41 protein-coding genes, 1 tRNA gene, 2 rRNA genes, 3 pseudogenes and 1 riboswitch (1 of these 48 cut by a window edge) are annotated in these 57,671 nt (G+C 69.0%); of the genes and pseudogenes, 23 read left to right on the forward strand and 24 right to left on the reverse strand.

Annotation, left to right across the window (positions count from 1 at the left end; translation table 11 throughout):
• Positions 1–94: 94 nt before the first annotated feature.
• Positions 95–865, reverse strand: a complete 771-nt coding sequence (locus IM697_RS02425; RefSeq protein ID WP_194044237.1) for an SDR family NAD(P)-dependent oxidoreductase — start codon at positions 863–865, stop codon at positions 95–97.
• 138 nt (positions 866–1,003) lie between these two features.
• On the opposite strand from IM697_RS02425, the gene IM697_RS02430 reads away from it, so the two are divergent.
• The 3 genes from IM697_RS02430 to IM697_RS02440 all read left to right on the forward strand — a co-directional run bounded on the left by IM697_RS02430 (position 1,004) and on the right by IM697_RS02440 (position 3,312).
• The gene (locus IM697_RS02430; protein WP_228044468.1) at positions 1,004–1,657 is read left to right on the forward strand and encodes a TetR/AcrR family transcriptional regulator; all 654 of its coding nucleotides are present in this window, start codon (positions 1,004–1,006) and stop codon (positions 1,655–1,657) included.
• A 964-nt stretch (positions 1,658–2,621) separates the two neighbouring features.
• On the forward strand, positions 2,622–3,083 hold the full coding sequence (locus IM697_RS02435; protein ID WP_194044239.1) for a hypothetical protein: 462 nt from the start codon (positions 2,622–2,624) through the stop codon (positions 3,081–3,083).
• A 7-nt stretch (positions 3,084–3,090) separates the two neighbouring features.
• The gene (locus IM697_RS02440; RefSeq protein ID WP_194044240.1) at positions 3,091–3,312 is read left to right on the forward strand and encodes a hypothetical protein; all 222 of its coding nucleotides are present in this window, start codon (positions 3,091–3,093) and stop codon (positions 3,310–3,312) included.
• Positions 3,313–3,323: 11 nt separating this feature from the next.
• Here the strand turns inward: IM697_RS02440 and IM697_RS02445 are convergent, their stop codons facing one another.
• Together IM697_RS02445 and IM697_RS44445 are read right to left on the reverse strand one after the other, a co-directional pair.
• Positions 3,324–4,079 carry a class I SAM-dependent methyltransferase gene (locus tag IM697_RS02445; protein WP_194049551.1) on the reverse strand — a complete coding sequence of 252 codons (756 nt, stop codon included), beginning with the start codon at positions 4,077–4,079 and terminating at the stop codon, positions 3,324–3,326.
• A gap of 358 nt (positions 4,080–4,437) precedes the next feature.
• Positions 4,438–4,590, reverse strand: a pseudogene (locus tag IM697_RS44445) (site-specific integrase); the annotation flags it as partial.
• Between IM697_RS44445 and IM697_RS02450 the strand changes: the two are divergent.
• Both IM697_RS02450 and IM697_RS02455 read left to right on the forward strand, forming a co-directional pair.
• Entirely contained in the window at positions 4,544–5,080 is a 537-nt protein-coding gene (locus IM697_RS02450; RefSeq protein WP_194044241.1) for an aldo-keto reductase family protein, read from the forward strand. The pseudogene IM697_RS44445 and the gene IM697_RS02450 sit on opposite strands and share 47 nt — an antisense overlap.
• Positions 5,081–5,158: 78 nt before the next feature.
• Positions 5,159–5,327: pseudogene (locus IM697_RS02455) on the forward strand (winged helix-turn-helix transcriptional regulator); the annotation flags it as partial.
• On the opposite strand, the pseudogene IM697_RS02460 reads toward IM697_RS02455, so the two are convergent.
• The 4 genes and pseudogenes from IM697_RS02460 to IM697_RS02475 form a co-directional block, all read right to left on the reverse strand.
• A pseudogene (locus tag IM697_RS02460) lies at positions 5,320–5,666 on the reverse strand (CoA transferase subunit A); the annotation flags it as partial. The pseudogenes IM697_RS02455 and IM697_RS02460 sit on opposite strands and share 8 nt — an antisense overlap.
• 74 nt (positions 5,667–5,740) lie before the next feature.
• The gene (locus IM697_RS02465) at positions 5,741–6,685 is read right to left on the reverse strand and encodes a fumarylacetoacetate hydrolase family protein (RefSeq protein ID WP_194044242.1); all 945 of its coding nucleotides are present in this window, start codon (positions 6,683–6,685) and stop codon (positions 5,741–5,743) included.
• Positions 6,682–8,283 carry an MFS transporter gene (locus tag IM697_RS02470; protein ID WP_194044243.1) on the reverse strand — a complete coding sequence of 534 codons (1,602 nt, stop codon included), beginning with the start codon at positions 8,281–8,283 and terminating at the stop codon, positions 6,682–6,684. The genes IM697_RS02465 and IM697_RS02470 overlap by 4 nt, the downstream gene beginning before the upstream one ends.
• Before the next feature lie 126 nt (positions 8,284–8,409).
• Positions 8,410–9,348, reverse strand: coding sequence for an MBL fold metallo-hydrolase (locus tag IM697_RS02475; protein WP_194044245.1), 939 nt, complete (start codon positions 9,346–9,348; stop codon positions 8,410–8,412).
• Between the two features lie 141 nt (positions 9,349–9,489).
• On the opposite strand from IM697_RS02475, the gene IM697_RS02480 reads away from it, so the two are divergent.
• Positions 9,490–10,137, forward strand: a complete 648-nt coding sequence (locus IM697_RS02480) for a TetR/AcrR family transcriptional regulator (RefSeq protein ID WP_194044253.1) — start codon at positions 9,490–9,492, stop codon at positions 10,135–10,137.
• 352 nt (positions 10,138–10,489) lie between these two features.
• Here IM697_RS02480 and IM697_RS02485 read toward each other — a convergent pair whose 3' ends face one another.
• From IM697_RS02485 to IM697_RS02515, 7 genes are all read right to left on the reverse strand, one after another.
• Positions 10,490–10,879 carry a hypothetical protein gene (locus IM697_RS02485; protein ID WP_194044255.1) on the reverse strand — a complete coding sequence of 130 codons (390 nt, stop codon included), beginning with the start codon at positions 10,877–10,879 and terminating at the stop codon, positions 10,490–10,492.
• 239 nt (positions 10,880–11,118) lie between these two features.
• Positions 11,119–11,820, reverse strand: coding sequence for an HAD family hydrolase (locus IM697_RS02490; RefSeq protein WP_228044876.1), 702 nt, complete (start codon positions 11,818–11,820; stop codon positions 11,119–11,121).
• A 4-nt stretch (positions 11,821–11,824) separates the two neighbouring features.
• The gene (locus IM697_RS02495; RefSeq protein WP_194044260.1) at positions 11,825–13,009 is read right to left on the reverse strand and encodes a GNAT family N-acetyltransferase; all 1,185 of its coding nucleotides are present in this window, start codon (positions 13,007–13,009) and stop codon (positions 11,825–11,827) included.
• Between the two features lie 35 nt (positions 13,010–13,044).
• Positions 13,045–14,274 carry an MFS transporter gene (locus IM697_RS02500; protein ID WP_194044262.1) on the reverse strand — a complete coding sequence of 410 codons (1,230 nt, stop codon included), beginning with the start codon at positions 14,272–14,274 and terminating at the stop codon, positions 13,045–13,047.
• A gap of 2 nt (positions 14,275–14,276) precedes the next feature.
• Positions 14,277–15,371, reverse strand: coding sequence for a GNAT family N-acetyltransferase (locus IM697_RS02505; RefSeq protein ID WP_194044264.1), 1,095 nt, complete (start codon positions 15,369–15,371; stop codon positions 14,277–14,279).
• Positions 15,350–16,168, reverse strand: a complete 819-nt coding sequence (locus tag IM697_RS02510; RefSeq protein WP_194044266.1) for a phosphotransferase family protein — start codon at positions 16,166–16,168, stop codon at positions 15,350–15,352. The genes IM697_RS02505 and IM697_RS02510 overlap by 22 nt, the downstream gene beginning before the upstream one ends.
• A gap of 98 nt (positions 16,169–16,266) precedes the next feature.
• Positions 16,267–17,463, reverse strand: a complete 1,197-nt coding sequence (locus IM697_RS02515) for a radical SAM protein (RefSeq protein ID WP_194044268.1) — start codon at positions 17,461–17,463, stop codon at positions 16,267–16,269.
• 708 nt (positions 17,464–18,171) lie between these two features.
• Here IM697_RS02515 and IM697_RS02520 point away from each other — a divergent pair.
• A complete protein-coding gene (locus IM697_RS02520; RefSeq protein ID WP_194044270.1) occupies positions 18,172–21,450 on the forward strand; it encodes a S8 family serine peptidase in 3,279 nt (1,092 codons plus the stop codon).
• 81 nt (positions 21,451–21,531) lie between these two features.
• Here the strand turns inward: IM697_RS02520 and IM697_RS02525 are convergent, their stop codons facing one another.
• Complete coding sequence (locus tag IM697_RS02525) at positions 21,532–22,173, reverse strand: GTP cyclohydrolase II (RefSeq protein WP_194044272.1); 642 nt, start codon at positions 22,171–22,173, stop codon at positions 21,532–21,534.
• A gap of 108 nt (positions 22,174–22,281) precedes the next feature.
• Positions 22,282–22,797: a MarR family winged helix-turn-helix transcriptional regulator gene (locus IM697_RS02530; protein ID WP_194044274.1), complete on the reverse strand. Its 516-nt coding sequence runs from the start codon at positions 22,795–22,797 to the stop codon at positions 22,282–22,284.
• Positions 22,798–22,880: 83 nt separating this feature from the next.
• Here IM697_RS02530 and IM697_RS02535 point away from each other — a divergent pair, with 83 nt between their 5' ends.
• The 5 genes from IM697_RS02535 (at position 22,881) to IM697_RS02555 (ending at position 28,082) form a co-directional block, all read left to right on the forward strand.
• The gene (locus IM697_RS02535) at positions 22,881–24,014 is read left to right on the forward strand and encodes a dihydrofolate reductase family protein (RefSeq protein ID WP_194049552.1); all 1,134 of its coding nucleotides are present in this window, start codon (positions 22,881–22,883) and stop codon (positions 24,012–24,014) included.
• Positions 24,015–24,313: 299 nt separating this feature from the next.
• Positions 24,314–24,387, forward strand: a tRNA-Met gene (locus tag IM697_RS02540).
• A 112-nt stretch (positions 24,388–24,499) separates the two neighbouring features.
• The gene (locus IM697_RS02545) at positions 24,500–25,585 is read left to right on the forward strand and encodes a PP2C family protein-serine/threonine phosphatase (RefSeq protein ID WP_228044469.1); all 1,086 of its coding nucleotides are present in this window, start codon (positions 24,500–24,502) and stop codon (positions 25,583–25,585) included.
• A 233-nt stretch (positions 25,586–25,818) separates the two neighbouring features.
• Positions 25,819–25,976: riboswitch (cyclic di-AMP (ydaO/yuaA leader) on the forward strand.
• Between the two features lie 11 nt (positions 25,977–25,987).
• The gene (locus IM697_RS02550; protein ID WP_194044276.1) at positions 25,988–27,013 is read left to right on the forward strand and encodes a M23 family metallopeptidase; all 1,026 of its coding nucleotides are present in this window, start codon (positions 25,988–25,990) and stop codon (positions 27,011–27,013) included.
• Between the two features lie 124 nt (positions 27,014–27,137).
• Positions 27,138–28,082 carry an aldo/keto reductase gene (locus IM697_RS02555; RefSeq protein ID WP_194044278.1) on the forward strand — a complete coding sequence of 315 codons (945 nt, stop codon included), beginning with the start codon at positions 27,138–27,140 and terminating at the stop codon, positions 28,080–28,082.
• Positions 28,083–28,130: 48 nt separating this feature from the next.
• On the opposite strand, the gene IM697_RS02560 is transcribed toward IM697_RS02555, so the two are convergent.
• From IM697_RS02560 to IM697_RS02575, 4 genes are all read right to left on the reverse strand, one after another.
• Positions 28,131–29,465, reverse strand: coding sequence for a PrsW family intramembrane metalloprotease (locus tag IM697_RS02560; protein ID WP_194044280.1), 1,335 nt, complete (start codon positions 29,463–29,465; stop codon positions 28,131–28,133).
• Between the two features lie 197 nt (positions 29,466–29,662).
• The gene (trmB, locus tag IM697_RS02565; protein ID WP_194044281.1) at positions 29,663–30,517 is read right to left on the reverse strand and encodes a tRNA (guanosine(46)-N7)-methyltransferase TrmB; all 855 of its coding nucleotides are present in this window, start codon (positions 30,515–30,517) and stop codon (positions 29,663–29,665) included.
• A gap of 551 nt (positions 30,518–31,068) precedes the next feature.
• Positions 31,069–32,277, reverse strand: coding sequence for an L-2-hydroxyglutarate oxidase (lhgO, locus tag IM697_RS02570; RefSeq protein ID WP_228044470.1), 1,209 nt, complete (start codon positions 32,275–32,277; stop codon positions 31,069–31,071).
• 139 nt (positions 32,278–32,416) lie between these two features.
• Entirely contained in the window at positions 32,417–33,841 is a 1,425-nt protein-coding gene (locus IM697_RS02575) for an NsdA family TPR-like regulatory protein (RefSeq protein WP_194044283.1), read from the reverse strand.
• A 782-nt stretch (positions 33,842–34,623) separates the two neighbouring features.
• On the opposite strand from IM697_RS02575, the gene IM697_RS02580 reads away from it, so the two are divergent.
• The 5 genes from IM697_RS02580 to IM697_RS02600 all read left to right on the forward strand — a co-directional run bounded on the left by IM697_RS02580 (position 34,624) and on the right by IM697_RS02600 (position 40,238).
• The gene (locus IM697_RS02580) at positions 34,624–36,711 is read left to right on the forward strand and encodes an asparagine synthase-related protein (protein WP_194044284.1); all 2,088 of its coding nucleotides are present in this window, start codon (positions 34,624–34,626) and stop codon (positions 36,709–36,711) included.
• A gap of 456 nt (positions 36,712–37,167) precedes the next feature.
• The gene (locus tag IM697_RS02585) at positions 37,168–37,479 is read left to right on the forward strand and encodes a hypothetical protein (protein WP_194044285.1); all 312 of its coding nucleotides are present in this window, start codon (positions 37,168–37,170) and stop codon (positions 37,477–37,479) included.
• Positions 37,480–37,540: 61 nt separating this feature from the next.
• A complete protein-coding gene (locus IM697_RS02590; protein WP_194044294.1) occupies positions 37,541–38,290 on the forward strand; it encodes an ATP-binding cassette domain-containing protein in 750 nt (249 codons plus the stop codon).
• Complete coding sequence (locus IM697_RS02595; protein WP_194044296.1) at positions 38,287–39,606, forward strand: hypothetical protein; 1,320 nt, start codon at positions 38,287–38,289, stop codon at positions 39,604–39,606. The genes IM697_RS02590 and IM697_RS02595 overlap by 4 nt, the downstream gene beginning before the upstream one ends.
• Positions 39,603–40,238 carry a hypothetical protein gene (locus tag IM697_RS02600; RefSeq protein ID WP_194044298.1) on the forward strand — a complete coding sequence of 212 codons (636 nt, stop codon included), beginning with the start codon at positions 39,603–39,605 and terminating at the stop codon, positions 40,236–40,238. Before IM697_RS02595 ends, IM697_RS02600 begins: the two co-directional genes overlap by 4 nt.
• Here the strand turns inward: IM697_RS02600 and IM697_RS02605 are convergent.
• Positions 40,183–40,587: a hypothetical protein gene (locus tag IM697_RS02605; RefSeq protein ID WP_194050164.1), complete on the reverse strand. Its 405-nt coding sequence runs from the start codon at positions 40,585–40,587 to the stop codon at positions 40,183–40,185. The genes IM697_RS02600 and IM697_RS02605 overlap by 56 nt on opposite strands.
• A 392-nt stretch (positions 40,588–40,979) precedes the next feature.
• Between IM697_RS02605 and IM697_RS02610 the strand changes: the two genes are divergently transcribed.
• Complete coding sequence (locus tag IM697_RS02610; protein WP_194044300.1) at positions 40,980–44,333, forward strand: AfsR/SARP family transcriptional regulator; 3,354 nt, start codon at positions 40,980–40,982, stop codon at positions 44,331–44,333.
• Positions 44,334–44,339: 6 nt separating this feature from the next.
• Here IM697_RS02610 and IM697_RS02615 read toward each other — a convergent pair whose 3' ends face one another.
• Positions 44,340–46,280, reverse strand: a complete 1,941-nt coding sequence (locus tag IM697_RS02615; protein ID WP_194044302.1) for a sigma-70 family RNA polymerase sigma factor — start codon at positions 46,278–46,280, stop codon at positions 44,340–44,342.
• Between the two features lie 293 nt (positions 46,281–46,573).
• Positions 46,574–47,356, reverse strand: coding sequence for a TetR/AcrR family transcriptional regulator (locus tag IM697_RS02620; RefSeq protein ID WP_194044304.1), 783 nt, complete (start codon positions 47,354–47,356; stop codon positions 46,574–46,576).
• Between the two features lie 385 nt (positions 47,357–47,741).
• Between IM697_RS02620 and IM697_RS02625 the strand changes: the two genes are divergently transcribed.
• Complete coding sequence (locus tag IM697_RS02625; protein ID WP_194049554.1) at positions 47,742–49,121, forward strand: NAD(P)/FAD-dependent oxidoreductase; 1,380 nt, start codon at positions 47,742–47,744, stop codon at positions 49,119–49,121.
• Between the two features lie 196 nt (positions 49,122–49,317).
• The gene (locus IM697_RS02630; RefSeq protein ID WP_194044306.1) at positions 49,318–50,970 is read left to right on the forward strand and encodes an ATP-binding SpoIIE family protein phosphatase; all 1,653 of its coding nucleotides are present in this window, start codon (positions 49,318–49,320) and stop codon (positions 50,968–50,970) included.
• Between the two features lie 7 nt (positions 50,971–50,977).
• Here the strand turns inward: IM697_RS02630 and IM697_RS02635 are convergent, their stop codons facing one another.
• Positions 50,978–52,252: an MFS transporter gene (locus IM697_RS02635; RefSeq protein WP_194049555.1), complete on the reverse strand. Its 1,275-nt coding sequence runs from the start codon at positions 52,250–52,252 to the stop codon at positions 50,978–50,980.
• Between the two features lie 132 nt (positions 52,253–52,384).
• Between IM697_RS02635 and IM697_RS02640 the strand changes: the two genes are divergently transcribed.
• From IM697_RS02640 to IM697_RS02650, 3 genes are all read left to right on the forward strand, one after another.
• Positions 52,385–52,933, forward strand: a complete 549-nt coding sequence (locus tag IM697_RS02640) for a MarR family winged helix-turn-helix transcriptional regulator (RefSeq protein WP_194044308.1) — start codon at positions 52,385–52,387, stop codon at positions 52,931–52,933.
• A gap of 552 nt (positions 52,934–53,485) precedes the next feature.
• A 16S ribosomal RNA gene (locus IM697_RS02645) occupies positions 53,486–55,012 on the forward strand.
• 278 nt (positions 55,013–55,290) lie between these two features.
• A 23S ribosomal RNA gene (locus IM697_RS02650) occupies positions 55,291–57,671 on the forward strand (it continues 739 nt past the right edge of the window).
• The 16S and 23S rRNA genes sit together here, the layout of an rRNA operon.

Consider the following 57,671-nt stretch of genomic DNA (forward strand, 5'->3'; position numbering starts at 1 on the left):
ACTGTTCGGGCCGAACCGCACCAGTGCGGCGACGGAGGCGTCGCGTTCAATGCGCCGGACCGGAAGCGGTGGTTCGGACGTTGCGTAGGGCACCTCAGTCGCGGATGGTCATGCCGCCGTCGATCGACCAGGCTTGCCCGTTGACCCAGGTCGCGTCGTCGGACAGCAGGAAGGTGGCGGCGGCGGCCGGGTCGGCGGGCAGGCCCAGGCGCGGACTGCGGACCATCCCGAGGACCATGGCCTTGAGCTCCTCGCCGGCCTGCTGCTGCGCGGTTTCGGTCATGGTCACGCCGGGGGCGACGGTGTTGCAGCGAATGCCCTGCTTGCCCCAGGCGGAGGCGATGTGCCGGGTCAGCGCGTTGATGGCGGCCTTGGACGCGCCGTAGGCGGGTCGCTCGGGCTCGCCTATCCAGGCCGAACCCGATGAGGTGTTGACGATGGCGCCGCCGCCCTGAGCCAGCAGGTGAGGGATGGCCGCGCGGCAGGTGAGGGCGTAGCCGAACAGGTTCACCTCGAAGGTGCGGCGCCATACGGCCAGGTCCATGTCGAGCAGGTTCGTGTCGCGGCCCAGGTTCTGGGGGGAGAGGTCGGCGCCGACGTTGAACAGCCCGTCGATCCCGCCCAGTTCAGTGACGGCCGTGTGGATGAGCGCCTGGATCGAGCTCTCGTCGGCGAGGTCGAACTCGACGGCGAGCGCGGTGCCGCCGGTTTCGTTGAGGCGCTTGGCCGTGGTCTGTGCGGCATCAAGGTTCCGGTCGCCGATGACGACTGAGGCGCCTTCCTTCGTGAGCCGCTCGGCCGTGGACGCGCCGATCCCGGCGGCACCCCCGGCGATGACGATCCTCTTGCCCTGCAGTCCTCGCATGTCCCTCTTCCTCTCTGGCGGTGACGGTGGCAGGACCAACTATAGGCAGCGCTCTGTCGGTTTTCCAACATCATGTTGGAAAACCGTCAGGATGTTGTCTATGTTGGTGTGAGGGAAGGTAGGCTGAGGAGCATGGCCATGATCAAGAGCAGCGGCGCAGTGCCGGGCGATCGACGTGTGCGACGCACCCGGGCAGCTCTGCAGAGCGCCGTGATCGATCTCGTCGAGGAGCGGGACGTTTCCCAGATCAGCGTCGCCGACGTCGTCGACCGGGCCGACGTGAACCGCTCGACGTTCTACGCCCACTACCAGGACGTGAACGAACTGGTCGAGGACGCCTGCACTTCGATGATCGACGACATGATCGGGTTCGTCGTTGCCCTCGACCCCGCCCGGGCGAACCCGTCGGGTCCCCCGGAGGATCCGGTGGACCCGGATCCCGTACTGACGGCCTTCTTCGAGCATCTCGCCGAGCACGCGGGCCTGTACCGCGGCCTGCTGGGGCCGACGGGAAGCGCCCGCGTCATCGAGCACGTACGTCTGCGCACCACGGCGGCCGCGCACTCCTCCGCATACCTCGGCGCCACGGCCGACACCCCGCCGCCGGACACGGCCGATCCCTCCGACCTCCCCCACGACGTCCCTGCGGCGTTCGCGGCCGGTGCGCTCCTGGGGGTGGCCAGCGACTGGCTGCAGCGCGGATGCCCGCGAACACCACTTGAGATGACCGTCCTGACCAAGCCTCTCCTGCTCGCCCTGTCAGCCGCCGCCATCACGCCGCCCGCGCCGTAGCGCCTGGTCCGTCGTGCCCTCAGGGGCCCGGACTTCGACACCTACAAGCCGCTGGCCGAACCGTCGCCCGCCACGGTCAGACCTGAGATCACGAGGTGGCCATGCCGCCGGGGGCTCTCAACCGCGGTCGGCGGCACCGGGGCGCTCCCGAGGCATCAGCACCCGCGCCCTGCCAGCAGCGGCCACAGCCAAACCCGCAGCAACGCCCAAGTGCCACAACGGCATCCGCCCGTCGTCAGCGGTGCCCGCATCTGCGTTCGCCAGCGCCACCACCGTGAAGAGATACCCCAGGGAGACAGCCGCAGCCGCAGAAGCGACATAGATCGTCCGTAACGCGAGCGACCTCTGTACCGTCCCCCCGGGACAGCCCCAAGCCGAGGGTGAGCAAGGTCAGTTCGGAGATCAGCAGCATCTCCACCGGGGAGGCGGAACGGTTGGCGTCTCCTCCCTCGTCGAAGTGCACGGCCATGGGATCCGGCGGATTCGGCCACGACACGATGAACACCACAGCCACCACGAGTTCGCCATCGTCGCTGGCTTGGTGGCGTGGGATGGCCCAGTACACCGGCTCGGGCGCATCGGGCTGGATGGGGGGCGGGTACAGGGGCGCTTCCGAAGGCTGGCTTGAGGAACCGTTCGTTGGCCGTTGAGACGACTGCAGATCCTTGGGAAACTGCTGGTCACCCGACGTGTTATGCGTGAGCGGACGGCGAAGCAGCAGCCATCACTGGTCAGACCACGCGTCGGTCACTACTTGCCCTGACCAGGTGGTTCCGGACACCGAAGAACCGTCCGGAACCACCCAACAAGCTTTGGCCAGGACTTTTAATCCATTGGTTGTGGGTTCGAGTCCCACAGGGCCTACGGCTGGTAGGCGGGGGATATGCCCTCTGACCTGCTACGCAGCGCCTGAGTCGGCTTCGGTCGGCTCGGGCGCTGCCATGACCCGCGCTACCCTCGCGCCATGACGTCACGACCCCCCTTCCATCCCGACGACGGCCGCCCTCGTGATGTCGGGCCAGCTACGGTCGTTTTCCCTGATGGCAAGGAGGTCTCTGTCATCGCGTCGCTCGTACTGCGTCTGGACCCCTCGACGGTGGAGAACTTCAGCTACGACCGTCACAGCACCTGGGCAGGGAGCATCACCCTCGTGCGCGACGAAGAGGGTGTCGACCTGTTCGATGCGGCGCCTGGAATCCTTCGCATGCCCGACGGGCGCGAGAGCGAGTTCATGGCCACCGGAGGCAGTGCCGGTGAGAGCGGCTGCTCGGGGCTGGGGCCTGCTCCATTAGCACCCCCGATGCTGCCTTGCCAGTCGAAGGTCGAGTTGTACGCCGCGCTGCGGCGCGACTCCCGCGATGGCATGTCGAACCGGCGTTGCATTGCAAGTACGGCGTCACCTGGAGCACGGTCAACAAGGCCCTGACCTCGGCTTGGCCGCAGCCACGCACGACACCGCTTCGGCGCGGCCGTCGAAGCTGGATCCGTTCACGCCGCTGATCGACGAGATCCTGCTCATTGATCTGGATGCGACCAGGAAACAGCGCCACACCGTCACCCCGGATCTACCGCCGTCTGATCGACGAGCACTCCTCGTCACCGATGAGAGGGCGCAAGCGTCCTGCGAGCAACCGCGCGGTCCGGCCAGGGACTGAGATTCCGGTGTCTATACCTTGCTCGCGACCACCATGTAGTTCTCGGCCTCAAGATCGAATGTGCTCAGTTCCGTCTGGAGTCCGACCCGGTGCAGCTCGACTTCGAGTTCCTCGTACCGGTAGGGCCAGCAGGACAGCAGTTCCGAGCGGACAAGAACCAACCCGGTCGCATCAACTTGCGCGATCGCAATCTCGATGTGGTGCTCCTCCTCCCAATGCGGCGCAATCTCCCAGCGGTAGACCACGACGGCATCGCGACCGTTTCGGCGGACGAGTCGGTCCCTGATGTCCAGCCGGGAACCTCTGGCCCTCACGAGTTCCCAAGTGCGGGATGTGAGTACCAAGCGTCCGCCGGGGCGCAGAAGCCGTGACATCGACTCCAGAGCAGCACCCCTGCCTGTCGCGCCCGTGGCATGGTGAAGCGAGTTGCCAACGCAGAACACCATGTCGAACGTGTTGTCCTGGAAATGGTCGGGCAACTCTTCCCAGTTCGCCCGTACGGCCCGGACGGATGCCCCGAACTCCTCAGACAACTCTGCAGTCCGACGAACCATCGCCTCGCTGGCGTCAGTTGCGGCAACCTGCATGCCACGACCGGCGAGGCCAACCGCCAACTGTCCGGTTCCGCACGAACAGTCGAGGACGTGAGCGTTCGACGGCAGGAGATTGAGGACGTCGTCGAACGACGCAGCGAACTCGGCTGGAGGCAACTTTGCATCCGAGATGAGCCATTCGTACACCTCGGCAAGCACGTCATAACCTGTCACAACCGCTACCTCCGTCACGCGGCAGACTCACGGCGGGACGTCAGTCCATCAGCGGAGCAAGTCGGGCACCAATGGTTTTCGCAAGGGGCCACCCGTTCCAGATGGAGCGGACCAGGCCCGGCCACTGGATGGAGGGTAAGACGATGGAAACCTGGCAGGACGAGTACCGTGGTCACCCCGTTCGACTGGTCATCACCTGTCGTGTCGGGGACGAGGAGTGGGTACTTGCCCGGCGGCTCCCCAACGAGCCCTACTAACAGCTGGCCCGGACCGCAATCAAATCCACCGACGGAGCGGGTGGCCTGTGGCTGGCGTAGTTGCCTAGGCAACCGTGGTCAGAACCCACCAGCGCCTTCAGTCACTCTGTGGCAGACGAATCGGTGGTTGCCGGACGTGACCGGGGGACCAGATTCGCTGCCTTCTCGGCGATTTCACGGTCCAGCTCGGGGAGCAGGCTCGTGTACGTGTCCGAGGTCAGGGTGATGGTGGAGTGCCGCAGGGTCTCCTTCACCGCCCTCGAAGTCGAAGCCCGCGCCGGCCGGATCGGAGACTACGGCGTCGCCACCTGGACCGGCTTCGAAGACGCGTTCACTGTCGCTGACCTTCTCGACATCGCCGCACGCTGCGGAGGCCCCGGCCACCATCTGGCCGCCGTCCAGTTCCCCGTCTCGCTGGTCATGCTCAAGCCGGTCGCGCAGGCCCTGGAAGGCACCGGCCCTCTCGCCGAGGCGACCGCAGCCGGCCTGGACACGTTCATCTCCGCGCCCTTGCACAGCGGAGAACTGCCCGCCATGGTCACCGACGAACTCGCCCAACTCATCGACCCAGGCACCACCCCGGCCGAGGCCGCGCTGCGCGTCACCGCGTCCACCCCAGGGGTCAAGCACGTCATCCTGGGGGCCGGGCGTGCGCAACACTGGCAGGCCGCCCAGCACGTTCTCGCTCTGCCGCCGCTCCCGGACAAGACCCTGCACGAGGTGATCGATGTTCTCGGCGCCTGACGACGCCACCGCCCAGCGCATGCGTACCGCCAGGGCTCTCGCGTGCTCCATTGGAGGCCGGCCCGCTGCGCTACACCGACCCGCACCGCCTACGCGGAGGTTCCACCGCGCGTCGAGTACTCCCTCACCCCGCTGGGCCGCGGCCTCCACGAGATCGTGACATCCCTGGGTCGGCTGGGCCGCCGACCACCATGACGAGATCCGTGAGCACCGATCCCGTGCCGCGGCACCAGCAGCCCGGTCCTGACCGCAGGAACACCGGCGCGCAGCCGTTCGGCGAGGGTGCCCTGCGGGGTGAGTTCCACCTCCCGTTCACCGGCGAGGTACCGGCGGGCGAACTCCTTGTTCTCGCCGACGTAGGAGCCGGTCACTTGGGCGATTCGGCCGGCCGCCAGCAGGCGGCCGAACCCCTGGCCGTCCACGCCGCAGTTGTTGGAGACCACGCGCAGTCCGTCGGCGCCCTGGGCGTGCAGGGCGTCGAAAGCACGGTGGGTATGCCGCACAGCCCGAAGCCGCCCACCGCCAGCGACGCCCCTTCCGGTATGTCGGCGACTGCCTCGGCGGCCGAGGCCATGACTTTGGCCACGGTGTTCATGCCTTTTTCCGGTGCCGGACGCGGTGTCCGGCACCGGGGTGGTGCCAGAGTTCATCGCACGGTGGTCAGCTCCTGCGGCGGGCGGAGGCCAGCGGCACGGGAGCGACGCCCTCGACGACGGTGTTGCTGATGGTGCCGATGCCCTCGACCGTCATGGTGACGGTGTTGCCGGGGACGAGCGGCGGGGGTTCCAGCACTCCGCCTCGGCCCCAGAGTTCGGCCAGGCAGCCGCCGTTGCCGCAGGTTCCGGAACCCAGGACGTCGCCGGGGTGGATCCAGGTGCCGCGGGAGGCGTACGCGGCCATCTCCTCGAACGTCCAGGCCATATTGGCCAGTCGATCCTGACCGACCGTCTCGCCGTTGACGGCGACGGTGAGGGCAAGGTCGAGGAAGCCCTCCGCGTTGCGGTGGGGTTCCAAAACGTCAGCGGTGACGAGCCAAGGACCGAGGGTGGTGGAGGTGTCCTTGCCCTTGGCCGGGCCGAGTTTGACTCTCATCTCGCGGCCCTGGAGGTCGCGGGCGGACCAGTCGTTGAGGATCGTGTAGCCGAGGATGTGGTCGCGCGCCTGCTCGGGGGTCAGGTCCCGGCCCGCCTTGCCGATGACGGCGGCGACTTCGAGTTCGAAGTCGAAGCGCCCGCAGCCCGGCGGTACCGGCACGTCGTCGTGGGCGCCGATCACCGCGTAGGGGTTGGTGAAGTAGAACGCGGGTGCGACGTACCACTCCTCGGGGACGGTGTCGCCGTATCCCCGAGCGACGCCCGCGACATGGTTCTCGAAGGTCATGTAGTCGCGAACGGTGGGCGGCTGCAGCGGGGGCAGCAGCCGCGCGTCGGCGAGGGGCACGGGCAGGGAGGCGTGCAGGGCGCGTTCTCCCGCCTCGCGCAGGGCCTCCTCGCCCTCCACGATCAGGTCCAGCAGGTCGACGGGGTGTTCGAAGGGGTGGAGCTGGTCGTCGGCGACGACTCCCGACTGCCGTTTCCCGTCGTGGACGAAGCTCGCGAACTTCACGCCGCGTTCCCCTCCTCCTCGGCCGGCGCGGTGCCGCTGTGTCGGAAGCCGACGAACACGGCGGCGATCACAGCGGCGGTCACACAGGCCGCTGCTGTGAGGATCAGCCCGTTGTTGTAGCCCTGGGCCAGGGCGTCTGTGGTGTAGGGAGCGAGCTTGGCGCTGAGCGGGCCCAGGTCTGCGGTGTGCAGGGCCAATGGGCCACCCTCGTGCAGGATGGCGGAGGCGATGCCGTGCTCCTTGGGGGTAAGGCCTGCGTCGGCGAGGCTGCCGGTGAGCTGACTCGCGGCCATGCCGAGGGCGACGGCGCCGACGACGGCCGGGCCGAGGGTCTGGCCGAGGTCACGGACCAGGCTGGTGGTGGCGGCTGCCATGCCGGTCAAGTTCCGCGGTACGACGTTGACGGCGGCGGCGGTGAGGGCAGCGACGACCAGGCCGAAGCCGACACCGTTGAGCACCAGCGGCCCGAGCAGGGGGATCAGGCCGCTTTCGTGGATCGGCACCGCCCGCAGCCACAGTTGGGCGCCGGCCAGCGAGACGAACCCGGTGACCAGCATGGGGCCCGGGCCGACGCGGTGCAGCAAGCGGACCAGCAACGGCCAGATGAACGGGGTGATGCCCTGGATGACCAGGAAGGGCACCGCGGCCTGGAAGGGACTTTGGTGCTGGATGACGCCAAGGCGGATGCTCAGGTCGTACGCGCCGCCGAGGAAGCCGAACATGCCGATCACCGCCATTGCGGCCGACGCCGCGAAGGCCGGGATGCGGAACAGCTCCAGGCGCAGCATCGGAGACGCGCTACGGCTCTCCACCGTCACGAACGCGACGATGAACACGACGAAGGCGACGAACGACGCGACGACGGGTGCCGAGCCCCAACCGTCCGAGGGGCCTTGGATGATGCCGTACAGCAGGGTGAGCATGGCCACGGCGATGGTGATCTGCCCCGGCCAGTCCAGCGAACGGCCCTCGGGGGCGCTGGACTCGGTGGCCAGCAGCCAGGCCGCCACCGCGGTGATCACAGCGAGCACGCCGGTCACGCCGAACGCCCACTGGAAGGAGGCGTGCTCGACGATGCCGCCGGACATCAGCGGGGCGATCAGGGCACCCAGCGACAGGGCCGTGGTCCAGGAGGCCAGGGCCTTGGCTCGCGCGGCCGGTGTCGGTGTGATGGCGGTGACCATGGACAGGGAGGCGGGGAAGAGCGCGGCGGCTCCGATGCCGGAGATCGCCTGCCCGGTGATCAGCTGCGCTGCCGAGTCGGAGGTGGCGGACACCACGTAGCCGACGGCGGACAGCAGTGCCGCGCCGACCACCAGTTTCTTGCGGCCGTACAGGTCGCCCACGACGCCGAAGGTCAGCGCGAGGACGGCGGCGGGAACCAGGAAGGCGTCACTGATCCAGGTCAGTTCTCCGCCGGACGTCTGGAGCGTGCGCTGCATGACGCCGTTGATCGCGGCGGGCAGGACGAGCCCGATCTGGGCCAGGCAGACGGCCAGACAGCCGGCGATGATCGTGCCGGTGTGGCGCGCCGTAGCGGCCGGTGCTACATCGGACGGCGGGGCGGCAGGTGGGTCGTAGGCAGGGGTGGAGACCATGTCTCCTCCTTGGAGGGTTGGCGGGATGTACGGCCCGAGGGGGATGGTGGGGAGCTGCGCGTACCGGAGGGGCGGTGCGCCGGTCGGCGGAGGGTGGGGCCTCGTCAGGGCGGGCGGGGAGCGTTCTCAGACGCGGGGGCAGAGCTCGGCCATGCAGCCGAACAGGCCGGGGCCGTCGAGCGGGGGCAGTGAGGGGTCGAGCTCCCGGTAGACGGTGTGGACGTTGACGGCGAGGCGTTCGCTCTCGTCCAGGTCGGCGAAGCGGCCCAGGCGGATGTCGCGTGCCGCGTCCATGGCGGGCATGCCGGCGGTGAAGCGGGCGGTGGCCTGCTCGTGGACGTATTCGAGGTAGTCGCGGATCTCGCGGACGGCCTGTTTGGTGGTGACGGGGCCGTGGCCGGGTACGACGATGTCGGCGTCGAGGCCGAGCAGCAGGTCGCAGGCGGCGAGCCAGCGGGCGAAGGGACCGTGCCAGACGACCGGAGCCGCTCCGGCGAAGACGATGTCGCCGGTGTAGACGGTCCGGGCCTGCGGCACGTGGACGATCGTGTCTCCGGCGCTGTGCGCGGGCCCCACGTCGATGAGGCGGACCTCCGTCCCGCCGATGTCGAGGACGGTCTCGCCGTCGAAGATTCGGTTCGGGAGGGCGGGTTCGATGTCGGTGTGGTCGAAGCGACCGAAGATCCGTCGCGCGAAGTGTCCGGCGGGGCTGTCCATACTGGTCAGCGCCAGCATCTCGGCCGGACCGACCTGGCGCATGTCCGCCACGGACCCGCGGGCCGCGATGATCTCGGCGTGGGACACGAGTTGGTTGCCGAACCAGTGGTCGCCGTTGCCGTGGGTGTTGACCACGGTGGAGATCGGTGCCGGGGCGGTCAGGGGCGTCAGCGCGTCGAGCATGGTCTTGGTCAGCCGCAGGTCGTAGAGGGTGTCGACGAGCAGCGACGCGCCCCGGCCGGTGATCAGCCCGGCGTTGCTCATGCCCCATCCGGCATCGCCCGCGATCCAGGCGTAACAGCCGTGTCCGAGCTCGATACGGCCCGTCCGGGATGTCACGGAAGCCACGTTGCCTCCTTGTCAGCGTCCCGCGATCAGTAGCGCGAGACTTGCATCCACTGATGGACTGGAGTCCATCAGTGGAGAGGAATCTAGATAGGTGCCGGGGAGGGGTCAAGAGTCGTGCGGCCCTGTGTTGTACTGGGGGCCATGAAGATCCGGGACGCGGCATCCGCCTCCGAGGGCGGCGCGGCCGTCGGGCGCCAGGAGCGCAGGCGTCGAAAGCTGCACGACCAGCTGTATGAGACGGCGGTTGGTCTCTTCGTCGCCCAGGGATACGAGGCGACCACCATGGAGCAGATCGCCGAGGCCGCCGATGTCGCCCGGGCGACCGTCTTCAACCACTTCGCGCAGAAGGTCGGCTTTCTCGAGGAATGGGGAGTCCGCCGCCGCGCCCGCGTCGCCGAGATTCTCGGCGCGGAGCACGCCGAGGACCTGCCGGTCGGCGACCGGCTGCGCCGCTACCTGAAGGAGATGGGCGACCTCAACGTCGCCTCCCGCGCGGAGACCACCGTCCTGATGGATGCCTCAGCGCGGTACGGGCACCTCCTGCAGGACCCGTCCCTGGAAATCGAACTCGCCAGGATCGTCGAGCAGGGGCGGCAACGCGGGGAGATCAGGGCGGGCGTCGACTGCGACCAGGCCGGCCAACTGCTGGCCGCCTGCTACTTCTCGACGATCCTGCGCTGGATCCGCGAGGAACCGGCCCCGTTCGACCTGCACGAGCGCCTCTCCGGGGCGCTCGACATCATCCTGCTGGGCCTTCTTGCCGACGAGGCACATGCCGGGGAACCCTGACGGTTCCCCTCACCGCCGCCTTGAGGCAGAAGGCCGGTGGGCCCCATCAAACAATCAAGCAAGCCCACCCAACACAAATAATGACGCCCGGTCAGCAGACCGAGCCAGCGCACCGCTCAACTTCGAAGACCCGCTTTTGCGCGTACGTCCATGTCCTGCTCTCGGCCAACATCAGCCAGTACTTCACGCCCCCAACCCCTTACCCGCCGGTCGCCCCATCACGGTGTCGAAGGCAGAGTCATCAATTCCATGGGATGCCTGGGGAGGGTGTGGGATGGGCGGCGGCCGAAGCCACCGCGAGACGGTCAGGCGGTGGGCTGCCTGCCCTGGTTGTCGAGGTGGCAGCGGGCGGTCAGGCGTCAGGGTCGACTTCGGGGTGCGTGAACCGCACGGGCTTGCCCAGCGACCGGGCGTAGGCGATTTCGGCTCGGGTGCTGTCTCCGATGTAGTCGCCGACTACGAGCACCTGATCAGCGAGGCGGATCTTCGCCCGGTGCAGATCGTCGAGTCGAACCTTCAGCGCCTCGGCCTCGACAGGATCGGACCAGAGTTCGTGCGGCGACTTCATGTCACAGCCCGGTTTGACGACAATCTTTCCGGCTTTGGTCTCCCGCAGATCGGCCTCGTTCATCTCGGTCATGAAGCGGGTGGAGCCGCAGATCACGACGATGCGCGGGAGGCTCAGGAGCTTCTTCGCTTCGGCGAGCTTCTCCTCGGGGGTGAGCAGTTGCGGGTATGACACTGGTTCCTCCTGGTGGTGTGGTCGTGAGCGATGCGTGAGCGGACGGAGCCGCACAGGTCATCACGGAGAAGACTGCGCAATGAGCCGCCGCTATCCTGACCAGGCCACCCAGCAAGATCACGCCAGGACTCTCAATCCATTGGTTGTGGGTTCGAGTCCCACAGGGCTTACCGGTGGCGGGGGAGGTAAACGGCCTCTGACCTGCGAGGTTTTGGCGCTCTTGCGTGAGCGCCTCGTCGTCACTTCTGATGCGGCGCCTGTTGGCGGTCGAGATCCAGTTGCAGGTCCATCAGTGACACGATCTTCGCCCCGGAGTAGGCGGAGTGCTTGCCGTCGCGGTCGATGAGGACGCCGTGCAGTCCTGCGGCATGGGCTCCTCCCATGTCCGAATAGACCGAGTCGCCGATGTAGTAGGTGGCCGCGGGTTCAGCCCGTATGGCTCGTGCCGCGAGGTGGAAGATGCGTGGATCCGGCTTGCTGATCCCGGTGCGGTAGGACGTCAGCACGGTCTCGAACAGCGCGCCGAGCCCGGTGCAGTCGAGGATGTCGAAGAGCAGGTCGTCGAAGTTGGAGACGATGCCGATGCGTATGCCTGCCGCTGCAAGACGTTCGATCAGTGGTACAGCATCGGGAAATGCCTGGTAGTTGGCCGGTTCCAGGATCGTGGCGGCGGCCTGTTCGGCTATCTGCTGGAGGGTCGCTTCGGGAGCGTGCAGACCTGCCTCGCCGATGATCCTGCGTGCGAAGACCGTCCACGCGCGCATACGGCCGGCGGAATCGGGCTCGTCATCAGGCCAGCCGAGGGTGCCTCCCACGTGGCCGAGAGCGCGTTCCACGTGATCCGGGGCGCACTGGTGACCGTGGCGCGCCGCGGACGACGCGATGACGGCGTGGATGGGAGGCACCAGGTCGAAGAGGGTCCCCGCAGCGTCGAACAGCACACCGTCAGGCTTCAACGGATCTTCCTTTCACTTTGGGCAGGGCCTGGGCGAACTGCTGCTCTTCCAGGGCCGTCCGTAACCGTCCTGCGCGTGCGAGCGAGTCATGGAGCGATTCATCGGTAGCGCGGAAGTAGGAGGTGAGGCGGGTGAGTCTGCATCCCCTGAGGGTCTTCGCCAGGTAGGTGGAGTCGCCGTAGTGGATACGCATGCCGCCTGTCCGTGCGGCATGCGCGATGAGTTCGTAGTAGGCGATGTTGAAGTAGGCGGCTCCGTACTCGCTGAAGGCTCCGAGCCGCGTCAGGATTCTCCGTGTCCTGTGATCCTCGTAGAACGCGACGAATCCCAAGGGGCCGGCCGGTGCGGTGGCGGAGAGGAGATGTTCCTCGACGTCAGCACGCAGGACCTTGAGCCCGGGGATCTTGGATGCCCGGGCGAAGCGGTCTCGTACCGCGTCTCTGTCGGCCCGTTGGCCGTAACGGCGGTAACGGGCCAGTTGGAGTGCGACGAGGTCGTCGGTGAGGCCCGCGGGGCCGTCGACGCGAACCGTGGCGTGTGTGCCCTCGAAGAGTCTGCGTTCCTTGCGCATGACTTTGCGACGGTGGGAGGGGAAGCCGGAGAAGTAGGCGTCCAGGTCTGGGTACGGCGATGTGTCCAGGACTGCGTCCGCACCCACTGTCACCGCGCTGTAGCCGCGGGCCTGGAGCGTCTCGTGCAGTGTGCGGTCCGCGGCGGTGTCGTCCCGGAGGTGTCCGAACTCGACTACAGGCAACCCGAGGTCTTGGGCCTGCGCCTCCACCGCGCCGACCAGGAGGTTCAAGTCGTCGGCGGTGAGCTTTGCGGAGAGGGACACGCCAGGAAAGACACATCCGGGTGTGACCACGGCGAGCGTATCCGTCGCTTCGGCGGGCAGGCGGGAGCGTACGAAGGCGAGCTCTGCCTCGGCGGACTCCCGCTGCCGTTGCGGCAACTGCCGGATCAGCTCCTCCACGGGTGCTCCACAAAGGATCTCCCAGGTCGCATAGGTGCGGTGGAGGGCGGTGTGGGGCAGGGGGTAGCAGCTGGCAAGTGTGCCGGCCAGGGAGACATAGAACGCCTCCCGGCTGACGCGCCCCTCCTCCGCCTCCAGCCACGCCAGCGACCGATGCAGGCCGCTGTCGCGGTCCCGCGCACTGCTGCTGCTGTGCGCCATGGCTTCTCGTGCCGTTGTCCAGATGCTGGGGCGCATCAGTGCGTCAGAGCTCCCTTTGGGCTGTGGAACCTACGCAGTCGCTGGTCAGAAGCCAGTGCGGCCACCGAAACGACGGTCCATGCCGCAGCGGCCCACAGCAGAGGTGTGGGCCCGGTCAGAGCTGCGATCAGCGGTGCCATCACGTAGCCCAGGGGGAGGAAGGCGAATGACCCGACAGAGGACAACGCGCCGACCTTGGAGAGGTGTTCTCGGGGCACGGCCTGTTGGACGGCTGTGGTGACCAAGACCCCGTAGATCCCCACCGAAGCGCCGGCGAGTACCTGCGCCACCGACAATGACGCGAGCCCGGCGCCTGCCGCGAGAAACATGGGAGGAAGCCCCATGGCGAGCAGGCTCAGCGCGGCCACGAGGATGGGCCGGGGCAGCGACAGCTTTCCGCTCACGAGGCTGCCGACGAGTTCGCCCGCTGCGAAGAGCAGCATGAGCAGTGCCCAGCTGTTCGCCGACATGCGCTGTGACACAAGAGCGGGGCCCAGGACCATGAACGGCGCGGAGACCAGCAGAAGGATGCTGCTGTCGACGGCGGTCATCCGGAGCAGCCAGGGAAGCTTCTGCATGGCCCGCCAGCCGTCCTGCAGGGCAGACACGCCCACACGGTCCGCGTCGGCACCGACGGCCGCGCCGCGAGGAAGCCCCCACAGGAGGGCGGCCGCCAGGAGGAAGGAGACGCCATCGAACGCGAGAGCCCAGGCCGCATCGCCCAGCGCGAAACAGGCGGCGGTGATCGCGGGGCCCAGCAGAGCGGCACCACCGGTCCACGCACCCATCAACGCGTTGGCGGCGCCCAGATGCCGGGGGGAGACGCAGTGCGGGAGGTAGCCGAACGTGGCGGGATGACCGGCGGCGACGGACACTCCGTAGATGCCCTGGCAGACCAGGGCCCACCAGATGCCGGCCCCACTGACCAGAACGGCCACGGTGGTGATCTGGGCAGTTCCGCAAACGATCGACGAGGCGACCATGAGGGGGCGTTTGGCCATCCGATCGGCGGCGATGCCTCCAAAGACGAGGAAGACAACCTTGGGCAGGATCGCGGCAGCCAGTATGGCCCCCAACCAACCTGCGGAATAACCGAGTTCGGTCATCGCCAGAGCCAGTGCGGTGGGCACCACCGCGTCGCCGAGCAGAGAGATGGCACGTGAAGCGAAGAACCGACGGAAGGGCCCTGGGGCGAAGAGCACGCGGAAACCGGCACGCTCGCCCATGGTCATGGCGTATCCGGGGGGATGATGGATGCGGGCACCGGGTCGGGTAGTTCGCGCGATCGTGAGAGCAACCCTTGGCGCACCCGCTGCCTGATGTCGTCGTCACCGGCCAGAGCGACGGTCCACAGGGGCTCAAGACGCGCTCCGCGCCGTAGTTTCGTCTCCGAGGCTGCGATCCCCAGGTGCACTGCCGAGGCACCCAGGAGGTGTGCGAACTTCAGTGGTTCGTAGAACATGAGGCTGAAATACGAACTCCGGGTCTGCTCCAGCGATTCGTCCACGCCGAAGAGCCGCACCCACAGCACGTCCGCGTAATGGAATACGACATGACACCCCACCACACGCTCGCCCAGGCGGGCAAGGATCACGTAGGCCCCGGGTACGTTCGCACATAGGGCGAGGTAGGGAACGAACTCGGAGGGCGGGCGATTGTAGGACGGGTCGTACTTCTTCTCGTGGAGGACCAGAAGACGTGCGATGTCCTGGACAGGCGCGTCCTCGTCCAACGGAATCACCTGGAACGCCAGGCCGTTGCGGGCAACCTGCTTCAGGTCGGCCTTGATCTGACGCCGGCGGCTCTGGCCGACCGATTCGAGGTAGCCGTCGAAACCGCTCTCGGGAACGTCGAGCCATGCCTCCCACGCCACCAGACCCGCCGGGTGTCCCACGGCGGTGAATCGCGCGGCGTCGGCGCTGGACAGATACGGCAGCAGGACCACCCGCCCCCGTGCCGCGTCCTGAAGGCTTTCAACGACGGCGTCGGCCGCGAAGGGAAGCATGCTGGAGAGCAGTTCGTTGCGGTAGCCCGTACGGGGTCCGACGACGACGCATGCTTCGGCCGGGACGTGGCCGGCGAGGAGGAACTCCGGGTGGTAGCGCCGAGCATGTGCGTCGACGCCTTCGGTCACGGGGATCAGCACCGCATCGTGCCCTTGGCGGACCAGCACGTACGTGTAGCCATGCCCGTGTCGATCGAGGAGTCTCAGCCAGCCGGCGCTGGAGTACAGCGTCCGGGCGGGAATCAGATCTCCGGTCGCGGCTTCGTCGAAGGAGGTGAATGACTGGAACGACGGAATCAGCGGACGATCTGCGCGCACAGCTGCTCCAGTCGATCGCGGGACTTCTCAAGCAGCTCCTTGTCGTCGATCTCTTCGGCTGCAACCACGGTCAGCAGCGCGGCGATGTCCAATTCGTAGAAGTCCAGAAGTCGTTCGTGGTGCTTGATCTCGGCCTCACTGAGTCCATATCCGACCTGGAAGGCCCTGGTGAACAGGCCGCAGAAGCGAATACGGGCCAGCTCAAGCCACGGGTCACCGGTGATCGCGTTCGCGACGTCGATCACCCCTGCGATCCGCCCCTCTCGTACGCACAGGTTGGGAGGCCGGAGATCAAGGTGCAGCAGCGAATCCGTCGACTGTGCACTGCTCGGTACATGGGGTACGCCCCGGGACAGCACCGCATCGACCGACAGCTGAGGGCTGTATCTCTCCGCCGAACGCAGGCGGTCCGTGATACGCCCGACAACATAGGTAGGCCACGGGTCTTGTGGGCGCCCGACCGTCGTGCCCGGGTGGATGGAGTGGATGGCCCGCGCGATGCGGCCCAGCTCGTTCTGCTGGTCCTCGGTCAGCTCGTCCGTCGGCTGGTGGTCGATGTATTCGCAGAGCATCCAGGAGATGCCCTGTGGGTGGCCGCGCGGCTGCCAGGCGAGGACGGACGGAGCGGGTACGCCTGCCTCGCCCAGCAGGCCAAGGACGTGCACTTCCTTGGCGAGGACGTCGGCGAAATCGACCGTGCCCTCATAGCCGGTCGGCAGAACCTCGTGGCGGGGGGAGCGTACGACTCCTACGATCCTGCCGTCGTCGTGGCGGGCGAGGTCCGCGAAGTAGTCCACTCCTTCCCGCCATGGACAGACACGAACGTCGCTGTCACCGAGGGCAACCCGGATCTCCCGCTCAAGGGGGATGGTCCGTGCCGTTTCCGTCTCTGGCGTCACCGCACTGCCGCCTGCTCGCTGGAGTAGGTCACGCGATCACGCCAGTATTCTTCGGTGATGGCGTAGATCTCCTGAACCGCTGCCTGTCCGGCCAAGACGTCGTCGTCGGCCAGCCAGCTCTTGGTGACGGTGTTCTGATCCCGGTCCCCGAACGTCTCGACAGGTAAGCCGAGGTCCCCCCGTTCGTTGCCGAAGTGTGCGGCCAGCCAGTTGACGTTGACAGCGGGCATGATGTCCACGAATTCCCTGACCCACTGAACCGTGCCTTTGTAGTCGTCGCCGGGGATACCCATGATGAAGTTCGGGATCACGTAAAGACCCAAGTCTCGAACTATCTCGCTCGCCCTGTACAGATGCTTGGTGCGAAACGGCTTGCGAAGGTACTTGAGGAGGCCGTCGTGGGCGGTTTCGACACCGAACTCGACGTAACGCACGCCCATGTCGCGGCACTCGGCGAGGAAACCGTCCTTGGCAGCCAGGGAAGGCGGGGTCTGGATGATGAACCCCTCGAATCCTTCATGAACACTGGAGAAGATGTCCCGGACCTTGCCCAGGTCCCGCCAGTTGTTCGCCACCGGATCCCCGAAGGACTTGTCATCAAGGAAGGCCAGCCGGAAGTCCAGCGGTGTCAGTGCGGCTATCTCGGCTGCGTACCCTTCGGTATCGGCCGGCACGACCTGGGTGGGAACGGTGCAGAACTTGCAGCGGAACGAACATCCGCTGCTCATGCTGAACCTGGGGATGCACTTGAGCCCGTCGAAGAGCCGGTAGTCGAGCGTGGTCCGGGGGCGGGCCCGAGGGAGCGCGACGGGCAGGTGTGTGACGTCGCGAAGGAAGCTCACGTGGGGAAACTCGGCGAACACGTCTGGGTCGACGTAGCCGCCGACAACCATCCTCGCTCCAGCCGAGGCAAGATGGAGCAGCTGCTCCACGTTGGCATCCAGTGCCGAGAAGAAGAACAGGTCTCCCTTGTCGGCCTCGGCGAACCGTTGGTGAGCCACGTCGAGATCATCGACGATCATCAGCTCTTTACGAAAGTGCTCGTCCGGAAGCATGGAGGCGACGATGGGTATCCAATACGGGATCTCCATGAAGTGGGGCGGCATGTAATAGCCGCGCATGCGGGCATACGACCTTCGATAGTAATCCCGCATGGTGCTGTCCTCTGTCAGCAAGAGATCGCTGAACTGCACCAGGACTGCTCTGGTCGGCCCACTCCCGTGAGGCGCGTTAAATCCCGCTAAAATATCGGCTGATGGAAAGTGGACAGACAAGGCTCCCCCTTCGTCGGCCGCGCGTCGAGACGCGGGTTCGCAACGATAGCTGTGGGGCACACGCTGAGCAATGGTGTGGCCGGAATCCAGGGCCTGTGTGAGATGTGCTGGTCGGCCCGGGAATGGTCGGAATCCGGGCCGAGAAGGCGACGGGGTCGTCAGCGAGTATTAGCCCGCGCGGGAGATAGCTGCGCTGCGTCAATCGCCGAATCCGAACAACCTGGTCAGGCTGTATGAATGCGTGGGCGGACGTTCCCCGGACGCCGTCACCGCATGGATTACGCAGCACATCGAAGCACCCGTGACCGTCCGGCGCTGGACATTGAGGTGTGGGCGGACCGTCTTCCTCCTGGCGGCCACGGTCGGCTCCCAGCCGTCGTCCGGCTTCGGACTGCGGCAGGGCCTCGGCAAGGGCACGGTCGTTTCCTGGTGGAGCACCCCGATAAGTCCCCTGTGGCGCATGGCGAGTTCCCGCCACTCCGTGATATCCCCTCCGTGAACTATCAACAGAATTCGGTCTCTTGAGGAAAGCTGGGCGATCATCCGGGATCTCATTCCGGACCGCGGCGGTCGAAGGTGCTCGATCCGGCCGCCGACGTCTACGTTCCTCCAGCACCAGGGATCACCATGCCCCCCACCCCCCACCCGGCCGCGATATCGGGCGCGAGAAGAGTCGCCCGGGTCGCCGTGGCCGCAGGGCTCGTCGCCGCGCTCTCCGCGGCCGGCCCCATACCCATCGCCCTCGCCGCGGACGGCGCCCCCGCCCCCGCGGCCGACCCCGGCTTCAAGTCCGCCCATGACAAGCTCGGTTCGGACGACGCCGACCTCCTCGCCCAGGCCAAGGCGCAGCGCGCCAAGACCGTCACGATGATGATCGCCACGGCGCCGGGTCGGACCGAGAAGGTCGCCGAGCAGCTCGACGCGATCAAGGGCGGCTCGGTCGGCCGTACGTACGACAAGCTCGGCTACGTACGGGCCACCGTGCCGACCGGCAAGGCCGACTCGGCCATCGCCGGCGCCGCGCGGCTCTCCTCCGTGCAGGCCATCGACCTGCGGGAGGAGATACCCCTCGAACAACCCGGTGTCGGCAGCGGCAAGTCGAAGGGCGCCGCGGCCACTTACCCCGGCCCGGACGAGAACACCCCCGCGAAGAACCCGTACAACCCGTCCTTCGAGACGGGCGCCGTCGACTTCGTGAAGAAGAACCCGAAGGCGGACGGACGCGGTGTCACCATCGGTGTCCTCGACACCGGCGTCGACCTCGCGAACCCGGCGCTGCAGAAGACCACCACCGGTGAGCGCAAGATCACCGACTGGGTGACCGCCACCGACCCGATCGTGGACGGCGACGGCACCTGGCGGGCCATGACCACCTCGGTCACCGGGCCGTCCTTCACCTACGGCGGCAAGAGCTGGACGGCGCCCGAGGGCGCGTACCAGGTCAGCACCTTCAAGGAGTCCGTCACCGCGCAGGGCGAGGTCAAGGACGGCGACGCCGACGGTGACGTCAACCGCGACGGCGACACGACCGACGACTGGGGTGTGCTGTACGACGCCCAGGCCGGCACGGTCACCGTCGACGTCGACGACAACGGCGACTTCACCGACGACACCCCGATGAAGCCGTACAAGGACGGCCACCAGGTCGGCCGCTTCGGCACCGACGACCCGGCCACCGGCATCGCCGAGAGCCAGGACTTCGTCGTGGAGGTCCGCAAGGACGTGCCGATGGACCCGCTGGGCGGCGACTGGGTCGGCAAGAAGTCCGACTTCGTCAACATCGGCCTCACCGCCGGCTCGCACGGCAGTCACGTGGCCGGCATCACCGCCGCCAACGGCATGCTCGGCGGCAAGCACATGAACGGCGCCGCCCCCGGCGCGAACATCGTCTCCTCCCGGGCCTGCATCTTCGGCCCCGGCTGCAGCAACGTCGCGCTCACCGAGGGCATGATCGACCTCGTCGTCAACCGTGGCGTCGACGTCGTCAACATGTCCATCGGCGGTCTGCCCCCGCTCAACGACGGCAACAACGCGCGCGCCGAGCTCTACACGCGGCTCATCGACACCTACGGCGTCCAGCTCGTGCTCTCCGCCGGCAACTCCGGCCCCGGCGCCAACACCATCGGCGACCCCGGCCTCGCCGACAAGGTCATCTCGGTCGGCGCGGGCGTCTCCAAGGAGACCTTCGCCGCCAACTACGGCACCGGTGTGGCGAACAAGTACCAGCTGTTCAACTTCTCCTCGCGCGGCCCGCGTGAGGACGGTGGCTTCACCCCGACCGTCGTGGCCCCCGGCTCGGCGGTCAGCACGATCCCGGCCTGGATGCCCGGCTCCGCGATCGCCGAGGCCGGCTGGAAGCTGCCCGCCGGCTACGCGATGTACAACGGCACGTCGATGGCCTCCCCGCAGGCGGCGGGCGCCAGTGCGCTGCTGCTGTCGGCGGCCAAGCAGAAGAAGATCGACCTCACCCCCGAGAAGCTGCGCACCGCGCTGACCTCGACCGCCCACCACATCAAGGGGCTCCAGGCGTACGAGGAGGGGGCCGGCCGCATCGACGTCGTCGACGCCTGGAAGGCCGTCCGGGCCGGCTTCACCGCACACGACTACGCCGTGAAGGCCCCGGTCGACACCGCGCTCGACCAGGCGCTGAAGACACCGGGCTTCGGCACCGGCCTCTACGACCGCGAGGGCGGCCTCAAGGCCGGGCAGAAGAAGTCGTACGACGTCACGATCACCCGTACGTCCGGCCCGGCCGGCTCGCTCCCGCACGTGCTGCGCCTGGCGAACAACAAGGCCCGCACCTTCTCGATCGCCGGCCCGCGGGTGGTGAACCTGCCGCTGAACAAGCCGGTGACCGTCAAGGTCCAGGCCGCGCCGAAGCACGCGGGGATCAAGAGCGCGATCCTGGTGGCCGACGACCCGCGGACGCCGGGCGTGGACAAGCAGGTCCTGACGACCGTCGTGGTCTCCACGCCGGCCGAGTACGCCTTCACCGCCTCCGGTTCGGTGCAGCGCAACAACTTCAGGTCGTACTTCGTGACCGTCCCGGAGGGCACGAAGTCGCTGGAGGTCACGCTCGGCGGGCTCAAGGAGGGCAGCCGGACGGCGTTCAGCGCCATCAACCCGTGGGGCGTGCCCGCCTCCGACGACGATGAGGACACCACGGACATCGCCCGGTACGCCGACCCGGTGCCCGGCGTCTGGGAGATCGAGGTCGACGCGCGCCGTACGTCGGCGCTGCTCGACAACCCGTACAAGGTGAACGCGGCCGTCCTCGGCGCCGCCTTCGACCCGGAGACGGTGACCGTGCCCGAGGCCAGGGTCGGCACGCCGGTCGACGCCTCCTGGACGGTGACGAACAAGCTGGAGGCCGTGGACGGCACCCTGAAGGGCGGCGCGCTCGGCTCGTCGAAGACCGGGCGCCCGACCATCGCGGGCGGCGCCACGCAGACCAGCACGATCGAGGTGCCGGAGGGCACCACGTCGCTGGACGTCGCCATCGGCAACGTCTCCGACGCGGCCGCCGACCTCGACCTGACGGTCTACGACGCCCAGGGCAAGGTCGTCGGCCAGTCCGCGGACGGTGACTCCGAGGAGTCCGTCTCCCTCGCCCACCCGGCGGCCGGCACGTACACCGTCGAGGTGGTCGGCTTCGAGGTCCCGTCGGGCTCGACCGAGTACGACTACCGGGACGTGTTCTTCTCCTCCGCGCTCGGCAAGGTCACGGTGGGGGAGCCGACGTCGATGAAGCTCGGCACGGGCGACTCGGCGAAGGCGTCGGCCAGCATCGAGGTGGCGAGGACCGTGGCCGAGGGCCGCGAACTCGTCGGTGAGGTACGGCTGGTGAACGCGCGCGGCACGACCGCGGGCGTCGGCAACGTGACGATCGAGAAGGTCACGTCGTAGGTCGCACCACGCGGTAGGGGCGGGTGTCCGATGCCGGACGCCCGCCCCTTCCTGTTGTCCTCTTGCCGTTCCCGCGGTCCGTCAGCCCGCGTTGAGCTCCGCGAGGTCGCCCAGCGGCAGCGTGTGCTGGGTCTGCAGGACCTTGGCGCGCAGGTAGCGGACGTTGTCGGGCGTGGCGAAGACGCCCGTGGGGACGCGGTCGCGGACCTCGATGCCGAGCGCGCGCAACTGGTCGGCCTTGTCGGGGTTGTTGGACAGCAGGTCCAGTTCGCCGACGCCGAGGGCGGTCAGCATCTGGGCGGCGGCCGTGTAGTCGCGGGCGTCCTCCGGCAGGCCGAGGGCGGCGTTCGCGGCGTAGGTGTCCAGGCCCTGGTCCTGGAGGGCGTACGCGTCGAGCTTGTTGTAGAGCCCGATGCCGCGGCCCTCCTGGCGCAGGTACAGCAGCACGCCGCCGCGCTCGGCGATGCGCTCGACGGCCTCGCGCAACTGGGGGCCGCAGTCGCAGCGTGCCGAGCCGAAGACGTCGCCGGTGAGGCACTCGGAGTGCAGGCGGACCAGCGGGGTGGTGCCGGGGGCCGGGTCGCCGAGGACGACGGCGATGTGCTCCAGGCCGTCGGCCAGGCCGTGGAAGGTGACGAGTTCGGCGTCGGCGCGGTAGCCGTCCTGGAAGCGCAGCGGCACCCGGACACGGGCGCGCTGGGTGGCGGCGGTGAAGTCGGGCATGCGGGTTCTCCGGGTTCCGGTCGACAGATCTGCTTCAGATTTGAAGCAGAACCTGATCACGAACCCTACACCATGCTTTAAATTTGAATCAATAGAGATTTCCGAGGATCACGAACAGGGCTTGGTGGAACGGCGCCGCCACGGCACGTCGTCCGCGGTGCCGTGCGCCTCGTCCCCCTGGAAGCCCTCGGTGACCGCCGCGAAGATCTCCTCGAGCTGCCCGACCTGCTCCGGACTCAGCCGGTCGAACAGCACCTCACGCACCATCTCGACATGGCCCGGCGCCGCGTGCTCCAGGACCGTCATGCCCTCGTCGGTGAGCGCCGCGATGCTGCCCCGCTTGTCCCAGCGGCAGTTCTCGCGCCCCACCAGGCCGTCCTTCTCCAGGCGCGTCACGGCGTACGTCAGCCGGCTGCGGGTGATCTTCAGCCGTTCCGCCAGGTCGGTCATCCGAAGCCGGCGTTCCGGAGCCTCGGACAGGGAGGAGAGGATGGAGTAGTACATGTGCGGCATGCCGGCCTCCTGCTGGAGCTGCCGGTCCAGCGCGTCCTCCACGAGGTGGGCGGCGCCGATGTAAGCGCGCCAGGCGCGCTGCTCCTCGGGGGTGAGCCAGCGAGTCGTCATGAGACCAGTGTAGGTTTGTTTCAAACTTGAACCAAGCCCCGTCCGGGACCAACGCCCGGATTGCCGAGCCGGAGAGCGCGCCGATGCCGTCGTACCCCTACGTCCTGCTGTCCGCCGCCGTCTCCCTCGACGGCTACCTCGACGACACCACCCCCGATCGCCTGCTGCTGTCCAGCCCGGCCGACTTCGACCGGGTCGACGAGGTACGGGCGTCCGTGGACGCGATCCTGATCGGCGCCGGCACGATCCGGGCGGACAACCCGCGGCTGCTGGTGAACTCGGCTCAGCGGCGGGCGGCGCGGGCGGCTTCCGGCAGGCCGGAGTATCCGCTGAAGGTCACGGTCAGCGCGTCGGGCGAGCTGGATCCCGCGGCGAACTTCTGGCACACGGGCGGCGAGAAGATCGTCTATACGACGGAGAAGGGCGCGGAGCGGTTGCGGCGGGCGCCGGTCGCCGCGGATGTCGTGGCGCTGGGGCCGGAGCTGGACTGGCGCGGGCTGCTGACGCATCTGCGCGAGGTGCGCGGGGTCGAGCGGCTGATGGTCGAGGGCGGCGGCACGATCCACACGCAGCTGCTTCAGCAGGGGCTGGCGGACGAGGTGCAGCTGGTGCTGGCGCCGCTGTTCGTGGGGGATCCCAAGGCGCCGCGGCTGTTCGGGCCCGGGGGATATCAGGGCGGGCGGCTGCGGTTGCTGGAGGCGCGGCGGATCGAGGACGTGGTGCTGATGCGCTACGAGCCGACGGCGCCCGGCACCGGCGGGCTGCCCGTCGCGGCGGATCGGCACTGGCTGGCGCTGGCGTGCGAGCTGGCGGCGCAGTGCCCGCCGTCGGAGACGGCGTTCAGCGTCGGGGCGGTGGTGGTGGCGGCCGACGGGACCGAGCTGGCGCGCGGGTACTCCAGGGAGGGCGGCGATCCGGTGGTGCACGCGGAGGAGGCGGCGCTGGCGAAGATCGCGCCGGGGGATCCCAGGCTGGGGGCCGCGACGGTGTACACCAGCCTGGAGCCTTGTACTCGGCGGGCGTCGCGGCCGGTGCCGTGTGCGGGGCTGATTCTCGGGGCGGGGGTGCGGCGGGTGGTGACGGCCTGGCGGGAGCCGGACACGTTTGTGGTGAGGGCCGATGGGAGTGGGGTGCTGGCGGGGGAGGGTGTGGAGGTGCTGGTGCTGCCGGAGTACGAGGGGCGGGCGAAGGGGCCCAACGCGCACCTGCTGCGCTGACGCCGGGTGTGTCTCGCCCCCGCCGCCCCTACCCGTCCCATCCTGAAGGGGTGCTGCCCCTTCGACCCCACTGGGGCTGCCGCCCCAGACCCCGCTCCGGCCCTGAAGGGGCCTTGTCCTCAAACGCCGGACGGGCTGGATTGCGCGGGCCGGCGTTGGAAGGCAGTGGGCCGGTGCTGGAGAGGGGTGGTTGTGCCGTGGGTGGCTGCCTTCGGTGGGGGGAAATGGGCTGGTCAGTCGTGGGGCAGGGAAAGGCGTGTGCTTCGGGGGCTGCGGATGGCGTACTATGGAGTCACCGACGCGGGGTGGAGCAGCTCGGTAGCTCGCTGGGCTCATAACCCAGAGGTCGCAGGTTCAAATCCTGTCCCCGCTACTGAAGGCTCAGGGCCGGAACTGATCAGATCAGTTCCGGCCCTGAGTGTTTCCGCTCCTCCGGTCGGCTCCCAGCACTCGCTCCCCGCCCCCGCTTCGGCAACCCTGGTGAGGTGGAGGAAGGGCGGATTACACACGTACGCCGATTCGTCCGGCTGCTCCCCGCCCTGCTGATCGCGGCCGGAGCCGGGTACGAGCACGCCACGCCCACCGCCTTCACCGGCGCCCCCTTCTTCACCGCCGCGCCCCTGGTCGCCGCCCCGCTCTACTCGCTGCGCGGCACGGTGGTCACGGGTGTCGTGGCCGTCACCCTGCTGTGCGTACTCCGCATCGTGCACGGCGGGCTCGCGCGGGCCGCGGTGATCACCGAGCTGGTCACCGTGGGCGTCGTCGCCGTCCTCGCCGTCCTCATCAACCTCCTCGTCCGCCGCAGTGACGAACGCCTCGCTTCGGTCCGCGAGATCGCCGAGGCCGCCCAGCGCGCCGTACTGCCGGAACCCGCCGAGCGGATCGGGGGGTTCCAGATCGCGGCGCGGTACGAGGCGGCGCAGGAGGGCGCCTCCATCGGCGGCGATCTGTACGCCGTGCAGGACAGTCCGCACGGGGTGCGGCTGGTCGTGGGCGACGTGCAGGGGAAGGGAATGGGCGCGGTCGGGGCCGTCGCCGTCGTCATCGGCGCCTTTCGGGAGGCCGCCGAGCAGGAGGCCACCCTGGAGGCGATCGCGCAGCGGCTGGAGCGGGCGCTGGCGCGGGAGCGGACGAGGCGGGACGGCGTCGACTCCCGCGAGGGGTTCACCACCGTCGTGCTCGCCGAACTGCCGCACGGCAACGGCACCGTACGGCTCGTCAACCGCGGGCACCCACCGCCCCTGCTGCTGTACGCCGACGGCACCGTATGCCCGCTGCCCGCCACCGAACCCGCGCTGCCGCTCGGCATGAGCGAGCTCGGCGCCTGGCCCGACCGGGCCGACGAGGCCGGCTTCCCGGGCGGCGCGACGCTGCTGCTGTACACCGACGGGCTGTCCGAGGCGCGCGACGACAAGGGGCGGTTCTACGACCCCGAGGCGGGACTCGCCGGGCGCGCCAACGCCCGGCGTGAGCCGGCCGCGCTGCTCGGCGTGCTCGCGGCGGAGGCGCGCCGGCACTCCGCGGGCGGCATGGCGGACGACATGGCCCTCATGGCCGTACGACGACCTTGATCGTTGTCACCCGAGGTGATCGGTCGACCGCCCTCCGCATAACAACTGACACACCGTCAATACCTGTGTGACTCCTGAGTCCAGGCCAACTCGCCCGAATTAGGCCGTTGATGACCCGTAAGTCCAGGCGAAAATAGTTAATGATCAAGCGGAACAGCTTGGAATCCGCACCCCGCGTCTATTAACGTTCGATAACGCAGCGCGGTCGTCCCAGCCGTCACAAGAGTCGGCTCCGTGCGCACGCGCCGAATCCCGCAAGGGAGCCGGGGAACCACCACCCTGGGGTGAATCGCGCGGATGCCGTCGTGAACCCACGACTGGTATACGCGCGTAGGAGACCTTCCTGCTCCGAACCCGTCAGCTAACCCGGTAGGCGAGAAGGAAGGAAAGGAGTACGCCCACGTGGCGTCCAACAGGCCTGCTACGCAAGCCCCGTTCGTGCCGAGTCAGCGCAGCACCGACACCTTCGGCTACGACCGCTACCGCACCGACGAGGGCCCGTTCGAGGAGTGGAACCCCACCGCGGAGTCCATTCGCCCGGCACGTGGCAGGCATCGCGTCGGCAAGCAGCGCGGCGGGGGACTCGCCCGCAGCTCCACGGTTCTCGGCGTCGGCGTCATAGCCGCCGTCGGCGCGGGCGGCATGGCCAGCGCCCAGAGCGGCAAGCCGCCGGTCGCCATCACCATCCCCGACCTGCCCCTGATCTCCGACGACGACGCCGCTCCCGCCGAGGACGCCGGCACCGCGCTCAGCACCGTGGGCGAGGCCACCGAGGAGACCACGCAGGGCACCTCCGACGCCGGCGAGGCGCTGCGCAGCCGGATCATCGCGCAGGCCGAGCTCCAGCAGGACCAGATCGACACCAAGGCCGCCGCGGCCGCCGTCGCCGCCGCCGAGAAGGAAGCCGCCGCCGCGGCCGCCAAGGCGGAGAAGGAGGCCGAGGCCAAGGCCGCCGCCGCGAAGGCCGCCGCCGAGGAGGAGGCCCGCAAGAAGGCCGAGGCCGAGCGCCTCGCCGAGCTGGCCAAGCAGTACACGCTGCCGACCTCCTCGTACACCATCACCTCGACCTTCGGGCAGGCCGGCGCCTACTGGTCCTCCGGCTACCACACGGGCCTGGACTTCGCCGCCCCCACGGGCACGCTGATCAAGGCGATCCACTCCGGCACGATCACCTTCGCCGGCTGGGACGGCTCGTACGGCTACAAGACCGTGCTCACCCTGGACGACGGCACCGAGCTGTGGTTCGCGCACCAGTCGTCGATCAGCGTCAGCGTGGGCCAGAAGGTCAACACCGGCGACGTCATCGGCCGCGTGGGCGCGACGGGCAACGTCACCGGCGCCCATCTGCACCTCGAGGTGCACCCCGACGGCAGCTCGAACGGCATCGACCCGATGGCGTGGCTGCGGGGCAAGGGCCTCACCCCCTGACACACCCCTCGACGGGCATCGACTTCCGATCCCCGGTGGTCCTGGCGGCGACCCCCCGACGTCAGGACTGCCGGTTTCGGCGTGTGCGGAATACCGGCTTCTGACACGAGGGTTGGCGAAGAACATGACTTCTCTTCGCAAGCTCGGCTCCTCCGACCTCGAGGTCCACCCGCTCTGCCTCGGCGGCAACGTCTTCGGCTGGACCGCCGACGAGGACCGGTCCTTCGCCGTCCTCGACGCCTACACCGCGGCGGGCGGCAACTTCGTCGACACCGCCGACTCCTACTCGGCGTGGGTCGAGGGCAACGTGGGCGGCGAGTCCGAGACCATCATCGGGAAGTGGCTCAAGGCGCGCGGCAACCGCTCCGACGTCGTGATCGCCACGAAGGTCAGCCAGCACCCCGACTTCCAGGGCCTGACCGCGGCCAACATCAAGGCTGCCGCGGAGGCCTCCCTGCGCCGCCTCGGCACCGATCACATCGACCTCTACTACACCCACTTCGACAAGCCGGACGTGCCGGTCGAGGAGATCATCGGCGCGCTGGACGAGCTGGTGGAGGCGGGCAAGGTGCGGCACATCGCCGCGTCCAACATCTCCGCCGAGCGCCTGGCGGCCTCCCTCGCCTTCTCCGACCGTGAGGGCCTCGCCCGGTACGTCGCCCTCCAGCCCCACTACAACCTGGTCTCCCGCGACACCTACGAAGGCTCCCTGCAGAACCTCGCCGAGCGCGAGGGCCTGGCGGCGGTCCCGTACTACGCCCTGGCGTCCGGCTTCCTCACGGGCAAGTACCGCACCGGTACGACGGTGGACAGCCCGCGCGCCCGGGGCGCCGCCAAGCACGCGCAGACGGAGCGGGGCCGACGGGTGCTGGCCGCGCTGGAGGAGGTGGCCCGGTCCCACCGGGCCCCGGTGGCCACGGTGGCCCTGGGCTGGCTCGCGTCCCGGCCCACGGTCGCGGCGCCCATCGCGTCGGCCCGCACGCCGGAACAGCTGCCGGCGCTGCTGGGAGTGGCGGAGCTGACGCTGACGGACGAGGACCTGGAGCGGCTGACGACGGCGTCGGCCTGACCTCGACGGGCGGTCCGGCGGTGCCGGACCGCCCGGAACCCGTGGTCCCTACGACCGGTACGGGTTGTACACGGGGTACGGCGCCGTCGGCTGGGAGCCGTGCCCGTAGGGCTGCCAGGTGGCGGGCGGCTGCCAGTGGGCGGGCGGCGCGTACCCGTACGCCGCCCAAGCCCGCGCGGCCACCGCGTGCTGCAGGGCCGGCCGCGCGGACTCCCGGCGCCCCCACAGCTCGTGCAGCAACTCCCGTTCCCGTACGACGAAGTCCGCGCCGGCCCGCCCACGGCGCCCCCGGTGCCGCAGGAACGCCAGCGACGTGGCGTACGCCTCGTACTGCGCCACGGCCCGTGCCGCATCGCGCCCGCCACGCTGTCGCGCGTACTGCCGGGCCACCCGCCGGTCCCGCATCGAGCCCAGCGCGAACGGTTCGCCCGGCGCCAGCCACCCGGCGGCGACATACGCCGGCAGTTCCTCGCGCACGGTCCTCAGCTCGCGCTGCCGGGTCCAGATCACCAGCCAGGTCAGCAGCCCGAACGCGGGCACCATGAAGGCCGCGTACACGGCGAAGAACCCGTACTCGCCGAAGGCGGAGGAGCCGTTCCACATGGCGTGCATGCCCATGGCGAGCAGCAGCCCGAGCAGGGGCAGCAGCACACGCCGCACGTGCTGCCGGTCGCCGGACAGGGCGGCGATGCCGAATCCGATGCCGGTCAGGACGGTGAAGAGCGGGTGCGCGAAGGGCGACATGATCACGCGGACGAAGAAGGTCGCCGCCGTGACGGAGGCGATGCCGCTGTCGCCGGAGAGCTGGTCGGTGCCGAAGGCGGTGCCGAGGTAGAGGATGTTCTCGGTGAAGGCGAAACCGGTGGCGGTGACGCCCGCTATCACCACGCCGTCGACGATCCCGGTGAAGTCCCGCCGTCGGAAGAGGAACACGAGCAGGACGGCCGCGGCCTTCGCCATCTCCTCCACGACGGGCGCTATGACGGTCGCGCCGAGGGTGTCCGCATGCGACGGATCGGCCGTCGCGGTCGCTATCCATCTGGTCGCGAAGCTGTTGGCGACGATCGCTATCAGCGCCGCCGCGCAGGCACCCCACGCGAAGGAGAACAGCAGATTGCGCCACGGGCCCGGCTCGACCCGGTCCAGCCAGCGGAACGCGGCGACGAGCAGCGGCACGGGCAGCACCGCGAGCCCGAGCCCGACCAGGAACCCCTCGGTGCCGGTCTGCTCACGCACCAGGGCGAGGATGACCAGCCCGGAGAGCGCGAGCAGGGTGCTGAGCGCGCCGTACCGCACCCACCGCTTCTGCCACCAGTGCGCGTGCCGCAGTGCGCCGCCGGTGGGACCGGTGGGCTGCGTCGGGTACGGGGGGCAGGTGGCCACGGCATTGACCCTAACGAGGCAGGGGCGCCGCCCGCAGCAGCGCGAGGGGAGGGCACGGGCGCCGATGGGGGTTTGCTGTCTGGAACGGTGCGTATCGGTGTGTATCGGATGTGTATCGGGTGTCTGTCGGTGCTGTGTCTATCGGTGCTGATAGCTGCTGATCGCTGCTGTTCTTCGCGATGTTCTGTCCGCTGCTCCTACCGCTGTACGCGGCGGAAGAGCAGGTCGTTCACCACATGACCCTTGTCCAGTCCCTGGCCCTCGAAACGGGTCAGCGGCCGGAACCGCGGACGGGGCGCGAAACCGCCGTCGGCCTGGGTGTTCTCGAAGCCGGGGTGCGCGGTCAGCACTTCGAGCATCTGTTCGGCATACGGCTCCCAGTCGGTGGCGCAGTGCACCAGGGCGCCGGGCTTCAGCCGGGTCGCGGCCAGGCTGAGGAACTCGGGCTGGATGAGTCGGCGCTTGTGGTGGCGCTTCTTGGGCCAGGGGTCGGGGAAGTAGACGCGCAGCCCGTCGAGGGAGTCGGGGCCGAGCATCTCGCGCAGCAGGATGATGGCGTCGCCGTTGGCCACGCGGATGTTGGTGAGCCCGTTCTGATCGGCGAGATTGAGCAGATTTCCCTGCCCCGGGGTGTGCACGTCGACGGCGAGGATATTGGTGTCAGGGTCCCCGGCGGCCATCTGCGCGGTCGCCTCCCCCATCCCGAACCCGATCTCCAGCACGACCGGATTCCCGTTCCCGAACAGCTCACCGAGATCGAAGACACCCTGCCCGTCGATGTCCAGCCCCCACTTGGGCCACAGCCGCTGCAACGCATCCGCCTGCCCCGCGGTCACCCTGCTCCGCCGAGGCTGAAAACTCCGGATCCGCCGCTCAAAGTGCGACCCGGCCGGATCGGCCTTGGGCCCATCCGGAAACCGCGGCTCCCCCTTGGCCCGGCTATGCCGAACGGAGACACCGGGAACATGCCCCAGGGCCTCCCCCCGGCTCTCGGGCTGACCTGGGGTGGCGGCGGGCTGCGGGGCATCGGCGGCGTTGAGGGAGTCAGACACAGTGAGGTCGATTTTACGGGGCGGATGAGGGCAGCGGCCCGGGGGCACGTCTCAACACCGCCCCACACCGTCCAGCCCGTCGGGCGCCGGAGGAACGGGCTCCCACGGCCCTGCTCTCAGCACGGGCCGGCACAATCCAGCCTGTCTGGCGCTCGAGGACGGGCTCCCACCATCCCGAGCCCCGCCCGCCCGTTGGGCGCCATTTTCATCGCCGACCGGCACCCTCCAGCCCGTCCAGCGCCCGAGGACTGGCTCTCACCATCCCGAGCCCTCATCCACCCACTGGACGCCACCCCTCAACACCGATCCGCACAATCCAGCCCGCCCAGTGCCTGAGGACGGGCACCCACCATCCCCAACCCCCACCCATCCACCCACTGGCCACCGCCTTCCAACGCCGGCCCGCGCAATCCAGCCCGTCCGGCGTTTGAGGACAAGGCCCTTTAGGGGCCGGAGCGGGGTCTGGGGCGGCAGCCCCAGTGGGGGTCGAAGGGGCAGCGCCCCTTCAGGATGGGACGGGTAGGGGCGGCGGGGGCGAGAAACACCCGGCGTCACACCCCCTCCAACACCGCCAACGCCCGCCGAGCCACCTCCCGCCCGATCGGCAGCGAAGCCGTCGCCGCAGGACTCGGCGCATTCAGCACATGCACCGCCCGAGCCCCCTCCCGTATCAGAAAGTCATCCACCAGCCCCCCGTCCCGCAGCACCGCCTGCGCCCGCACCCCCGCAGCCGCCGGCACCAGATCATCCGACGTCACCGCAGGCAACAACCTCCGCACCGCCACCGTGAACGCCGCCCTGGACACCGACCGCCGCAGCTCCCCCGCCCCGTACCGCCAGTGCCGCCGCGCCATCCGCCACACCCCGGGCCACGCCACCGTCGCCCCGACCTCCCGCGGCCGTACGACACCCCACCCGTACCCCTCCCGGGCCAGCGCCGGAACCGCGTTCGGCCCGATGTGCACACCGCCGTCGATCCCGCGCGTGAGGTGCACGCCGAGGAACGGAAACGCCGGATCCGGCACCGGATACACCAGCCCCCGCACCAGCTCGGGCCGCGCCAGCGAGTAGTACTCCCCCCGGAACGGCACGATCCGCACCTCCGGCTCGTCCCCCGTCATCCGGGCCACCTCGTCGCAGTACAGCCCGGCACAGTTCACCAGCACCCGCCCCCGCACGACGTCCCCGCGCGTGGTCCGTACGGCGACCCCCAGCTCGGCCCGCCGGTCGACGCGCTCGACCTCCGCGCCGTACCGGATCTCCGCCCCGGACGCCTCGGCGAGCTGCCGGGCGACCCCGACGAAGTCGCACACGCCCGTCGTCCCGACGTGTATCGCGGCGAGTCCGCGCACCTCGGGCTCGTACTCCGCGATCTGCGTGGCGCCCAGCTCCCGCACCGGAATGCCGTTCTCCCGCCCGCGCTGCACCAGTGCGTGCAGACGCGGCAGCTCCTCCCGCTCGGTCGCGACGATCAGCTTGCCGGTGACGGCGTGCGCGATGCCGTACTCCGCGCAGAACTTGACCATCTCGGCGGCGCCCCGCACCGCGTACCGCGCCTTCAGCGACCCCGGCCGGTAGTAGATCCCGCTGTGGATGACCCCGCTGTTGCGCCCCGTCTGGTGCCGGGCGGGGCCCGGCTCCTTCTCCAGCACGGTCACCCGCGTCCCCGGCGCGGCACGCGTGATCGCATACGCCGTGGACAGCCCGACGATCCCACCGCCGATGACGAGCACGTCACAGTCGTAAGCGAGCGTCCGCACCTGCCCCACCTCCCGGATTCGATAATGCACTGCACCACTGACAGTCACTTCAAACGCCGGGGGCCGCGGCGCCCCGACCGGGGCGCAGGGCTGTATCGATATGCGGACGTGCAAGGACCCGGCCCCTCGAGCGGAGCGCTTACGCCGGGGCCACGAGCAGCGGCCGTGCACGCTCCCGGAGCTCGACCACCCTCGGCTCGTCGCCGTACGGCTCCAGCCGGTGCAGCAGGTCCTTCACGTACTCCGTGGTGCGCGCGGACGATATCCGCCCCGCGACCTCCACCGCCCGCACGCCCTGCTCGCATGCCGCGTCGAGATTGCCCGACTCGAGCTCGGCGACCGCCGAGACGACGAGCCGCAGCCCGTGCGAGCGCACGAACTCCTCCGTCGGCTTCGACAGCGCCTGCTCGGTGAACCGCCGTACCTGGCGCGGTGCCTTCAGGTCCCGGTAGCACTCGGCGGCGTCCGCGGCGAAGCGGTCGTAGGAGTAGAAGCCGAGCCAGGACGGGTCGTTGTCGCCCTCCCGGGAGCGCTCCAGCCAGCCCTCCGCCGCCTTCAGCGCGCCGCCGGCCGCCTGCGCGTCACCTGCGCGCGCGTGCGCGCGTGCCTCGACCAGGCGGAAGAAGCTCATGGTGCGGGCCGTGGCGAGGCCCCGGTTGCGTTCCAGCGCGGCCTGGGCGAGGTCGACGCCCTCGTCGCCGAAGCCCCGGTAGGTCGCCTGGAGCGACATCGACGCCAGCACATACCCGCCGAGGGGCACGTCGGCCGCCGCGCGGGCCAGCCGCAGCGCCTGGATGTAGTACCGCTGGGCCGCCTCCTGTTGCCCGGTGTCGAAGGCCATCCACCCGGCGAGCCGCGTGAGTTCGGCGCTGGCCCCGAACAGGGCACGTCCCACCTCGTCGGAGTACGAGCCGAGCAGCAGCGGCGCCGCCTCGACTCGTAAGCACTCGGGCACCATGGACGAACGCCAGTCGCCGCCTCCGTACTTGGAGTCCCAGCGCCTGGCGTCCTCGGCGGCCTCCCGCAGCTTCTGTACGTCGCTGTGGCCGACTTTGAGCGGTGCGCCGGAGCCCTCGGACGGGCTCACCTCGCGCGCTACCGAGCTGTCGGCCGGGGTTATCAGCCACCGCGAGGCAGGCGTTGCGTATGCGCTTACTGCGAACGAACCGGCCAGCGACTGCCATATGCCGCCGGAGCCGGCGCGGCGTCCGGCGAGGTCGAGACGGTAGAGCTCCGTCGCCGACTTCACCGCCTGTCCGACGTCCCGGGGGAAGGCGAGGCCCACTTCGGGTGCGGGGTCCGCGTCCGCCAGGCCGATCTCGTGGAGCGGCACCGGGCGGCCCAGCTTCTGGCCGATCGCGGCGGCGATGAGGTGCGGCGCGGCACCTTGCGGCACCATGCCTTTGGACACCCAGCGCGCCACCGACGTCTTGTCGTAGCGAAGAGTCAGGCCCCGCTGAGCGCCAAGGTCGTTGACGCGTCGGGCGAGTCCTGCGTTGCTGATTCCCGCGAGGGCGAGAACGGCGCCGAGCTTTTCGTTCGGCCCGCGTTGCTCCCTGGACATGCGCCACCCCTCGACACAGACGGCTGCCGCGCTGGCATAACCACGCGGCATTCGTAAACCCAGCGTAGTTCGCCGCATCCCAAGCGTTAAGGGGCATTGTTCCGGATGGCGGGATTGTGGTCCGTACTCAAATACGCGGCATGTACGCACAGTTGTGGCGTGCTCCCGTTGTGTGGCTGTGCGCCCGTCCGTGCGCTCTTCTCCAGCCACCGGGGGAGCGGTTCCATGGCTCCTGCGTGGGTCGGCCCGCTGTACTGGATCCAGCGGGCTGGGGGATTCCGCCGCCTCCATCCCCGCGGGCGGCGGAACGGTCCGGGGGGCGCACTCCGTTCCCCGGACTGCGCGCGCAACGAGCACGGCGAGTAGTGCGGAGGGCTTGCACGGAGTGTGCGCGAGCCTGTCTCTACGACGCTGATTTGGCCGAAAATCGACCCCGCTGCTCCGGGATAATTGGGGCTCCCACCACGGAACTTGAGGGCGCGTGGGGAGTTTTTGGGGAGCGTTCAGGGGGCGCATTCGCGCCGCAGCCGCAGCTCAATCCGCAGCTCAATCCACTCGCCTCCTCGCACGGATCTTTCCGCCGCACCCTTGCGGATCCCCTTGCCCTGCAGGGGCGTTGTCCGGGCATCCGGGTCGCGTGCCGCCTGGCGCGCGGGCGCCCGCGCGGGCGCGATTGCCCGGCCCCGAGCCGCTCCGCCGCCGCTCCGGTGCGCGTCCTTCATGGCAGCATGGTGAACCGGTTCGTACGGTGCACTGGTTGTCCACAGCCTGTGGAGGCGTCCATGCGGTGGTTGGTGGGATGGAGCAGCACCGCCGCGGTGGCCGCCGGAATCGGCTCCGCGGGGGCCACCGGCAGCGACGGCGAGACCGTGCACCCGGTGGGGTCCCAACTCCTGTGGGGCGACCCCGATCCGCTGTGGGCGGTCGGGGACTGGCGCCCCGACGAGGTGCGCGTGGTCAAGGCCGACGCGCAGAACAGGATCGCGGTCCTCGGCACCTGCGGGGCGAGCGACGAACAACTGCGCCTCGGCCTGTTCGCCGCGCGCGGAGGGGCACTTCGCCATCTGACGGCCTGGTCCGGCAGCTACACGGCCGTCGTCCAGGTCGGCCGCCGGGTCACGGTCTGCGGCGACCTCGCGGGCGCACGGCCCGTGTTCTACACCCCCTGGGCGGGCGGTACGGCCTACGCGACCGCCGCGCTCCCCCTCGCCGACCTCATCGAGGCCAACCTCGACTTCGGGCACCTGGCCGCCCTGCTCGCGGCCCCCGACGTACCGGCCGCCGTGCACGACTCCACCCCGTACGACGGCGTACGGCGCATCCCGCCGGGGCATGCGCTGATCCTGCGCGCCGGGGCACGCGAGGTCGCCGGGTACGAACCGGTCGCCTCGCTGGCGGTGGCGGCGGCACCGGCCGATCCGGACAGCGCGGTGGACGCCGTACGCGACGCCCTGGTGGAGGCGGTACGCGCGCGTCTGTCCGCGCCCCGCCACGTTCCCGACATCGACCCCGGTCCGGTGCCGGGGATGGGGCCGGCCGAGCGGCGGGCCGCGCGCGGGATGCCGGTTCCGGGCATCGGCGCGGACCTGTCCGGCGGGCCGGCCTCAGGCACCCTGGCCCTCCTCGCCGCCGGTCTCCCGGGCATGCCGGGCACGGTGCTGGGCCACGGCACGGGCGCCGGGGAGCGGCTCCTCGCGGTGACCTTCAACGACCTGGCGGTCGGCGGCCGCGAGTCGGAGCTGGAACGCGCCGGCACCCTGGCGGCCAACCCGCGCCTGCACCACGTGGTGGTGGCGGGCGGCGAGGAGACACTGCCGTACGCCGACCTGGACGGCCCCCTGACGGACGAGCCCGGCCCCAGCCTGGTGACGGCGGCGCGCCACCGAGCCCGTCTGGCATCGGGCAGCGCGGACCACTTCACGGGCTACGGCGCCCGCCAGGTCCTCGACGCCCACCCCGCGCGCCTGGCCGACCTCCTGATGGACCGCAAACGCCGGCACCTGGTCCGCCCGGTCGCGGCCCTGGCGAAGGCGGACGGCTCGGTGCTGGTCCCCGCGCGCGTGTACGGCGCGGCGCGCAAGCTGGCCCGCACGCCCTACCGGACCGGCCTGGAGACCCTGGCCGATCGCCTGCTGCACCGCCGCTTCGAAGAGCCCGGAGGCGCCGTGGGGGCATCGCTCGCCGCGCTCACCTGGGCCAGACCGGGCCCGGCGGCACGCTGGCTGACCGGTGAGGCGCTGGCGGAAGTATCGGTTCGCCTCCAGACGGCGACGAGCCGCAACGGCGCAGGCCCCGGCCAGCGCCCCGGCGACCACCGCGCGCGTGCGGCCCTGGCCCGCCACGCCGCGGACATCCGCGTCCTGGAGCAGGCCGCCGAGATCCGTTCCCAGCGCCTGCACACCCCCTTCCTCGACAACCAGGTCGTCCGTGCCTGCCGCGCCCTCCCGGAGGCCCTGCGCGTCCAGCCCGGCGCCCGCGCCGCGATCCTCCGCACGGTCCTGGAGGGCGCCGGAGTGGCCGACCTCCCACTCGGCTGGGGCGCCCCGTCCCACGCACCGGCAGCGGTGGCGGCCCGCACCGGCCTGAGAGCGGCCACGGACTCCCTGATGGCCCTCTTCGGCACACCACTGCTGGCACAGGCCGGCCTGGTGGAGGCCCGAGTCGTCCGCAAGGCCCTCCGCGCAGCAGCCGAGGGCGAGCCCCTCCCCCTGGACGGCCTGGCGGACCTCGTCTCCCTGGAACTCTGGCTGCACCGCCTACTGGCCCGCCGAGGCACCTGCTGGACCGGCACACCGGCCCGCCAGCGCGCGGTACCGGCGGGGATCACGCCGCAGAAGGGGGTGTTGGGGGCGGGGGCGCGGCGGGGATAGGTCTGCGGATCCGAGGGGCGGGTGGCGATCCACACGCGTCACGGTCACCGGCCATCACATCACGCACAAAACCGTCACACAGCGCACCTCGCTGTGAATGTTTACAGCTCGTAGGTCGCGTAACGGATTTCGCGTCCGATACGCAGAAGGAAACAGTGCGTCTGCACGGGCGAGAAGAAACTGGTGCAAGTCTTGCCAAAGTGGAACAAGCCGCCACTGTGATGGTGCTCGTATTTCCGTCTTCTTGTGAATTTTGCCGAGAAGGGCGAGATAGGCGTCGCTAGTCACCCCAGTCCTGAAAATGCGGCAAGATCATATTGCCTGATCACCCTGTTGCCCTCTGATAATTTCCTCACCGCCCCGCAATCGAATTGCGGGGCTGCATTCATCGAAAATCACATCAGGGGGTTCTATAAATGAAGAGATTCGGCCGGAAGAGCGGCATAGTCGCGGCATGTGCCGGCGCCGAGCGGATGCGCTGAGCCGTCCGTCAGGTTCAACGTCGTCACCGGGAGCACCCTGTGGGGGCAGTCCAAGGCGTCCTGCAATTCCGCCAAGACGAGCACGCTGACCACTGAGATCAAGTGGGACAAGAACCTGCTCCCTGACCCGCTCACGGCGAAGAACGCGATGACGGACACGCGCAAGGACTGGACGGTCGGCGTGTCCAGCTGCGACAACGGCAACAAGCGTGGCTACTACGCGCGGGGTTACTGGAATGGCGGCACCTACCACGACACGTCTCCCCGCGACGTCCGGGCCTGCTGAAGCCTGAGAACCGAGAGAACGTAGGAAGGGCTGGGGCGTGGCTACGATTATAGTCGATGGAATGGTGCAGCGACGCGGAAAGCGTACGGTTCTGCGAGGTGTCACTTTTTCACTGGACAGTGGCGTGACCGCCCTTCTCGGGCCGAACGGCGCGGGAAAGACGACTCTGCTGGAAACGGTGGTCACGCTCCTGCCCCCTGCCGGTGGAAATATTCAGGTTCTTGGTGAGGATTACGGCGACAAAAAGGCGCGGGAGCGGGCGCGGCAGCGTATTGGATATCTGCCGCAGAATTTCGGATATGTCGCATCGTTCAGCGTTGAGGACTTCGTCTCGTACGTGTCATGGACCAAAGGGATGAAGGGTGCGTCCGGCGCGCAGGCCGTGCGCGAGGCCATCGCCGCTGTGGGGCTCACCGACAGTGCCTCGGTACGCATGGCGAAGCTGTCCGGTGGCATGCGGCAACGGGCGGGGATCGCGGCGGCAGTGGTCCACCGTCCCGACTTCCTCGTACTCGACGAACCCACCGTCGGTCTGGACCCGCGCCAGCGTTCGGACTTCCGCAAGCTGGTGCGCGGCCTCGCCGCCACCACCCCCGTGCTTCTCAGCACCCATCTCACCGACGACGTGTCCGCGATGTGCGACGACGTGCTGGTTCTCGAAGACGGGGACATCGTGTTCCAGGGCACTGTCCGCGAACTGGCGGCGGCCGGTGCGTCCTCCGAGGACGGGGACACGGAGCTGGAGCGGGGCTACCACACCGTCGTCGGCCGCCGGGGACACGACTCCGAGGCCCAGGGCGGTGCACGATGAGCGGTCTGTCGACCGGCATCCTGAGGGGTGCCGCACTGGAGACCCGTACGCGCTGGCACCTCTGGGCCGTGCTGGTCCTGATCTTCGTCAGTGTGTGGAACGCACTGGGCAACCTCACCCCGGGCGTGGGTTTCTGGCCCAATGCCGTCCACGCCGTGGTGCTCTCCGGTGTCCTCAGCAGCTGTGGAATGGCCGGACTCGCGGCGCTCACGGGAGGCCGGGAGCAACAGCGCGGCCTCTCCTACCTGGCCGGGATGAGTTCGGTGCCCGCGTGGTGGCTGCCTGGTGCCCAACTGCTCGCCATGGTGGCCTGGGCCTCCCTGGCGTACGGCTTCGTCGCCGTGGCGGTCGTGGTCAGGGTGCTGTTCGAAGCACCCGCGGGTGACATCGGGATCAGTGGGTGGCTGGCGGGTTGGTGTGCCGTCGTGGCCTGGACCGTGCTCGGATACTCCGTCGGCCGGCTATGGCCCAGTCGTTTCACCGCCCCTCTCGCGGCCGTGGTGCCTTTCGCCGTCTACGTGGTGCACTACGACCTGGTCGGGCACACCGGTTATCTCCTCTTCCCCTTCCTGGACGAAATCGTCACGCCGTACGCCCTGCCGCAGGACGGCCTCTACGCCGGTCAGGCCGTCTGGCTCGCCGGGGTGGCGGTGGCCGGCGCCGGTGTGTGCCTCGCCCGCCTGTTGTCGCGACGCGCGACCATCGGGGTCGCAGCGGTCTCACTGGGCCTGGCGATCACCGGTGTCGCGGTGCTCAGCCCGCTGCACGGACGCTTCCACCAGCCCGCCCTCAGCGCAGCCGAGTCCGCGCGGCTGTCGACGGTGTGCACCACCTCCCACGACCTGGCGATCTGTGTGCACCCGGCGTTCGAGAGTGCGCTGCCCGAAGTGCGGAACACCTTCACGGACACGGCCGCACGGCTCGCGCACACTCCGGCACGTGTGACCCGGCTCGTCCAGCAGGAGCGCAACAGCACCCCCGCTCCCGGCACCGCGCCGTTGTACCTCGACGATCTGCGTCCCGGCCGAGTCGAGGAAGCGCGAGAGGAACTGATCAGCTCCTTGACGGACTTCAAAGCGTGCAATCTGACGCAGGACAACCCTCGGACCGCCGCCTTGACCGAACTGGTGCAGCAGTGGCTGGCGCACGGCCGCGCGGACGCCTCCGCCGTGGCCGGACTGCCCGAGCCGACCACCGAACTACGCACGGCACAGCAGACGATCAACGGGTGGTCCAGCGGACAGGGCGGCACCTGGCTGGGCGACCACTGGGACGCCTTCCGGACATGCACGCTCTCCGGCGAGGACTTCCGGTGAGCCCGCGCGAAGGCGGCGGTGACCGTGGAGCCCGCGGGCCGCTCCTGTACTGCCGCAGTCGGCGACTGGCCGTCTCCGTCCTCCTCCTGGCGGCTGTCGCCGTCACTGCCTTCGTCCTCAACGACTCGCTGGTGAAGGTCGGTTACTCCTCGGACCAGAACACACCTGTCACCCTGATCCTGCTCCCCGCTGTCAGCGCGGTGATCCTCTCGGCCACCGCTCACGGTTCGATGCAGCCCTGGGACGGCCTTGGCGGACCGGTGATCCGTCGCGCCAGGCTGACCCACACCGCGCTGGCCTCCCTCGGTGCCGCGCTGACCGCCTGGGCCCTGCTGCCGACCGACATCCTGGACGACCGGGGAGGTGCGGCCGTCGCACGGAACGTCGTCGCCCTGTGCGGCCTGGCCCTGCTGGCCGTACGCGTCATCGGGCACGCCCTCGCCTGGTGCGTCCCGTTGCTACTCGCGGCGGTGACCCTGACGTTGGGCATCGAGCCGCAGGTCTCCTGGCTGTGGTCCTGGCTGCTGGCAGCGAACGCGGACATCGGCGCCGCGGTGACGGCCGCAGCCCTGTGGCTCACCAGCATGGTGGTCTTCGCGCGACACGGGGAACGCCGGTCCGCCGACCTGTGACCCGGGGAAGGAGGAATCCTTCCCGCTCCAGGACCTGAGTTCCACAGTTGAGAGTGCTGTCCAGGGCGCGGATGCGCTCGATGGACCACCGCCTCGCGTACAGCTCCCCAAGCTCGGCTGCGGGCGCGGCCTGGAGGGCGCGGAGCGTAGTGATCAGGCAGAACAGCTCCGAGGCCGTCCCGCCATGTTCGTCGGTGCGGGTGATCGTGTACTCGATGACACGGACATCGATCGTGCGTTTGGCGCGCTGCTCGCGCAGGGCACCTGCCTCTCCCGGTCCGGCCCCGGTGGCAGCGGCCTTCTCCCACAGCGCGAAGGAGGGGAAGCCGCGGTCGGCCAGCAGGAGCATGCCGGCCCTCAGATGGTGCAGCAGCGGTGCGCGAGGGCGCGCTCGCCGGTGGCGAACGGCCCGAAGGCCGCCCCGACCACGGCGTGGGTACCGCACTCGCCCAGCGCAACCATCCGCGCCTGCGGATGGTCCGCCTTCTGCTCGCCGTTCGAACTGTTTCCGGCGTGAACATCCGGGTCAGCAGCCCCATCCGGACCCGTTCCAGGAAGCCGTCCCCGGCTATGTGATCACGTGCTACGAGCGCGAGGCCCTACCCCACCACGATCAATCAACGGAAGCGACGTTGATCCAAGGGGTGAGCGTGGGACCAGATCACCCACGCCACCCACGCCACCCACCCACGGCCCGGCAAAACCCGTGCCCCCGAATCCACCCCCCGCGACAATGACCATGTGCGGTACAGAATCCTGGGCGTCACCCAGGCAGAGGACGACCAGGGCACCGTCATACCCATCGGCGGCCCCCGCCTACGCGCCCTGCTCACGGCCCTCGCCCTACGCCCCGGCCACATCACCACCCCCGACACCCTGATCGACGAGGTCTGGGCCGGCGACCCACCCCAGGACGCCCCCGCCGCCCTCCAGGCCCTCGTCGCCCGCCTACGCCGCACACTCGGCAAGGACACCGTCACCTCCGCCCCCGGCGGCTACCGCCTCACCGCGACGAAGGACGACGTGGACCTCTTCGCCTTCGAACGCCTCGTGCGCGAAGGCACCGACGCCCTGGACCGCGACGACCCGTCCACCGCCGCCCAAGCCCTCACCACCGCCCTCGCCCTGTGGCGCGGCCCCGCCCTGGCCGACCTCCCCGACCGCACCACGACCGCCACCCGCCCGGAGGCCCTGCGCCTGGAGGCGACCCGAGCCCGCATCGAGGCGGACCTACGACTGGGCCGCGCCCAGGCCGCCGTACCCGAGCTGAAGGAACTGACCGCGGCGCACCCGTACGACGAACCGCTCCACGCCCTCCTCATCCGCGCCCTGCGCGACACGGCCCGCTCCGCCGACGCCCTGGCCGCCTACGAAACCGCCCGCCGCACCCTGGCAGAGGGCCTGGGCACGGACCCCGGCCCGGAACTCCGCGCTCTGCACACCGAGCTGCTGACAGGACCACCGCGCCGTACGACCACCGACGCGACCCCTGCCACGGCCCCCGGCCCGAGCAAAGAGCCGCACCCCCACCCTCACTCCCACCCCCAACCCCCCGAACGCAACGGCAACCTCCGTCCACGCCTTACCTCTTTCGTGGGCCGGGAACTCGAACTCGACGCCATCCGTTCCGAATTGCACAGGGCCCGACTGGTCACGCTCACCGGACCGGGCGGCTCTGGAAAGACCCGCCTCGCCGAGGAAGCCGCCGCCGGCCTCCCCCAGGCATGGCTCGTCGAGCTCGCCCCGCTCGACCGGCCGGAGGCGGTGCCAGGCGCGGTGGTCAGCGCGCTCGGTCTGCGCGAGACCGTGCTCATGACCAACGAGCTGACGGCCCCGCAGGACGACCCGCTCGCCCTGCTGATCGAGTACTGCGCCCCGCGCAGCCAACTCCTGATCCTTGACAACTGCGAACATGTCATCGGCGCCGCCGCCACCCTCGCCGAGAGCCTCCTCACCCGCTGCCCAGGGCTCACGATCCTCGCCACCAGCCGTGAACCCCTGGGCGTTCCCGGCGAGTCGGTGCGCCCGGTCGAGCCCCTGCTCCCCGACCAGGCGCACCGCCTCTTCGCGGAGCGCGCGACGGCCGTCCGCCCCGACGCCGGCGCCGTGCTGCGCGACCGGCGCGACCAGGAGGCCGTCGCGGAGATCTGCCGCCGCCTCGACGGACTCCCGCTCGCCATCGAGCTGGCGGCGGCCCGGCTACGGCTGCTCACACCACGCCAGATCGCCGACCGCCTCGACGACCGCTTCCGCCTGCTGACCTCCGGAAGCCGTACGGTCCTGCCCCGCCAGCAGACCCTGCGCGCCGTCGTCGACTGGTCCTGGGAGCTGCTGGACGAGCGGGAGCGGACGGTGCTGCGGGAGGTGTCCGTCTTCGCGGGCGGCTGGGACCTCACGGCGGCGGAGGCCGTGTGCACCGGGCCGGCGACCGCGGACCTCATCGGCGCGCTCGTCGACAAGTCCCTGATCGTGGCCACGCCGTGCGGGCGGGACGGCTCCGACGGCATGCGGTACCGGATGCTGGAGACCATCCACGAGTACGCCGTGGAGCGCGCCGCCGAGGCCCCCGAGCTGCGCCTCGCGGCCGAGCGCCGGCACCGCGCGTGGGTGCGGGCGCTGGCCGAGGAAGCCGACCCGCTGCTGCGTTCCGCCGGTCAGCTCCCGTGGATCTCCCGCCTGGAGACCGAGCTGGACAACATCCGAGCGGCCATCGACCGTGCCCTGACCGCGGGCGACGAGCCGGACGCCACGGCCATGGTCCTGGCCATGGGCTGGTTCTGGTGGCTGCGCAACTACCGCCACGAGGGGGCGAACTGGATCGACCGAACGCTGCGACTCGGCGCCACCCTGGATGCGCGCGGGGCACCCCCGGACACCCCCCTCGACCCGATCGACGCCTTCCTCGCCACCCCGGAAGAGGAGCCCGGCAACCCCCACGACACCCCGCGGATGAGCCTGCGCATCCTGCATCTCCTGCTCAAGTCCGAGACCGAGCCGATCGACGCGCTCCTGGACGAGCGGACGCGGCGCTACCTGACCCGGGTACAGGCCTTCTACCGGCGCGGAGGACCGTTGGCGGCGCGCCTGCCCGGCCTCGTCTGGCCGCTGCTCGCCTTCTTCCTGAGCAGCTCGCGGGACGTCAGGGCCGACATGGACGTCGCCGTCGCCAATTGCCGTGTCCACGGCGGCGACTGGGAGGTCGGCGTCCTGCTGATGTTCCGTACGCACATGGTCGTCGACTCACCCGGCGACATGACGGGTGTCGACGACGACCTCGCCGAGATGCGGGTCCTCAGCCGCCGCGTCGGCGACCGCTGGATGCGGGCCCAGGTGTGCAGCGCGGCCGGCGAGACGGCCATGTCCCGCAGCAGCCTCGAGGAGGCCAAGGGCGAGTACGAGGAGGCGTTGCGCCTGGCCTACGAGGTGGGCGCGTACGCCGAGACCCCCTTCCTGATCGCCCGGCTCGCCGAGATCGCCTACCGCTCGGACGACCGTACGGCCGCGCTGGCCGCGCTGGACGAGGCGAGCGCCGCGGCCGACCGCTACGGCGTGGCGGACTCACGGGCGTTCGTCCTGCTGCTGCGGGCCCACATAGCGCTGGCCGACGAGGACCCGGCACGCGCGCGTGAGCTGTGCGAGGCGGCCCGCGTGGAGACCGCCCGAGGCACTCCACCGCCGCAGTTCATCGCGATGCTGAACACCCTCGACGCCCTGGTCGTGACGGCCGAGTCGGGCCCGGAGCGAGGGCTGCCCCTGCTGGCCGACGCGCTGCGCCTGGCCGTGGAGAACGGGTGTGCCGATGCGATCACGGCGTCCATCACCGACGGCGCGGCCGATCTGCTGGTCCGCATCGGTGACCATCCGCGCGCGGTCCGTCTGCTCGCCGCCTCGGAGCACTGGCGCCGCGGCAATCCGCGCCCGCTACCGGAGCGCACGACCGCCGAGCGGATCGAGGCCACCGCCCGCGCCACCCTGGGCGTCGACCGGTTCGCCGCCGAGCACACCCGGGGAGCCGCCCTCACCCGGGACGATGTCCTGCGCGACATGGCCGAGGCCGTACGCGCCCTGCACCACCCGGCGAAACAGGCGCCGTGAACGGCCCTACGCGCAGCTGAACTTCGACTCCGCCCAGTCCGCCAGCAGCAGGTTGTCGACGGTGCCGTGCGGCTCGACCACCAGCCGGACCGTCTCGCGCCCGGCGAGGTTCACCTGCACCGGCACCGCAGCGTCCCCGGCCTTGACGACCGCGGAGCGCCACAGCCGGACGCCGTCGGCGTAGACCGAGAAGGAGAACCGGCCGAGCCCCAGGTTCGTGTCGTCGACGCCGACCAGTGCCTCGTAGGCGTGGCACTCCCGGTTGAGGTCGATGGTGACGGAGGACCGGCCGTGCACGGTGACGCCGTGCGCGTACTGCGTGCCGGCGATCGACACGCCGTACCGCTGCCACACCCAGCTGCTCTCGTGCAGCCGCATCTCGGGCTCGGTGCCGTCGCCGGTGAGGTCGTACGACAGCTCGCTCCACTGGTAGTCGGCCGGGGCCGGCGGCGGTGTCGGGGCCGGTGGGGGAGTGGGCGTCGGGGTGGGGGTTGGCGTCGGCGTCGGCGAAGGCGTGGGTGTCGGGCTGGGCGTGCGGGTGGGTGTGGGCGAGGGGGTCGGTGTCGCGGTCCGCTCGGGTTGCACGGCCGGCACGATCGCCGGCGGCTGCGGGGCGGGGTCCTTCTTCGGCGGCTCGGGGGTCGGTGTCTCCTCGACGATCGGGGAGGGCACGGGGGGCTGCTTGGCGTCCGTCCGCGGGGGCGGGGTGTCGTTGCCGGCCAGTGCGAGCACGATCGCCGCCGCGACGCCCACCGCGACCACACCGGCCGCGATACCGGCCTTCAGCGGCGCGCCCAGTCCCTCCGAGGCCGCCGCACCGCCGCCGGAGCCGGCCCCGCCGGACGCACCGCCGCCCGCGGCTCCGGCCGAGGCACCGGCTCCGCCCGACGCGCCGCCGCTCGCCGCCGCGGCCGCCCCCGCGGCACCGGCCGCGCCCGCCCCGGCACCGCCGGCGATGAGCCCGGCCGCCTTGGCGTACCCGGCGGCGCCGAACCAGCCGATGACCGCGACCGGCACGACGGCGGGGATACCGCTGGCGACTTCCTTGATCTGGCCGGCGGCGAGCCGGCACTTGGCGCACTCCTCCAAGTGCTTGCGCAGGCCCCGTTCGGCGCGGGTGCGCAGGCTGCCGCGGGCGTAGGCGCCGAGCCGGTCGGCGTGGCGGGCGCACTCCTCGTCGCCGGCGAGGCTGGCGCTGACATGGGCCTGGAGGTAGGCCTGCTTGAGTCCCTCGCGGGCCCGGCTCGCGAGCACGCGCGTGCCGTTGGCGTCGAGCCCGAAGAGGGTGGCGACCTCGCTGGGCGACTCGTCCTCGACCTCGGTGTGCCACAGCACGGCCTGCCAGCGCTCCGGCAGCGAGCGGAAGGCCTGCATGGCCATGGACTGCTCCGCCTCGTGCATCGCCCGCACGTCGGCGCCCAGGTCCACAGTGTCGTCGTCGGAGACCTCGGCCACTCGTGTGGACTGCGCGGCGAACACTGCGAAGTCGTCGACCAGCTGCTCCCGCCGCGCCGACTTCGTCCAGTCCGCGGCGGCCCGCCGGATCGAGGTGAGCAGATAGGCGCGTACGGCGTGCTCGGGGCCGGAACCGCCGCGCACCGCCTGGAGCATGCGGGCGAAGACCTCGGCGGTGAGGTCGTCCGCGGTGTGGGCGTCACGGCAGCAGGTGCGCGCGTACCGGCGCACCGCCTCCGCGTGGCGCCGGTACAGCTCCTCGTAGGCGCTGTCGTCGCCGGAGCGCATCCGGCCGATCAGATCGGCGTCCGACGGCGGCAGCTCGCGCGGCGGTGGCAGCACGCCGTCCTCGCGCCGGTCGCGCTGCGCGGGGACGCCGACTTCCGCGGGGACGTCGTCCCTCGGCACGCCCGCGCGTCCGCCCTGACTCGGCACCTGCGGAGTCGCCGCGTCACCGTCATCGCGTGACTCGTCCCACCCGTCAACGCTCATCGCGGAAAGCCCCCACCGCCGGCTCCACCAGTCCTGGACACCGGGCCAGGGTGCCATATGGGCTTTTGGTCAGGACCCACCCGTACGGACCTTCCACTCGTCCGTGGGGACTTCCCACAAAGCAGTACTGGTCCTCGCCCGTACGGGGAAGCTCACATGACCCCCACCGAGCGAAAGCTGCAGGTGGAGCCTGGAATGCCTGACTTGTACCGCGATGGTGTTCAAGGCGAGAGCGGTGTGGCACCCCACCTCTTCGTCACCCCTGCGAAGTCACCCTCGTCACACCGCCCGGCTCACGCCTGAGGCCGCGACCGCAAGCCCTCCAGCAGGATGTCCAGCAGCCGCGCCGAGGCCGCCGCCTGCTGCGCCGCGTCCGGCAGCGAGGGCGCCGCCGTGGCGATCACCAGCAGGACGTCCGACACCGAGACGTCGGCCCGCAGCTCACCCGCCGCGCGCGCCCGCTCCACGAGCTGGCCCACCACGTCGAGCAGCGCCGCCGCTCCCGCGTCGTCCACCGGTCCGGCCGCGACCGCCGCCGACTGCTCGGGCACCAACCGCAGCTCACCGGTGCCGGGCTGGATCCGCTGCTGCGGCACCCTGGCCTCGTCGAGCACGGCGCCGTCCTCCGCGACCCCGACCCGCAGCACCTGCGGCGGCAGCAGCCGGCCCGCGCCCGAGGCCACCGACGTGCGCAGGAAGCGCGACAGCGCCGACCACGGCTCGTCCTCCTGGCCGAGCGCCGCACGCGCCTGGTCGGTCAGCCGGGAGGTCTCCTCCTCGGCTATCCGCCGCACCAGGACGTCCTTGCTCGGGAAGCGGCGGTACACCGTCCCGACGCCGACCCGCGCGCGCCGCGCCACGTCCTCCATCGGCGCGCCGTACCCCAACTCGCCGAAGACCTCGCGCGCCGCACGCAGCACGTGCTCCAGATTGCGCTGTGCGTCCACGCGCAGCGGCGTCGTACGCGGGCCGTTCCCGCGCCCGTTGCCCGCAGCCGCGCTCATCGTGCCGCCCACCGTCCCGCCGCCCGGCGCGATGGCGGATGCGGAAGACCATCGAGAATCCTGAACATGCATAAGCGATCCCCCGGTAATGACGTCTCCCCCCGGAGACTCTCCCCGTCATTGCAAAGCCGGAGCGTCGCGGAACAAGCCCGGACCACGAGTCCGTTCTGTGTGACTCGCGGACCCGAAGAGCGCATCCCCCTACACCCCGTCGACACACGAACATAGTTGAGCGAGGGTCAATTCAGAAGGGGCAGGTTCCGCACGGAGCGCCCCTCGATCGGAGTACGGGTCGTTTACGTCCTGATTGCGCCACCTACGACCCCCCGGCGCACACCCATTGACCTGCGAGGTTTCCGCACACTCCGGCAATCCGGCCAAATCGCGGCCTCGCCGGTCTCCGGTCACACAAATGGTCGAGCCTGTGGACAAACGCAAGCGCCGGGTGCGTCATGGGATGGTGAAGGAACGTGCGCGCATTCTCGTTGTCGGCGGCGGCTACGTCGGGATGTACACGGCCCTGCGTCTCCAGCGGAGGCTGAAACCGGAACTCGGCCGGGGCGAGGCCGAGATCACCGTGGTCACTCCCGACCCTTACATGACGTATCAGCCGTTCCTGCCCGAAGCAGCCGCCGGTTCCATCTCGCCACGCCACGTGGTGGTACCGCTGCGCCGCGTCCTGTCCCGGTGCCGGGTCATCATCGGCGAGGCCACCGCCATCGACCACGCCAAGCGCACGGCCACCCTCACCACCCTCGCCACGGCGGAGGAGGGCACCGGCACCGAACAGCTCTCGTACGACGAACTCGTCCTCGCCCCCGGCTCCGTCTCGCGCACCCTGCCCATCCCCGGCCTCGCCGAGCACGGCATCGGCTTCAAGACCGTCGAAGAGGCCATCGGCCTGCGCAACCACGTCATCGAGCAGATGGACATCGCCTCCTCCACCCGCGACCCCGCGATCCGCGACGCGGCCCTCACCTTCGTCTTCGTGGGAGGCGGCTACGCGGGCGTCGAGGCGCTCGGCGAACTCGAGGACATGGCCCGCTACGCCACGCGCTACTACCACAACGTCCGCCCCGAGGACATGAAGTGGATCCTGGTCGAGGCCTCCGACCGCATCCTGCCCGAGGTCGGCGAGGACATGGGCCGCTACACCGTCACCGAGCTGCGCCGCCGCAACATCGACGTACGCCTGCACACCCGCCTGGAGTCCTGCGCCGACCGCGTGGCCGTCCTCAGCGACGGAGCCCGCTTCCCCACCCGTACGGTCGTCTGGACGGCCGGCGTCAAACCGCACCCGATCCTCGCCGCGAGCGACCTGCCGCTCAATGCGCGCGGCAGGCTGCGGTGCACCCCCGAGCTGACCGTCGACGGCACCACGCACGCGTGGGCGGCGGGAGACGCCGCCGCCGTCCCCGACGTCACCGCGCCCGAGCCCGGCACGGAGTGCGCCCCCAACGCCCAGCACGCCCTGCGCCAGGCGAAGGTCCTCGGCGACAACATCGTCCACACCCTGCGCGGCGAACCCCTGGAGACGTACGCCCACCAATACGCGGGCTCGGTCGCCTCCCTCGGGTTCCACAAGGGCGTCGCACAGGTCTACGGACGCAAGCTGAAGGGCTACCCTGCCTGGTTCATGCACCGCGTCTATCACCTCAGCAGGGTGCCGACCTTCAACCGCAAGGCACGCGTCCTGGCCGAATGGACACTGTCCGGGCTCTTCAAGAGGGAGATCGTCTCCCTCGGATCACTCGAACACCCCCGAGCGGAGTTCGAACTCGCGGCCGGTGGAAAGCCTCCCCTCAACCAGGGAGACGACACGAAGGGGTCGTCCTGACCGGACCCAGGAACTCCACCGACGGGGCAGGCGTCTGACGGGTGTCGGCCAGGTCGGCCGCACTGCAAGACTGATCCCCGAACCGATCCCGACCCCACGAGGCTCTCCCCACAGTGCTGCAACCCCGGGGTGCCACCCCGCAGACCCCCGGCCGGGTCCGGAGCTGGCCGAAGACGACGACACGAGGCAAGGATTCGTGAACTTCACGCGCTGGAGCGCCCGGCTCCCCGGAACGCAGCGCCGCGCCGCAGCGCGGACCGAGACCACGGCGGCCGCCACCCAGGACCGCCGAGGGGAGAGCCCCAACTCCGTCCCCGCAGCCCGCGTAGAACAACTCACCGACGAGGCGGGACCGATCCCCGCCGTGGACGAACTGCCGGTCCGCGAGGTCCTCGGCCGGGTCCCGGCCCTGGTCGCCCTCGTCCACGGCACCGACCACCGCCTCGCCTACATCAACGACGCCTACGCGACGGCGTTCGGCGTACGCCCCCCGGGCGAACCCGCGCGCGAGGCCCTCCCCGAACTGGCCGAACTGGGCCTGCTCCCCCTCCTCGACCAGGTCCTGCGCAGCGGCAGGCCCCGCACCCTGAAGTCCCGCAAGGCCCTCGACGGCCGCTCCTACACGTTCACCTGCACCCCCGTGACCGACGGCGACGGCGGCGTCCTCATCTTCGCCACCGACGTCACCGACCACGCCGAAGCCGCCGAGCGCCTGCGCGCCAGCGAACGCCGCCAGCGCGAAACGGCCGTCACCCTCCAACGCTCCCTCCTCCCCCAGGAGCTCGAAGAACCCGACGACCTGCGCATCGCCGCCACCTACCACCCCGGCGGCACCGAGGCCGCGGTCGGCGGCGACTGGTACGACGTGATCACCCTGGGCGGCGGTCGCACGGCCCTGGTGATCGGCGACGTCATGGGCAGAGGAGTGCGAGCAGCGGCCGTCATGGGCCAACTGCGCACGGCGGTCAGGGCCTACGCCCGCCTGGACCTCCCCCCGCACGAGGTGTTGCAGCTCCTGGACGGCCTGGCCACGGAAATCGACGCCAACCAGATCGCCACCTGCGTCTACGCCGTCCACGACCCGAACGAGGGCAGTCTGGTGTACGCCTCGGCCGGCCACCTCCCGATCCTGGTCCGCGACGAGCACGGCGAGGTCCACCGTGCCGACGAACCCACCGGCCCGCCGCTGGGCACCGGCGGCTGGATGCACGCCTCCGGCTCCATCGCCCTCGCCCCCGGCTCCACGGCGGTCCTCTACACCGACGGCCTGGTCGAACGCCGCGACGAGGACCTGGACGAGGGAATCGCCTCCCTCGAACGCGCCCTCGCCGGCGCCACCGGCACCCCCCAGGTCATCTGCGACCGCCTGGTCCGCTCCGCGGGCGTCACCGCCGACCACGACGACGACGTGGCGGTCCTGGTCCTCCAGCACCCCGCCCGCACCGGCCCCGACAGCGACCTCTTCCGCAACGCGGCCCTGGAACTCCTGGGCGGCGTGGAGGCGGCGCCACGCGCGCGAGCCTTCGCCTCCGGAGTCCTGACGAGCTGGCGCTTCCCCACCGACCTCCACGACCTGGGCGTACTGGCCGCCAGCGAACTGGTCGCCAACTCCCTCCAGCACGGCACCCCACCCATGCGCCTGCGCCTGCGCCGCACCGACCGCCGCCTGATCGTCGAGGTCACCGACGGAGACGACCACCTTCCCCGCCGCCGCAGAGCCGAACCGGCCGACGAATCGGGCCGAGGCATCGCCATCGTCGCCACCATCGCCTCTTCATGGGGCTCCCGCAGAACCCCGGGCGGCGGCAAGGCGGTGTGGTGCGAGTTCGCGTTGCCACGGGGCGCGTGACCCGGGCTCACGCGGTGGACGAGGCCCCGGGGACGCGGGCCGGAGAGGCGGAGCCCTGCGCCACCACCCGACTCTTCGCCAACCACGGCTGATCCTGCACCGCGCTGAGCTGACGCCCCAGCCTCAGCGCCAGCCACGTGATCCCCAACGAGAACACCAAGAACGTCACGACATACGGCCCATGCAGCGACGCCCCCATGGGCCCACCCACCGCGGGCCCGACCGCCAACGCAAGCTGCTTCACCAGGGCGAACGCGGAGTTGTACTGGCCGGCCATCCCCTCCGGCGCCAGGTCCGCCACCAGCGGAGCAACCGTCGGCGACAACATCGCCTCACCCAGCCCGAACAGCGCGTACGTCGAGATGAAGGCCGCCGTGGCCATCTCCTGACTCCCGTGCCCCAGCCCGGCATACCCCGCCGCGACCCATGCCACGGCCCAGATCAGCCCCACAGCCGCGATCACCCGCGACCGCCGCCGCCGCTCCACGAACTTCAGTACGGCGAACTGCGCCACCACGATCATCGCGGTGTTGGCGGCCAACGCGGTCCCGAGCGCGGACGTGGAAACCCCGGCCGCCTCGACCCCGTACGCGCTCAACCCCGACTCGAACTGCCCATAGCAGGCGAAGAACAGCACGAAGCCCAGCACACACAGCTGCACCATCGCCCGGTTCCCGAGCAACTGCTTCCAGCTCCCCTTCGCCGAGCCGGCCCCCGGCGCCCCCTCGATCCGCGGCGCCCGCGGCGTCCGCACCGTCGACATCACCACGACGAGCAGCAGGAACATCGCCGCCTCGATCGCGAACAGCAGAGTGAACGACGAGACGCTCGACGTGTCGACGAGATGGCCGCCGATCAGTCCGCCGACCCCCAGCCCCAGGTTCTGCAGAAAGAACTGCATCGCGAACGCCCGCGACCGCGTCCCCGCGGTCGAGCAGTCCACGATCATCGTCGCGAGCGCCGGCTGCATCACGGCCTGCCCCGCCCCGAGCGCGGCCGCCGACAGCAGTACGGCCGCCGCACTCCCCGCGAGCCCCAGGCTCAGCGCCCCGAGCGCGGCAGTGACCAAGGCGGCGAGCAGCACCGACAGCGGGCCACGCCGGACAATCGCCCGCCCGGCGAACGGCAGCACGACCAACGCGGCCACGGCGAAGACGGCGAGGACGAGCCCCGCCGTCATGGCACCCAGCCCCCGCACCTGCGCCACATAGACGTACAGGTAGGGGACGGTGAAACCGAGCCCGAACGCGCTGAGTGCATTGCCCACGTGGATCCGGCGCATCGCTGCGCCCATCGCCCTGGTCACGTTCACCTCTCTCGATGTAGCCCTGAAGACTTCAAACCTAAACTTCGAAGCTAAACAGTACACCTCGAAGGACTTCGACACCAAGCAGGGCCGTGCCATACTCGCCCCATGGGCGACACCCCCGACGTCGGCGAACCGACACTCGAAGAACAGATCGCCGCCTACCAGCGCGAGTTCCAGGACCTCGACCCCCAGGTCGAGCAGATCGTCTCGGCGCTGTCCCGCCTGAACCGCCGTATGAACGTCGCCTACGGCCGCCAGACCTCCGCCCTCGGCATCAGCAACGCCGAATGGGAGGTCCTCAAGGCCCTCGTCCTCTCCGGCGCCCCCTACCGAATGGGCCCCAGCGACCTCGCCAAGCGCCTCGGCCTCACCCCGGCCGCCATGACCCACCGCATCGACCGCATGGTCGCCGAGGGCCTGGTCACCCGGGAGCGCGACGAGTCCAACCGCGTCCGGGTCATCGTGGAGCTGACCGGCGAGGGCCGCGAGAAGTGGCTGGAGGCCATGCGGCTCGCTTCGGTCTTCGAGGAGGACCTCCTCCAGGACCTCTCGGCACAGGAGCGCACCAACCTCGGCGACGTCCTCACCCGCCTGCTCCGCAGGGTGGAGCACGCCCAGCCGGACGCCGGCGGCCGCCTCAGCGACCTGGACTGACGTGGGGCGCGGCACCGGGCCGCAAAAGATCTTGACAGGAGATCCTTGACAGCCCCCCGCCCGATCCGTAGAGTTCTTCGGGTTGCCGCCGAGCCGTAACGGTTCTGCGACAGCACCTCCGCCGCGACAGCGGCAACCAAACCACCAGCACGATCTCCCATCCGGGTCGATTTCGGCATGCCCGAATTCAATTCGAATTGGGACTCGGCGGCCCGATTGGGAATCGCCGAGAGCATCCGCTAAGGTTTGAGACGTCGGAACGGCCCAACAGCCGCGAAGGCAACTCCCGCTGACTGGGAATCAGGCCCGAAAGGATCTGATAGAGTCGGAAACGCAAGACCGAAGGGAAGCCCGGAGGAAAGCCCGAGAGGGTGAGTACAAAGGAAGCGTCCGTTCCTTGAGAACTCAACAGCGTGCCAAAAGTCAACGCCAGATATGTTGATACCCCGACACTGGGATTGTTCCCGGTGGCGAGGTTCCTTTGAAACACACAGCGAGGACGCTGTGAACGGCCGGATCATTCCTCCGGCTGTTCCGCTCCCGTGAAAAGCATTCACGGAGAGTTTGATCCTGGCTCAGGACGAACGCTGGCGGCGTGCTTAACACATGCAAGTCGAACGATGAACCGGTTTCGGCCGGGGATTAGTGGCGAACGGGTGAGTAACACGTGGGCAATCTGCCCTGCACTCTGGGACAAGCCCTGGAAACGGGGTCTAATACCGGATATGAGCCTCCATCGCATGGTGGGGGCTGTAAAGCTCCGGCGATGCAGGATGAGCCCGCGGCCTATCAGCTTGTTGGTGAGGTAACGGCTCACCAAGGCGACGACGGGTAGCCGGCCTGAGAGGGCGACCGGCCACACTGGGACTGAGACACGGCCCAGACTCCTACGGGAGGCAGCAGTGGGGAATATTGCACAATGGGCGAAAGCCTGATGCAGCGACGCCGCGTGAGGGATGACGGCCTTCGGGTTGTAAACCTCTTTCAGCAGGGAAGAAGCGCAAGTGACGGTACCTGCAGAAGAAGCGCCGGCTAACTACGTGCCAGCAGCCGCGGTAATACGTAGGGCGCAAGCGTTGTCCGGAATTATTGGGCGTAAAGAGCTCGTAGGCGGCTTGTCGCGTCGGTTGTGAAAGCCCGGGGCTTAACCCCGGGTCTGCAGTCGATACGGGCAGGCTAGAGTTCGGTAGGGGAGATCGGAATTCCTGGTGTAGCGGTGAAATGCGCAGATATCAGGAGGAACACCGGTGGCGAAGGCGGATCTCTGGGCCGATACTGACGCTGAGGAGCGAAAGCGTGGGGAGCGAACAGGATTAGATACCCTGGTAGTCCACGCCGTAAACGGTGGGCACTAGGTGTGGGCAACATTCCACGTTGTCCGTGCCGCAGCTAACGCATTAAGTGCCCCGCCTGGGGAGTACGGCCGCAAGGCTAAAACTCAAAGGAATTGACGGGGGCCCGCACAAGCGGCGGAGCATGTGGCTTAATTCGACGCAACGCGAAGAACCTTACCAAGGCTTGACATACACCGGAAACGGCCGGAGACGGTCGCCCCCTTGTGGTCGGTGTACAGGTGGTGCATGGCTGTCGTCAGCTCGTGTCGTGAGATGTTGGGTTAAGTCCCGCAACGAGCGCAACCCTTGTCCCGTGTTGCCAGCAGGCCCTTGTGGTGCTGGGGACTCACGGGAGACCGCCGGGGTCAACTCGGAGGAAGGTGGGGACGACGTCAAGTCATCATGCCCCTTATGTCTTGGGCTGCACACGTGCTACAATGGCCGGTACAATGAGCTGCGATACCGCGAGGTGGAGCGAATCTCAAAAAGCCGGTCTCAGTTCGGATTGGGGTCTGCAACTCGACCCCATGAAGTCGGAGTCGCTAGTAATCGCAGATCAGCATTGCTGCGGTGAATACGTTCCCGGGCCTTGTACACACCGCCCGTCACGTCACGAAAGTCGGTAACACCCGAAGCCGGTGGCCCAACCCCTCGTGGGAGGGAGCTGTCGAAGGTGGGACTGGCGATTGGGACGAAGTCGTAACAAGGTAGCCGTACCGGAAGGTGCGGCTGGATCACCTCCTTTCTAAGGAGCACTTCTCAACCGGGCTTGCCTGGTTCAGAGGCCAGTACATCAGCGAACGTCTGATGCTGGTTGCTCATGGGTGGAACGTTGACTACTCGGCACACTTGACTGGCTTCTCTTCCTAGTACTGCTTCGGCGTGGAACGGATGAAGAAGGAGCAGGGGTGTCGGGCACGCTGTTGGGTGTCTGAGGGAATGAACCCTCGGGAGCCGGAGTCCGGGTAGTTGACGGGCGGCTGGTTGTTGTTTGAGAACTGCACAGTGGACGCGAGCATCTGTGGCCAAGTTTTTAAGGGCGCACGGTGGATGCCTTGGCACCAGGAACCGATGAAGGACGTGGGAGGCCGCGATAGGCCCCGGGGAGTCGTCAACCAGGCTTTGATCCGGGGGTGTCCGAATGGGGAAACCCGGCAGTCGTCATGGGCTGTCACCCGCTGCTGAACTCATAGGCAGTGTGGAGGGAACGCGGGGAAGTGAAACATCTCAGTACCCGCAGGAAGAGAAAACAACCGTGATTCCGGGAGTAGTGGCGAGCGAAACCGGATGAGGCCAAACCTACGACGTGTGAGACCCGGCAGGGGTTGCGTCGTGGGGGTTGTGGGATCTCTCTTCTACGGTCTGCCGGCCGTAGGGCGAGTCAGAAACCGTTGATGTAGGCGAAGGACATGCGAAAGGTCCGGCGTAGAGGGTAAGACCCCCGTAGTCGAAACGTCAGCGGCTCGTTTGAGAGACACCCAAGTAGCACGGGGCCCGAGAAATCCCGTGTGAATCTGGCGGGACCACCCGCTAAGCCTAAATATTCCCTGGTGACCGATAGCGGATAGTACCGTGAGGGAATGGTGAAAAGTACCCCGGGAGGGGAGTGAAATAGTACCTGAAACCGTGTGCCTACAAGCCGTGGGAGCGTCGGAATGTGCTTGCACATTCTCGTGACTGCGTGCCTTTTGAAGAATGAGCCTGCGAGTTTGCGGTGTGTTGCGAGGTTAACCCGTGTGGGGAAGCCGTAGCGAAAGCGAGTCCGAACAGGGCGTTTTAGTAGCGCGCTCAAGACCCGAAGCGGAGTGATCTAGCCATGGGCAGGTTGAAGCGGAGGTAAGACTTCGTGGAGGACCGAACCCACCAGGGTTGAAAACCTGGGGGATGACCTGTGGTTAGGGGTGAAAGGCCAATCAAACTCCGTGATAGCTGGTTCTCCCCGAAATGCATTTAGGTGCAGCGTCGTGTGTTTCTTGCCGGAGGTAGAGCACTGGATAGGCGATGGGCCCTACCGGGTTACTGACCTTAGCCAAACTCCGAATGCCGGTAAGTGAGAGCGCGGCAGTGAGACTGTGGGGGATAAGCTCCATGGTCGAGAGGGAAACAGCCCAGAGCATCGACTAAGGCCCCTAAGCGTACGCTAAGTGGGAAAGGATGTGGAGTCGCAGAGACAACCAGGAGGTTGGCTTAGAAGCAGCCACCCTTGAAAGAGTGCGTAATAGCTCACTGGTCAAGTGATTCCGCGCCGACAATGTAGCGGGGCTCAAGCGTACCGCCGAAGTCGTGTCATTGACACATGAGGACCAACGTCCGTGTTGATGGGTAGGGGAGCGTCGTCTGCCGGGTGAAGCAGCCGCGTAAGCGAGTTGTGGACGGTTGACGAGTGAGAATGCAGGCATGAGTAGCGATTCACACGTGAGAAACGTGTGCGCCGATTGACTAAGGGTTCCTGGGTCAAGCTGATCTGCCCAGGGTAAGTCGGGACCTAAGGCGAGGCCGACAGGCGTAGTCGATGGATAACCGGTTGATATTCCGGTACCCGCTGTGAAGCGTCAAACATCGAGCATCGTGATGCTAAGGCCGTGAAGCCGCCCTGATCTCTTCGGAGTTGAGGGGAGTGGTGGAGCCGCCGGACCAAGCGGTTAGTAGGTGAGTGATGGGGTGACGCAGGAAGGTAGTCCATCCCGGGCGGTGGTTGTCCCGGGGTAAGGGTGTAGGACGTCAGGTAGGTAAATCCGCCTGGCACGTAGTCTGAGACCTGATGCCGAGCCGATTGTGGTGAAGTGGATGATCCTATGCTGTCGAGAAAAGCCTCTAGCGAGTTTCATGGCGGCCCGTACCCTAAACCGACTCAGGTGGTCAGGTAGAGAATACCGAGGCGTTCGGGTGAACTATGGTTAAGGAACTCGGCAAAATGCCCCCGTAACTTCGGGAGAAGGGGGGCCACGCCTGGTGATCACTCTTGCAGTGTGAGCTGGGGGTGGCCGCAGAGACCAGCGAGAAGCGACTGTTTACTAAAAACACAGGTCCGTGCGAAGCCGTAAGGCGATGTATACGGACTGACGCCTGCCCGGTGCTGGAACGTTAAGGGGACCGGTTAGCTTGGATTCGTCCAGGCGAAGCTGAGAACTTAAGCGCCAGTAAACGGCGGTGGTAACTATAACCATCCTAAGGTAGCGAAATTCCTTGTCGGGTAAGTTCCGACCTGCACGAATGGCGTAACGACTTCTCGACTGTCTCAACCATAGGCCCGGTGAAATTGCACTACGAGTAAAGATGCTCGTTTCGCGCAGCAGGACGGAAAGACCCCGGGACCTTTACTACAGTTTGATATTGGTGTTCGGTTCGGCTTGTGTAGGATAGCTGGGAGACTTTGAAATGCGGACGCCAGTTCGTGTGGAGTC

The organism is Streptomyces ferrugineus (genome assembly GCF_015160855.1).
Lineage (GTDB): Bacteria > Actinomycetota > Actinomycetes > Streptomycetales > Streptomycetaceae > Streptomyces > Streptomyces ferrugineus.

What these genes read in the sequence shown, in the direction of transcription:
- IM697_RS02425 (WP_194044237.1), bottom strand. Translation starts at nt 865, where the DNA reads ATGCGAGGACTGCAGGGCAAGAGGATCGTCATCGCCGGGGGTGCCGCC.
- IM697_RS02430 (WP_228044468.1), top strand. Translation starts at nt 1,004, where the DNA reads ATGATCAAGAGCAGCGGCGCAGTGCCGGGCGATCGACGTGTGCGACGC.
- IM697_RS02435 (WP_194044239.1), top strand. Translation starts at nt 2,622, where the DNA reads ATGACGTCACGACCCCCCTTCCATCCCGACGACGGCCGCCCTCGTGAT.
- IM697_RS02470 (WP_194044243.1), bottom strand. Translation starts at nt 8,283, where the DNA reads ATGGTCTCCACCCCTGCCTACGACCCACCTGCCGCCCCGCCGTCCGAT.
- IM697_RS02480 (WP_194044253.1), top strand. Translation starts at nt 9,490, where the DNA reads ATGAAGATCCGGGACGCGGCATCCGCCTCCGAGGGCGGCGCGGCCGTC.
- IM697_RS02495 (WP_194044260.1), bottom strand. Translation starts at nt 13,009, where the DNA reads ATGGCGCACAGCAGCAGCAGTGCGCGGGACCGCGACAGCGGCCTGCAT.
- IM697_RS02500 (WP_194044262.1), bottom strand. Translation starts at nt 14,274, where the DNA reads ATGGGCGAGCGTGCCGGTTTCCGCGTGCTCTTCGCCCCAGGGCCCTTC.
- IM697_RS02520 (WP_194044270.1), top strand. Translation starts at nt 18,172, where the DNA reads ATGCCCCCCACCCCCCACCCGGCCGCGATATCGGGCGCGAGAAGAGTC.
- IM697_RS02525 (WP_194044272.1), bottom strand. Translation starts at nt 22,173, where the DNA reads ATGCCCGACTTCACCGCCGCCACCCAGCGCGCCCGTGTCCGGGTGCCG.
- IM697_RS02530 (WP_194044274.1), bottom strand. Translation starts at nt 22,797, where the DNA reads ATGACGACTCGCTGGCTCACCCCCGAGGAGCAGCGCGCCTGGCGCGCT.
- IM697_RS02535 (WP_194049552.1), top strand. Translation starts at nt 22,881, where the DNA reads ATGCCGTCGTACCCCTACGTCCTGCTGTCCGCCGCCGTCTCCCTCGAC.
- IM697_RS02555 (WP_194044278.1), top strand. Translation starts at nt 27,138, where the DNA reads ATGACTTCTCTTCGCAAGCTCGGCTCCTCCGACCTCGAGGTCCACCCG.
- IM697_RS02575 (WP_194044283.1), bottom strand. Translation starts at nt 33,841, where the DNA reads ATGTCCAGGGAGCAACGCGGGCCGAACGAAAAGCTCGGCGCCGTTCTC.
- IM697_RS02580 (WP_194044284.1), top strand. Translation starts at nt 34,624, where the DNA reads ATGCGGTGGTTGGTGGGATGGAGCAGCACCGCCGCGGTGGCCGCCGGA.
- IM697_RS02590 (WP_194044294.1), top strand. Translation starts at nt 37,541, where the DNA reads ATGGTGCAGCGACGCGGAAAGCGTACGGTTCTGCGAGGTGTCACTTTT.
- IM697_RS02595 (WP_194044296.1), top strand. Translation starts at nt 38,287, where the DNA reads ATGAGCGGTCTGTCGACCGGCATCCTGAGGGGTGCCGCACTGGAGACC.
- IM697_RS02605 (WP_194050164.1), bottom strand. Translation starts at nt 40,587, where the DNA reads ATGCTCCTGCTGGCCGACCGCGGCTTCCCCTCCTTCGCGCTGTGGGAG.
- IM697_RS02615 (WP_194044302.1), bottom strand. Translation starts at nt 46,280, where the DNA reads ATGAGCGTTGACGGGTGGGACGAGTCACGCGATGACGGTGACGCGGCG.
- IM697_RS02620 (WP_194044304.1), bottom strand. Translation starts at nt 47,356, where the DNA reads ATGCATGTTCAGGATTCTCGATGGTCTTCCGCATCCGCCATCGCGCCG.
- IM697_RS02625 (WP_194049554.1), top strand. Translation starts at nt 47,742, where the DNA reads ATGGTGAAGGAACGTGCGCGCATTCTCGTTGTCGGCGGCGGCTACGTC.
- IM697_RS02635 (WP_194049555.1), bottom strand. Translation starts at nt 52,252, where the DNA reads ATGCGCCGGATCCACGTGGGCAATGCACTCAGCGCGTTCGGGCTCGGT.
- IM697_RS02640 (WP_194044308.1), top strand. Translation starts at nt 52,385, where the DNA reads ATGGGCGACACCCCCGACGTCGGCGAACCGACACTCGAAGAACAGATC.